The 57671-nt window shown below is 43.6% G+C and carries 45 protein-coding genes and 1 pseudogene (1 of these 46 running past the window's edge); 27 read left to right on the top strand and 19 right to left on the bottom strand.

Annotation, left to right across the window (positions count from 1 at the left end; translation table 11 throughout):
- A protein-coding gene (locus ABWY16_RS02840) for a dihydroneopterin aldolase (protein WP_353903138.1) crosses the window boundary here: on the top strand, positions 1-75 show its 3' end. Its footprint begins 297 nt before the window's first position; only the last 75 of its 372 coding nucleotides appear in the window; the start codon falls outside the window, past its left edge; its stop codon occupies positions 73-75.
- Between the two features lie 45 nt (positions 76-120).
- Entirely contained in the window at positions 121-1527 is a 1407-nt protein-coding gene (locus ABWY16_RS02835; protein ID WP_353903137.1) for an FAD-binding oxidoreductase, read from the top strand.
- Positions 1528-1583: 56 nt separating this feature from the next.
- Here the strand turns inward: ABWY16_RS02835 and ABWY16_RS02830 are convergent, their stop codons facing one another.
- Positions 1584-2018: an Hsp20/alpha crystallin family protein gene (locus ABWY16_RS02830; RefSeq protein WP_353903136.1), complete on the bottom strand. Its 435-nt coding sequence runs from the start codon at positions 2016-2018 to the stop codon at positions 1584-1586.
- Positions 2019-2097: 79 nt separating this feature from the next.
- Here ABWY16_RS02830 and ABWY16_RS02825 point away from each other — a divergent pair, with 79 nt between their 5' ends.
- Entirely contained in the window at positions 2098-2580 is a 483-nt protein-coding gene (locus tag ABWY16_RS02825; RefSeq protein ID WP_353903135.1) for an acyl-CoA thioesterase, read from the top strand.
- 91 nt (positions 2581-2671) lie between these two features.
- Positions 2672-3790, top strand: a complete 1119-nt coding sequence (locus tag ABWY16_RS02820) for an alginate lyase family protein (protein WP_353903134.1) — start codon at positions 2672-2674, stop codon at positions 3788-3790.
- 55 nt (positions 3791-3845) lie between these two features.
- Here the strand turns inward: ABWY16_RS02820 and ABWY16_RS02815 are convergent, their stop codons facing one another.
- The 3 genes from ABWY16_RS02815 to ABWY16_RS02805 form a co-directional block, all read right to left on the bottom strand.
- Entirely contained in the window at positions 3846-5237 is a 1392-nt protein-coding gene (locus ABWY16_RS02815; RefSeq protein WP_142527089.1) for an arginine decarboxylase, read from the bottom strand.
- 87 nt (positions 5238-5324) lie between these two features.
- Positions 5325-6236, bottom strand: coding sequence for a citrulline utilization hydrolase CtlX (ctlX, locus tag ABWY16_RS02810; protein ID WP_353903133.1), 912 nt, complete (start codon positions 6234-6236; stop codon positions 5325-5327).
- 16 nt (positions 6237-6252) lie between these two features.
- A complete protein-coding gene (locus tag ABWY16_RS02805; protein ID WP_353903132.1) occupies positions 6253-7695 on the bottom strand; it encodes an arginine deiminase family protein in 1443 nt (480 codons plus the stop codon).
- An 86-nt stretch (positions 7696-7781) separates the two neighbouring features.
- Between ABWY16_RS02805 and argS the strand changes: the two genes are divergently transcribed.
- The gene (gene argS / locus ABWY16_RS02800; protein WP_353903131.1) at positions 7782-9554 is read left to right on the top strand and encodes an arginine--tRNA ligase; all 1773 of its coding nucleotides are present in this window, start codon (positions 7782-7784) and stop codon (positions 9552-9554) included.
- A 262-nt stretch (positions 9555-9816) separates the two neighbouring features.
- Here argS and ABWY16_RS02795 read toward each other — a convergent pair whose 3' ends face one another.
- Entirely contained in the window at positions 9817-10938 is a 1122-nt protein-coding gene (locus ABWY16_RS02795; protein WP_353903130.1) for an AI-2E family transporter, read from the bottom strand.
- Between the two features lie 102 nt (positions 10939-11040).
- Between ABWY16_RS02795 and mnmE the strand changes: the two genes are divergently transcribed.
- A complete protein-coding gene (gene mnmE, locus ABWY16_RS02790) occupies positions 11041-12411 on the top strand; it encodes a tRNA uridine-5-carboxymethylaminomethyl(34) synthesis GTPase MnmE (protein ID WP_353903129.1) in 1371 nt (456 codons plus the stop codon).
- A gap of 237 nt (positions 12412-12648) precedes the next feature.
- On the opposite strand, the gene ABWY16_RS02785 is transcribed toward mnmE, so the two are convergent.
- Positions 12649-13176, bottom strand: a complete 528-nt coding sequence (locus tag ABWY16_RS02785; RefSeq protein ID WP_353903128.1) for a DUF892 family protein — start codon at positions 13174-13176, stop codon at positions 12649-12651.
- A 9-nt stretch (positions 13177-13185) separates the two neighbouring features.
- The gene (locus tag ABWY16_RS02780; RefSeq protein ID WP_353903127.1) at positions 13186-13548 is read right to left on the bottom strand and encodes a response regulator; all 363 of its coding nucleotides are present in this window, start codon (positions 13546-13548) and stop codon (positions 13186-13188) included.
- 248 nt (positions 13549-13796) lie between these two features.
- Here ABWY16_RS02780 and ABWY16_RS02775 point away from each other — a divergent pair, with 248 nt between their 5' ends.
- From ABWY16_RS02775 to ABWY16_RS02745, 7 genes are all read left to right on the top strand, one after another.
- Entirely contained in the window at positions 13797-14924 is a 1128-nt protein-coding gene (locus ABWY16_RS02775) for a porin (RefSeq protein ID WP_353903126.1), read from the top strand.
- Between the two features lie 13 nt (positions 14925-14937).
- Entirely contained in the window at positions 14938-16410 is a 1473-nt protein-coding gene (locus ABWY16_RS02770; protein WP_353903125.1) for an anion permease, read from the top strand.
- Between the two features lie 17 nt (positions 16411-16427).
- The gene (locus ABWY16_RS02765; RefSeq protein WP_353903124.1) at positions 16428-17105 is read left to right on the top strand and encodes a succinate dehydrogenase cytochrome b subunit; all 678 of its coding nucleotides are present in this window, start codon (positions 16428-16430) and stop codon (positions 17103-17105) included.
- Positions 17102-19018 (top strand): fumarate reductase/succinate dehydrogenase flavoprotein subunit, encoded by a 1917-nt coding sequence (locus tag ABWY16_RS02760; protein ID WP_353903123.1) that lies wholly within the window; start codon positions 17102-17104, stop codon positions 19016-19018. The genes ABWY16_RS02765 and ABWY16_RS02760 overlap by 4 nt, the downstream gene beginning before the upstream one ends.
- A gap of 5 nt (positions 19019-19023) precedes the next feature.
- Positions 19024-19770, top strand: coding sequence for a succinate dehydrogenase/fumarate reductase iron-sulfur subunit (locus tag ABWY16_RS02755; RefSeq protein ID WP_353903122.1), 747 nt, complete (start codon positions 19024-19026; stop codon positions 19768-19770).
- Positions 19771-19874: 104 nt separating this feature from the next.
- Positions 19875-20195: a hypothetical protein gene (locus ABWY16_RS02750; protein WP_353903121.1), complete on the top strand. Its 321-nt coding sequence runs from the start codon at positions 19875-19877 to the stop codon at positions 20193-20195.
- Between the two features lie 224 nt (positions 20196-20419).
- Entirely contained in the window at positions 20420-21157 is a 738-nt protein-coding gene (locus ABWY16_RS02745) for a metallophosphoesterase (protein WP_353903120.1), read from the top strand.
- A gap of 180 nt (positions 21158-21337) precedes the next feature.
- Here the strand turns inward: ABWY16_RS02745 and ABWY16_RS02740 are convergent, their stop codons facing one another.
- The 3 genes from ABWY16_RS02740 to ABWY16_RS02730 all read right to left on the bottom strand — a co-directional run bounded on the left by ABWY16_RS02740 (position 21338) and on the right by ABWY16_RS02730 (position 24289).
- Positions 21338-22267, bottom strand: coding sequence for a VTT domain-containing protein (locus ABWY16_RS02740; RefSeq protein WP_353903119.1), 930 nt, complete (start codon positions 22265-22267; stop codon positions 21338-21340).
- A 238-nt stretch (positions 22268-22505) separates the two neighbouring features.
- A complete protein-coding gene (locus ABWY16_RS02735) occupies positions 22506-23258 on the bottom strand; it encodes an SDR family NAD(P)-dependent oxidoreductase (RefSeq protein ID WP_353903118.1) in 753 nt (250 codons plus the stop codon).
- Positions 23259-23338: 80 nt separating this feature from the next.
- On the bottom strand, positions 23339-24289 hold the full coding sequence (locus tag ABWY16_RS02730) for a helix-turn-helix domain-containing protein (RefSeq protein ID WP_353903117.1): 951 nt from the start codon (positions 24287-24289) through the stop codon (positions 23339-23341).
- 424 nt (positions 24290-24713) lie between these two features.
- Between ABWY16_RS02730 and ABWY16_RS02725 the strand changes: the two genes are divergently transcribed.
- On the top strand, positions 24714-25292 hold the full coding sequence (locus tag ABWY16_RS02725) for a DUF4202 domain-containing protein (RefSeq protein WP_353903116.1): 579 nt from the start codon (positions 24714-24716) through the stop codon (positions 25290-25292).
- An 87-nt stretch (positions 25293-25379) separates the two neighbouring features.
- Here ABWY16_RS02725 and ABWY16_RS02720 read toward each other — a convergent pair whose 3' ends face one another.
- A complete protein-coding gene (locus ABWY16_RS02720; RefSeq protein WP_353903115.1) occupies positions 25380-25736 on the bottom strand; it encodes a helix-turn-helix domain-containing protein in 357 nt (118 codons plus the stop codon).
- A gap of 217 nt (positions 25737-25953) precedes the next feature.
- Here ABWY16_RS02720 and ABWY16_RS02715 point away from each other — a divergent pair, with 217 nt between their 5' ends.
- Complete coding sequence (locus tag ABWY16_RS02715; protein ID WP_353903114.1) at positions 25954-26877, top strand: Nif3-like dinuclear metal center hexameric protein; 924 nt, start codon at positions 25954-25956, stop codon at positions 26875-26877.
- 127 nt (positions 26878-27004) lie between these two features.
- On the opposite strand, the gene ABWY16_RS02710 is transcribed toward ABWY16_RS02715, so the two are convergent.
- Entirely contained in the window at positions 27005-27586 is a 582-nt protein-coding gene (locus ABWY16_RS02710) for a Crp/Fnr family transcriptional regulator (RefSeq protein WP_353903113.1), read from the bottom strand.
- Positions 27587-27701: 115 nt separating this feature from the next.
- Between ABWY16_RS02710 and ABWY16_RS02705 the strand changes: the two genes are divergently transcribed.
- Complete coding sequence (locus ABWY16_RS02705; RefSeq protein ID WP_353903112.1) at positions 27702-28154, top strand: cupin domain-containing protein; 453 nt, start codon at positions 27702-27704, stop codon at positions 28152-28154.
- Positions 28155-28229: 75 nt separating this feature from the next.
- On the opposite strand, the gene ABWY16_RS02700 is transcribed toward ABWY16_RS02705, so the two are convergent.
- Positions 28230-29252 carry an LLM class flavin-dependent oxidoreductase gene (locus ABWY16_RS02700; RefSeq protein ID WP_353903111.1) on the bottom strand — a complete coding sequence of 341 codons (1023 nt, stop codon included), beginning with the start codon at positions 29250-29252 and terminating at the stop codon, positions 28230-28232.
- Positions 29253-29524: 272 nt separating this feature from the next.
- On the opposite strand from ABWY16_RS02700, the gene ABWY16_RS02695 reads away from it, so the two are divergent.
- The 4 genes from ABWY16_RS02695 to ABWY16_RS02680 all read left to right on the top strand — a co-directional run bounded on the left by ABWY16_RS02695 (position 29525) and on the right by ABWY16_RS02680 (position 41135).
- On the top strand, positions 29525-33619 hold the full coding sequence (locus ABWY16_RS02695) for a hybrid sensor histidine kinase/response regulator transcription factor (protein ID WP_353903110.1): 4095 nt from the start codon (positions 29525-29527) through the stop codon (positions 33617-33619).
- A 240-nt stretch (positions 33620-33859) separates the two neighbouring features.
- Complete coding sequence (locus ABWY16_RS02690; RefSeq protein ID WP_353903109.1) at positions 33860-36985, top strand: SusC/RagA family TonB-linked outer membrane protein; 3126 nt, start codon at positions 33860-33862, stop codon at positions 36983-36985.
- Between the two features lie 11 nt (positions 36986-36996).
- A complete protein-coding gene (locus ABWY16_RS02685; RefSeq protein ID WP_353903108.1) occupies positions 36997-38697 on the top strand; it encodes a RagB/SusD family nutrient uptake outer membrane protein in 1701 nt (566 codons plus the stop codon).
- Positions 38698-38714: 17 nt separating this feature from the next.
- Positions 38715-41135 (top strand): glycoside hydrolase family 2 TIM barrel-domain containing protein, encoded by a 2421-nt coding sequence (locus ABWY16_RS02680; protein WP_353903107.1) that lies wholly within the window; start codon positions 38715-38717, stop codon positions 41133-41135.
- A 5-nt stretch (positions 41136-41140) separates the two neighbouring features.
- Here the strand turns inward: ABWY16_RS02680 and ABWY16_RS02675 are convergent, their stop codons facing one another.
- Both ABWY16_RS02675 and ABWY16_RS02670 read right to left on the bottom strand, forming a co-directional pair.
- The gene (locus ABWY16_RS02675; protein WP_353903106.1) at positions 41141-42265 is read right to left on the bottom strand and encodes an FAD-dependent monooxygenase; all 1125 of its coding nucleotides are present in this window, start codon (positions 42263-42265) and stop codon (positions 41141-41143) included.
- Between the two features lie 78 nt (positions 42266-42343).
- Complete coding sequence (locus tag ABWY16_RS02670) at positions 42344-43207, bottom strand: helix-turn-helix domain-containing protein (RefSeq protein ID WP_353903105.1); 864 nt, start codon at positions 43205-43207, stop codon at positions 42344-42346.
- Between the two features lie 111 nt (positions 43208-43318).
- On the opposite strand from ABWY16_RS02670, the gene ABWY16_RS02665 reads away from it, so the two are divergent.
- The 4 genes from ABWY16_RS02665 to ABWY16_RS02650 all read left to right on the top strand — a co-directional run bounded on the left by ABWY16_RS02665 (position 43319) and on the right by ABWY16_RS02650 (position 52578).
- Positions 43319-43633 (top strand): DUF6660 family protein, encoded by a 315-nt coding sequence (locus ABWY16_RS02665; RefSeq protein ID WP_353903104.1) that lies wholly within the window; start codon positions 43319-43321, stop codon positions 43631-43633.
- A 73-nt stretch (positions 43634-43706) separates the two neighbouring features.
- Positions 43707-48035 (top strand): CusA/CzcA family heavy metal efflux RND transporter, encoded by a 4329-nt coding sequence (locus ABWY16_RS02660; protein ID WP_353903103.1) that lies wholly within the window; start codon positions 43707-43709, stop codon positions 48033-48035.
- Positions 48036-48043: 8 nt separating this feature from the next.
- Positions 48044-49222, top strand: coding sequence for an efflux RND transporter periplasmic adaptor subunit (locus ABWY16_RS02655; protein ID WP_353903102.1), 1179 nt, complete (start codon positions 48044-48046; stop codon positions 49220-49222).
- A 131-nt stretch (positions 49223-49353) separates the two neighbouring features.
- Positions 49354-52578, top strand: a complete 3225-nt coding sequence (locus ABWY16_RS02650; RefSeq protein ID WP_353903101.1) for a cytochrome c biogenesis protein — start codon at positions 49354-49356, stop codon at positions 52576-52578.
- A 7-nt stretch (positions 52579-52585) separates the two neighbouring features.
- Here ABWY16_RS02650 and ABWY16_RS02645 read toward each other — a convergent pair whose 3' ends face one another.
- Positions 52586-53452 carry a helix-turn-helix domain-containing protein gene (locus ABWY16_RS02645; protein WP_353903100.1) on the bottom strand — a complete coding sequence of 289 codons (867 nt, stop codon included), beginning with the start codon at positions 53450-53452 and terminating at the stop codon, positions 52586-52588.
- A 45-nt stretch (positions 53453-53497) separates the two neighbouring features.
- Positions 53498-54469: an NAD(P)H-quinone oxidoreductase gene (locus ABWY16_RS02640; RefSeq protein ID WP_353903099.1), complete on the bottom strand. Its 972-nt coding sequence runs from the start codon at positions 54467-54469 to the stop codon at positions 53498-53500.
- 167 nt (positions 54470-54636) lie between these two features.
- On the opposite strand from ABWY16_RS02640, the gene ABWY16_RS02635 reads away from it, so the two are divergent.
- Together ABWY16_RS02635 and ABWY16_RS02630 are read left to right on the top strand one after the other, a co-directional pair.
- The gene (locus tag ABWY16_RS02635; protein WP_353903098.1) at positions 54637-55491 is read left to right on the top strand and encodes an SPFH domain-containing protein; all 855 of its coding nucleotides are present in this window, start codon (positions 54637-54639) and stop codon (positions 55489-55491) included.
- A gap of 2 nt (positions 55492-55493) precedes the next feature.
- On the top strand, positions 55494-55667 hold the full coding sequence (locus tag ABWY16_RS02630) for a type II toxin-antitoxin system antitoxin (protein ID WP_353903097.1): 174 nt from the start codon (positions 55494-55496) through the stop codon (positions 55665-55667).
- 12 nt (positions 55668-55679) lie between these two features.
- Here the strand turns inward: ABWY16_RS02630 and ABWY16_RS02625 are convergent, their stop codons facing one another.
- Complete coding sequence (locus ABWY16_RS02625) at positions 55680-56666, bottom strand: aldo/keto reductase (RefSeq protein WP_353903096.1); 987 nt, start codon at positions 56664-56666, stop codon at positions 55680-55682.
- A gap of 61 nt (positions 56667-56727) precedes the next feature.
- A complete protein-coding gene (locus ABWY16_RS02620) occupies positions 56728-57072 on the bottom strand; it encodes a YciI family protein (RefSeq protein ID WP_353903095.1) in 345 nt (114 codons plus the stop codon).
- Between the two features lie 402 nt (positions 57073-57474).
- On the opposite strand from ABWY16_RS02620, the pseudogene ABWY16_RS02615 reads away from it, so the two are divergent.
- Positions 57475-57671 (top strand): annotated as a pseudogene (locus ABWY16_RS02615) (hypothetical protein); the annotation flags it as partial.

Below are 57671 nucleotides of genomic sequence, written 5' to 3'. Positions count from 1 at the left end.
ATGCATCCGCCAATGCCCGGTGAGATCAATCATTCCTTTGTTCAATTGTCTTATACCTCAGAAAAAAAATATTAGCAGATTTCGGAGAACTATAGCCTCAACCGGCAAAATCAAGCACATATGTCAACTACCTCTTATACTAAAATAACACCTGAGATCCTGGAGCTGCTTGCTGCTGCTGTCGGAGCCGAAAATGTATTTACTGATCAGCATATCCTGACCGACTATAGTCACGATGAAACTGAGGATCTCCGTTACTATCCTGAAGCAGTGGTAAAGCCGGCAGATACTGACGCAGTTTCCGCTTTGCTGAAGCTCTGTAATGAGAAACATGTACCAGTTACCCCGAGAGGGGGAGGCACAGGCTTAAGCGGTGCTGCATTGCCTGTTTTTGGTGGTGTATTGTTATCGATGGAACGTTTCAAATCGATCCTGTCAATTGATACTGAGAATTTACAGGCCACTGTGGAGCCGGGAGTAATTACAGAAGAATTTATCAACGCTGTGGGTGAAAAAGGGCTTTTGTATCCGGTAGATCCATCCAGCAAAGGATCCTGTTTTATTGGCGGAAATGTAGCTCACGGCTCTGGCGGGCCGAGGGTGGTAAAGTATGGTACCATCAGGGAGTACATCTTAAATCTTGAAGTTGTCCTGCCAACGGGCGAGGTGATCTGGACGGGGGCAAATACTTTAAAATACGCTTCCGGATATAACCTTACACAGCTGATGATCGGTTCAGAAGGCACACTGGGTGTGGTTACTAAAATCGTGACTAAACTGATACCTAAATCTGAATTCAGTGTCCTGATGCTGGGTTCTTTTCCTGAAAATGAAGCCGCCTGCGCAGCTGTTTCTGCGATATTCAGGGCTGGGATCATTCCTTCTGCCCTGGAATTTATGGAACGTAAAGGTGTGGAATGGGTGGTGCATTTCAACGATATCAAATTTGATCTGAAAGATGGCATCAATGCTTTTCTGATGATTGAGTTTGATGGCAATGATATGGATACCATTTTTAAGGATTGCGAGAAGGTGAATACAGTGCTCGAAGAGTTTGGATGTACGGATGTGCTTTTTGCAGATACTGCCCAGCAGAAAGAAGAGTTGTGGAAGATGCGCAGAACAATGGCCGAATCGGTGAAATCCAACTCCGTTTACAAGGAGGAAGATACCGTAGTGCCGCGTGCTGCTTTACCAAAGCTCATCAATGGTATTAAAGAGATTGGTTCACGTTATGGTTTTGAAAGCGTTTGTTACGGGCATGCTGGCGACGGAAACCTGCATATCAACATTATCAAAGCGGGTATGAGCGATGACGACTGGAAAAATAAACTGAAGGACGGAATTGCTGAACTTTTCCGGTTAACCGCTGATCTTGGCGGCACAATTTCCGGCGAACATGGTATCGGCCTGGTGCAAAAGGAATTTATGCCGATTAAATACAGTGAGATCCATCTGAATTTAATGAGAAGTATCAAACTGGTTTTTGATCCAAACAGTATTTTGAATCCCGGGAAGATATTTTAAAAAAAGAAGGGCAAACCTTGCGGAATGCCCTTCGAACCTTAAAAAAATACAACCAATTATGAAACTTTAATTTCTTTGCTTTCAGGCTGAACATCTACCTTTTTACCAAGGGTGATTGTTAAGATTCCGTTTAAGTATTCAGCTGCAATTTTCTCAGCATCTACACTTTCAGGAAGAACGAACGACCTTGCAAATGATAAATAATCAAATTCTTTTCTGCTGTAGTTTTTCTTTGGAGCTGCATCATCAGCTTTTTTCTCAGCCCATACTGATAGGTTGTCTTTTTTCAGATTAATTTGGAAATCAGCTTTTTCCAGGCCTGGTGCTGCCAGTTCAATCGCGTACTCACTTTCAGATTCGACGATATTTACTCCCGGAACTTTGTTGATGGAATAGTTTTTATTTAGCGCGTCACTGAACAAAGAATCAAATACATTGTTAAAGTAAGGTGCTGTGTTTCTGGTGCGGTTGTTAAATTTTACTAGTGTCATGGTTATATTCTCCTTTAGTTTTTAATTTTTAAATTATTTTATAACCAGTATTCAACTCCTATACCAACCCAAATATTCTATGATTTTTAAGACATTATGGCGTTCTAAACCAAAATCAACCGACAAAAAGTCAGTTGAGCCTGCAAATTTCGACAGTTTTAAGTATAAAACCTCCATTGAAACCCGCTTTGCAGATTTTGATATGATGGGCCATGTGAATAATGCGGTATACTTTACCTATATGGAAATCGCCAGAACAAAGTATTGGAAACAGGCAATCTCATGGGACTGGGAAAAGACGGGAGTGGTGATTGCCCAGGCATCACTTGATTACATCCTTCCTGTGTTTTTGAAAGACAGGATCACTATGTACGTACGTACTTCAAGGATTGGTACCACCAGCTTTGATCTGGAATATACATTGGTGAAGGAAGTAAATGGTAAGGAAGAAATCTGTACCAAAGGTAAAACAGTATGTGTAGCGTTTGACTATGCGGCCAAAGCCCCGGCGCCCATACCAGCAGCCGAGAAGAGCAAAATGCTTACTTTCGAACAGCTATAAGCACTTAGCACTATAGGTTGTTTCGCTGATTTCTTCGTAGTTTTGTTGATGATTTTGCAAAAATCATAACCAGATATCCAAACCTGAAGAAATGAAGAAAAATAAATTTTCCTGCCTTAGCGTTGTTTGTATACTGATGGCTTTATATTCCGGCGGAACAGCTCAAGCTCAAGTTGAAAGAGTTGTAACCTTTATTCATCCGGCGGTGCTAAATACTGCGGCCTCCTTAGATTTTATCAGGACTGAGGCTGGCAATAGTGCCTCCAGTCGCTTTGCCGACTATAACAATACAGTACTGGCTTATATCAACAGCAATCCTTTGCCCGGCAGCTTCCCCGCGGTGGTGCATGCACAGGCAAATTTTAATACGCCAACTGAAGCACGGTTGAAGGGAGATGCAATCCTGGCTTATGCAATCGCATTGCGCTGGGCCCGAACCGGAGATGCTAAATATGCTGTGCAGGCAAGGAATATACTTGACGGCTGGGCCAGCCATTTCCAAAGCTTCGATGTAATTAATCAGCCTAACGGCTCGCCTACAGAGTTCCGGCAGACTTATCTCGAAGCGGCATGGGCAGCACCGGGTTTTGTAGCTGCTGCAGAAATTATCCGTTACTACACTATTAAAGGTCAGGGGGCGGGATGGCCTTCGGCGCAGCAATCGCAGTTTGAAAGCTTCCTCAATAACCTGATGAATAATTACATCAATCATATTCCAGAAGTGGGCTTCAACAACAACTGGGATGTATCTGCCGGTTATGCAAAAATGGCCATCGGCGTTTATTTAAACAGCCAGACCGTATACCAGAACGGTGTGGATATCATCAAGGCTGTTCTTCCGCTGGTCATCACCGCAGATGGAACTGTAGTTGAGCTTTGCAGCAGGGGAGACTGTCACCATTTTCAATATAGCCTTACAGGCCTTTCCTACGCAGCAGAGATTGCCCGTATTCAGGGAGATAACTCTATTTACACTGCCAATTCAAACCGGCTCAGCGCAGGGTATGATTACATGAGAAGGGCTTACAATAACCAGATCACCTGCAAAATCTGTTCGGGTGCGGCTATTTATCCCGGTGTGGAAGTAGCTAACAGATATTACCATACCACTAACACGCAAAGCTTGAGGAATACTGCGCCACCATATGGTATTCCGGATATCTGTTTCCTGGGCTTTACAACTTATACGCATTACAATGTGCCGTATTAAAAAAGGGAGCTCGTTATCAAACGGACTCCCTCTCGGATTTATAGGTTAGGCATTTCTAGGTGTAACCCAGAATTTTAAGTACCTGTTTACTGTTCTGTTCTTCTCCGAAAACCTCAAAGTTAAATGTCTCATCGCGGTTTCTGCGAATAATTACATGTTTAGGACTTGGCAACAAGCAATGGTGAATTCCACCGTAACCGCTTAGTACTTCCTGATATGCACCTGTATTAAAGAAACCCAGATATTGCACTTTACGGGTCTTTGGCATAAACACAGAGTTCATATGCGCTTCCTGGTTGTAATAATCCTGTCCGTCACAGGTTATCCCTCCAAGGTTGACCCTTTCATATTCTGCATCCCAGTTATTGATTGGCAGCAGGATGTATTTTTGGTTCAATGCCCAAACATCCGGCAGGTTGGTGATGAATGAACCATCCAGCATCAGCCATTTTTCACGGTCGTTCTGTTGTTTACGTCCTAATACCTTGTACAGGATACCAGATGCTTCTGCAACTGTATATTTACCAAATTCCGTAATGATATCCGGTTCTACCACATCGTGCTCAGCACAGATTTCCTTGATACGTTTAACGATCTCGTTAACCATGTACTCATAGTCGAAATCGAATACCAGTGAATCTTTGAAAGGCATACCGCCACCAATATCCAAAGTATCCAGTTCTGGATTGATCTTTTTGAATTTGCAGTACAGCGTTACGTATTTCTCCAGCTCGTTCCAGTAATATGGGGAATCCGTGATACCAGAATTGATAAAGAAGTGCAGTAATTTAACCCTGAAATTTGGATTGGCAGAGATCTTATTGTTATAGAAATCGATTACATCTTCCATACGTACACCTAAACGGGAAGTATAAAATTGTGAATCAGGTTGTTCCTCGGCGGCGATCCGGATACCCAGGTTGCAGGGTGTATCCATTTCTACCTCATCATCAAAAAGGTTAAATTCCTCTTTGTTGTCCAGTACCGGAATAATATTCTTGTAACCGTCATGCAGCATATCAATGATATACTGTTTATACTGGTAGGTTTTAAAACCATTGCAGATTACGGTGATATCCTTTGTAAGGGAACCTTTTTTCTCTAGAGCCTCAATCATTGGCATGTCAAAGGCCGAAGAAGTTTCAAGGTGAATGCCATTTTTTAAAGCTTCTTCAACGATATGTTTGAAGTGGGAGCTTTTTGTGCAATAGCAATACTTGTAATCACCGCGGTAGTTATTCTTGATGATGGCTGTTTGAAACAGCAGTTTTGCCTGCTGGATCTTTTTGCTGATCATCGGAAGATAAGTGAAACGTAATGGCGTACCATAGGTTTCAATCATTTCCATAAGGTTGAGGTCTTGAAAATACAATTCGTCATCTATAACGCTGTAGCCTTCCTGCGGAAAGCCAACACTTAGATCAAGAAATTCGGAGTAACTCTGCATTTATGGTAAAATATTTTTTGCAAAAATGTAATTTTAAATTGAGAAACAGCTTTAATAAATCAAAATACTGTCACGTACAGGTAGTATTTATTTTTTTTCAAGGTGGATCTCTGCCAGCATGCACCTGGCGCTTCCCCCGCCATTTTTTTCGATGGTGTAGAGAGGCGAATGGATGATTCTGTTGTAGGTTTCCAGTTTTTGTATCTGACTGGTATTCAGTGATAAATAAGCTTGTTCGGACATCAGCAAAAGTTTTTCTCCATCAGTGTTCTGTACCTGCAGCATGTTTCCTGCAAAATGGTTCATCTGATTCAGGCTGATTTCAATAATCGCGTGTCCGTTGCTGCTCAATTGTTGTACTACCATTTCCTTTTCTGCCTGATAGGGAATAGCCTCAAGGCAGATCACTGCGAAGCGGTCGGCAATGCACATCATCACATTGGTATGGTAAACTGGGAAGCCCTCAGTATCTGTTGCATGGAAGGTCACAGCCTGATAACCTGAGCGTGAGCAGAAATCTGCCAGTACCTTTTCATCAGTTCTTACAGAAAGACATGCATATGCAATTTTGTTTACCCGGTCCAACACCATCGATCCCGTGCCTTCCAGATAAATGAGCTGATCTTCATGGAAAGATATGTCAGTTACTTTTCCGATCCTGAATTCATCATTGAGCTTAAAAATGATATCGTCACGGCGTTCCAGTCTGCGGTTTTCAGAAAACATCGGGTACAGGAAAACCTGTGCACCCTCATGAAAAGAGATCCAGTTATTGGGAAAGATGGAATCCGGTGTTGCAGGTTCAAGTGTATCATCGATTACAGTCACATCTATTTTGTTGGTCCTTAACAGGCCCACAAAACAATCGAATTCTTTCAATGCCTCAGCCTGTACGTTTCCCTCCGCAGAAGCCTGCTGAAATTTATTGTTTTCTGCCGTTTGTTCATTGAATTTGAAGTCCACCGGGCGGATCATCAATAATTGATTGGTTGTTTGCATTTTCTCTTGTATCAGGTTACAATTCATCTCTCAGCAGCGGCAGGCTCATGCAGTGGAAGCCACCTCTTGCTCTGGAAAGTTCTGCCGAAGGCATCAGTATCAGCGTATCGGCAATATCGTCTGCAGTAGTTTGACCGCTTTCCAGTTCCTGGATGAGGTCTTTCACATGAACAACATTAAAACCGTTGCTTTTAAAAGCTTCAATTGTTTTGTCATTACGGTCGTATCCCAGCACCACACCTTCCTTAATAGCCAGAAGGTTGCATGAATCTGTCCATTGCTCACGTGCATCATAAGGGAAAGTGCCATTGCCGCTGTAAATGAACTGTGTTTCTCCGGTACTGCCCAGTTCGTTCTTACTGATATCATTCAGCAAAGCTTCTATGCTATTAAATGTAACCGGTTTCTCCTGATTTTTGCTGAACTGGATAATCTCCGTTACATCTTTTGTATCTGATTCAATCAGGTAATTGATCGGCTCTGCAGGAGCACTTACCTGGTTTCCGGAGATGGATCTCAGCAGGGTCCATACATTACGCTTTACCTGTGTGAATACCGTGTCGATATGCATAAAGTCCCGTTTATTAGGGATCTTCACCACTGTCACTTTGTTTACTACATTATTATCAAACAGCAATTTAATCGCTTCATTTGCCCCATAGGCAGAAGTCCTTTCGCTGCAGCCGATCAGCACGTGGTTATCACTCACCATCATTACATCGCCACCTTCCAGGGTAGTACGGTGTTCTTCTTCCTCGCCCGGGCGGAGGAAGTGTTGTGCGGCATCCGGAATTTCCAGGATATGATCGTTGTAAGCAGCAAAGAGGGGATGGTTAAAAAAGATATAACGCATCAGTAGAGTTTCCCTGCTCCGGGCTTTCTTTGCCGGTTTATTCAGCAGGATATGGCTGTTGATGGTAATCCCCACATCTCTTGTAAAGATCAGGTTGGGGATAGGGGCAAAGATCATCAGGTCATCGTCCATGCTACCGGAGATAAAGATCTTTGCCAGTTCCGCAGGATCAGTATCAATCAGTTGTAACTGCAACTTATAAGTGCATCCTTCAATAGCACATACAGATGCGGTCAGTTTTTTCTTTATCGGGGGATCTTTCAGGATATCTGAAAGCAGGTTTTGTATTTCTATCACAGCCAGGGAGCCGTGGAAGTCGGGATGATCGGGTTTAAAGAATTTCCTGTTTGCTTCTTCGCTGTCAATTTCAGCAAGTTTACCCTTGATTTTTGCAGGATCAAGAAAGTACATCAGGAGTTTCACATAGTAATCGTATTCGTCTTTGCGGATGGTATCAAGGTGTACGATATCTTCGAAAAGCCAGTCCTGCGCCTTTGAAGGAACAACTTTCCCCAAACCACTGTCCGGACTGTGGATCAGCAGCTTGCGCAGCCGGCCAATTTCCGTACTTACTTTTACTTTGAAATTTTCTTTATATTCGGTCATACTCAGTTTATGGTTGAGCAAAGCTATCCAATATTTTTTTAAAATATAATATTCGCTCATTATTGCTTATTTGGTTATTTTTGGCCATGGATTTTATTATTACGGAAGTAGTGAAAGGCCTCAAGCAACTCTATAATCAAGATGTTGAAGAGAGCCTGATCAGTATACAGGATACGCGTAAAGAGTTTGAGGGGCAGGCAACTATAGTAGTTTTTCCATTTGTACGTTTCTCTAAGAAATCGCCGGAGCAGACTGCAAACGATCTCGGTGAATACCTTGTTGCCAATCTGGAAGTAGTTACTGCTTTCAATGTTGTAAAAGGCTTCTTAAATCTGAGCATTACCAATTCATACTGGATGGAACTGTTCCAATCAGAGCTGCTTACACCTGATTTTGGCCAGATCCCCTCCAATGGTAAAAAGGTAATGGTAGAATATTCTTCGCCAAATACCAATAAACCGCTTCACCTGGGCCACGTGAGGAATAACTTATTGGGCTATTCGGTGTCTGAGTTACTGAAAGCCAATGGTTCTGAAGTATATAAAGTAAACCTTGTTAATGACAGGGGTATACATATCTGTAAGTCAATGCTGGCCTGGCAGAAATGGGGGAATGAAGAAACTCCCGAAAGTTCTGGTCTCAAAGGCGATCACCTGGTTGGTAAATACTATGTGATTTTTGATAAGGAATACAAAAAGGAGATTGAGGCGCTTAAGCTTACGGGACAAACCGAAGACGAAGCCAAGAAAAATGCACCGTTAATCAGGGAAGCACAGGCAATGTTACTGGCCTGGGAAAATGGCGATGAAGCAGTTATTTCACTCTGGAGAACAATGAACGGCTGGGTTTACGAGGGCTTTGCAGTGACCTATAAAAACCTGGGTGTAGATTTCGATAAGTATTACTATGAAAGTAATACCTACTTATTAGGAAAGGATACTGTTGATGAAGGTCTTGAAAAGGGTGTCTTCTTTAAAAAAGAAGATGGCTCTGTGTGGATTGACCTCACTGATGACGGTTTAGATCAGAAGCTTGTATTAAGGGCCGACGGTACTTCTGTATATATAACTCAGGATTTGGGTACTGCACAAATGAAATATGATGATTTCTCTATGGATGAGTCTATTTATGTTGTGGGTAACGAACAGGATTATCATTTTAAGGTTCTGTTCCTTATTCTTGATAAGCTCGGTAAAAGCTGGGCCAAAGGTTTGTATCATTTATCTTATGGAATGGTAGATCTGCCGAGTGGCAAGATGAAATCACGCGAGGGTACGGTAGTTGACGCTGATGACCTGATCGCTGAGATGGTTGCTACCGCAAAGCAGAAGACTGAAGCTTTGGGTAAAGTTGATAACTTCAGTGAGGAAGAGAAAGAAAGTTTGTATTATAAGATAGGTATGGGCGCGCTGAAGTATTTCCTGTTGAAGGTTGAACCTAAGAAGCGTTTGTTATTTGATCCTGCTGAGTCGATTGATTTTCAGGGAAATACTGGTCCTTTTATTCAGTATACCCATGCGAGGATTAAATCTCTGTTGAGCAAAGCTGGCTTTACTGCTGGAGTAAAAGTGGATAATCTTCTGGATTTATCTGCTACTGAACTGGAGATGATTATCTTATTGGCGAAATATCCTTCGGAGATTGCTGCTGCTGCCAGGACTTTTAGTCCCGCGAGTTTGGCCAATTATATTTATGAGGTGGCTAAGATGTTTAATAAATTTTACCATGAGATTCCGCCTATTGTGAAGGAGGAAGATGAGCAGATGAAACAACACAGGTTGAATTTGAGCTGGGTTACTGCGAATGTGCTGAAAGAGGGAATGCGGATTTTGGGTATCGAAGTTCCTGAAAGGATGTAATTACACAGGGTAAAAAAAGCTCCTTTGTCTTCGATGCTGCCTGCCGCTGAATTACGGCAGAAGGCATCGAAGACAAAGGAGCTTTTTTTTTATCCACAGGGTTTGTACAAACTGGGCGGTTAGCCTGGCATGGAGCATAGCCTGACTAGGTGTATAGCTTGGCGAGGCGTATAGCGTGGTAAGAGCATAGCTTGGCAAGGCGTGTAGCTTGGCGAGGCGTATAGCGTGGTAAGAACATAGCTTTGCAGGGCGTATAGGGCAATTAGCCTTTGTCAACGCCCGCAGTAGTTTCTACACTGCCTTTTCTTCTGAAACTTGGGAACTTCATCGGGCTTTTAGTTGGCCTTTCATCGCCGAACAGAACACCCCATTGTTTGAACATTTCTGTTCTGTCGAAGATCACTTTAAGTACTGCGATTATTGGCATGGAGAGAAACATACCTGATACGCCTGCTATGCTTCCGCCAACGATAACGCCTAAGATTGACATCAGGGCATTTATCTTTACTTTAGATCCTACTATTCTTGGCATCAGAATATTGTTATCCAGAAACTGAACGCCGGCAATTACAGCAAGTACGGTAACTACGGGCCCTAGGGTTGTAGAAGCAGTTAAGGTGAGCATTACGCCAATAATATTTCCAAGTAATGCTCCTACGTATGGTATTAAATTGAGGATTGCGAATATTACTCCTATAAGTAAAGCATGTTTGATCCCCAGAAGCAATAATATTCCACCCAGCAGGACAGTCATGTAAGTCACCTGGATTAATAAACCCACCAGGTAGCTCTTAATGATCGTTTCTGTTTCATAGATTGCATCTTTCACTTTAGGATGGTCGTCTGTCTTGAACCACATGAATGTGAACCTTAGCAGAATATCTTTATAAAAAAGGATAAGGTAAATATATATGGGCAGCAAGCCTACAAAGACAAATACAGAGCTTAGCGTTACTGCGGCACCACTTGCCATTCCACCGGCCATAGCCAGCAGGTCATTACTTTTTTTATTTATAAAATCCAGTTGTTCTTTTGTGGAGTAATGGCTTACCTTGCTCACCCAGCTACTCAGGGCCTGCAGGTGTTTGGAAACATTGGCCTTGATTTGCGGGAAATCCTTCACCAGGCTACCGACCTGAGCAGAGAAAAACCATACAATCAGTCCTACAAATATGAATACAATCAGAATAGGCAGCACAATTGCCACTGCTTCCGGTAGTTTAATTTTTCTTAGCCAGCGGTAAATAGGGAGCAGCATTATGCTGATAAAGAAAGCCATAATTACGGGCATGATAATGTCGCTTCCGATCACCATCACGGTGCCAACAAGTAGTAAACCCAGTAATTCTAAAGACCTTTTAACGGTTAATGGCAATTCCTTCATTTTGTAATTCTAATGTTATTGTATTAAGTTTCCATATTTAACTATGCAAAGCATGCAAATGTTTGGGTAGATTTGCACATTCTTACACATATACACATTATCATGATCACAGATGAAACAATAGTAGCCTTGTCAACTCCGCCCGGATCGGGTGCCATAGGAGTGATCCGCCTATCCGGAAAAGATGCTATTACCATCACCAATTCTGTTTTCAGCGGCAAAGATCTGCTGGCACAACCTACACATACCCTGCATTTTGGATTGATCAAGGATGGGGATATTGTGATAGACGAAGTGGTTGTGAGTTTGTTTGTAGGGCCTAAGTCGTACACCAAAGAAAACGTGGTTGAAATCTCCTGCCATGGTTCAAATTATATCATTCATCAGATTATCAATCTGCTGATCAAAAAAGGGGCTTCCGCTGCGAAACCCGGAGAATTTACATTAAGAGCTTTCCTGAATGGGGCAATGGACCTTTCGCAGGCCGAAGCTGTTGCGGATCTGATCTCTTCAGATTCTCAGGCAGCGCATAGTGTGGCGATGAACCAGCTGCGCGGAGGATTTAGCACGGAGCTTAATGTTTTACGAGAGCAGCTGATTCACTTTGCTTCGATGATTGAGCTGGAACTTGACTTCTCTGAGGAGGATGTTGAGTTTGCTAATAGGGACCAATTGCAGGAACTGATCAACAAGATCACTATTGTATTGAATAAATTGATCCGTTCTTTTGAACTGGGAAATGTTATCAAAGAAGGGATCAATACTGTAATTGCGGGACGTCCAAATGCAGGTAAATCTACATTGCTTAATGCTTTGCTGAATGAAGACCGTGCGATTGTAAGTGAGATCGCTGGAACCACAAGAGATACGATAGAGGAAGTTTTGAATATCAACGGTATCAACTTCCGTTTAATTGATACGGCGGGCATACGCGAAGCTACAGATACGATTGAAGCAATAGGAGTGGAGAAAACCATGCAGAAGATCAGTCACGCTGCGGTTCTTGTTTATCTGTTTGATGTGGTAAATATGACTGCCCGCGAAATCCATGAGGATATCAATAGTTTATACAGACCGGGGTTTGTATTTGTTGCCGTTGCCAACAAAATGGATTTAACTTATACTGACAGGATCAAAGAACTTGATCTTCCTTTAGATATCCAGTTTGTTTCGATCTCTGCGAAGGAGAATATTGGCATCGAAAGCCTGAAAGAATTGCTTTATGATGCTGTAGTAGGGGATAAGCTTTCTGAAAGCCATACACTTGTCACGAATATCAGGCATGTGGAAGCTTTAAGGAGAACCCAGGAATCGCTTCACAGCGTTTCTGAAGGTTTGATTAATCCTGTAACTTCAGATTTTTTAGCTACGGATATTAAGCAGGCGCTGTATTATCTTGGCGAAATCACCGGGAAAGTCACTACGGATGACTTGCTGGAGAATATCTTTAGCAAATTCTGTATTGGGAAGTAGTTATCAACTCATCTTAAACTTTCAATATATTATGGTTGGTGGTTACGCAACGAACTTACATGGATATCAACGTTTCACTAGTGATTTAAATATATGGATCAAAGACTCCTTGGAAAACCGACAGCAATTACGGAAGGCATTTACAGACTGTGATATGGGTGATTACCCTATGCTTGAGTACATGCAATATATACCGGGCTGGGTTCCATAGATAGCTCGAAGGCTTTCTTTGTTTGATTATGCCTCTGCAGTAATATACTTGCTCGCAATTAAAAGGAAAAGCGTCCGATCTGCTTTTGCTTCTTCATAATTTGTTTTAAGCAGGCTTGCTATCTGTTTATCTTTCAACTTCACAGCAGCCATTTGCAGGATTTGAAATGATGACATCTCAACACTTTCTATGTTTTGCAGGTAGAAAAGTATAGAAAGGTCTCTGAGTTCCATATCCTTTCCCTGTTCCTGAATGGCAGTAAATGCATCTTCAACTAAACCTTTAAGCCCCCTGGTATTGCAGTCCGAATAGTTGGAATCAAGGATCCCGTAAATGAGCTCCATTCTGGATATTTCCTGCTCAACATGCTTGATGGTCTCAATAAGAGCTGCCCTTAAATCTCTAAAATGAGCAAGTTCCAGCAGCTGAGGTAATCTGGTGATCAAATGTACTTTGGCACAATAAATCTTATCTAAATGCCCAATGAAAAATGCTTTCAGCTTATCTTCATTGAAACTCATATTCTGGACCTCAGACCGGTTCTTTTCGCTCATTGTAATGTATTAGTTTATCATTTCAAATACTTTGCTAACTAAGCCGTCGATGTCGAATGGTTTGGCGATATGCCCATCCGCTCCGCATCTGCTGGCAATATGATCGAGATTTGATTCAGCTGACAGAAGCAATACCGGCAGGTCGTTTGTAAGTGTCAGAGCTTTAAGTTCTTCACAAAGTTGCGCCCCGGTTTTTTCAAACCCTCTTATGCGGACATCCAACAGTATCAGATCTGGATGAAGCAATCCGATTTCATTTGCAGACATACCGTTCTGACTGGAAATTATGTCATATCCCTCATCCTGGAAAACAATGTCGAGTATATCCAGAATATCCGGGTCATCCTCTATAATCAATATACGTTTGGCCATTTCGATAATAGAATTGAGGTTTTGGATTTTGCAACAATCGTCAGGTCCTGATTGTTTCGATTGGAAGAATATATATATGAGGATTAGGAAACAAATTTCATAACCATGATTCTCCAAGCTTCAAAATACTGATGTGCGTGATCTTCGTCATTATTTGAGGTGATCAGAAACACGAGTTGCACCATTTCAATGGTTCATCTTTGGGTAGTCAACAATGCAGCCGGACCGGTTGATCAACGACTCCCTCAATGAACAAACTTTTTATCTTTTTAGTCCCCGCACTCTTATGTACTTTGATTATCAAAGGACAAGAGGTAACGCCGCTACCTGATTCTACACAAAAGGTGAAGATAACCATTAAGGGTCTTTTTCAAGCCCGGTATGTTTTCAGCGCAAATAAAAATGTAGATCTGAATGGTCTTCATCATACAGATGGTAAGGCGATTTACAATGATTTTGATCTTAAACGGGTACGGCTTCAGTTTGCGTCAAAAATATCTGACCGTACAGAGGTAAATCTCCTGTTGAATCTGGCAGACTTCAAAAGTGACCCGGCCAATAAAGTATTGGAGAATGCTTTTATCACTTACCGCCTAAACCAGTACTTCCACTTTAAAATGGGTCAGTTTCGACCAGCCTTCGGTCTTGAGAACATGTACCCGGTTGACGTCATTAAATCACTGGACTATTCTAATCAATACACTGCTTTTGGAAACAATGGATGGCAAAGCTTTCAGATAGGAGCGAGTGTGTTTGGTGATTTTAAAGGTGCTGTACCTATAAAATATGAGGTTTCTGTTGTGAATGGAAACAATAGGAATAAAGCCATGGATAATGATAATGGCAAACATTTTTCAAGCAGGGTTGAGTTTGGCCTGGTACAGAAATTAAATATCAAATTGGGCTTAAATGGTGGTTTGGGATTAGTCTCAGGGAGTCAGGTCTACGCTGCAGGAGTTGATATATCTGGTGTTATACCCATCTGTGAAAAATGGTCTCTCGAAGTAGAAACGGAAGCTAAACAAGGGAATAACCATACCTTTTACTATGGCCTGGATACGGCGAAGCGGGTAGGGGAAGTAAGTGGCTATCAGATGCGTGGTTTTTACCTTCTGCCAAACCTGCGTTATGCGATCAATTACCACCGCCTTAGTTCATTAGAGTTCTCCTGCCGCTACGAGAACTTTGATAACGATTTCAGACACACTAAAAATCCCAGGAGAACATTTACACCTATGCTCAGTGCAGAGTTCCTGAAATCTTACAATGCCCGTATCCAGTTCGGAATTAATATCGACAGGTACAAAAGGAATGTGAGTGGAACAACTCAATATAACAATGAACAATTCGTCATTCAGGTACAATCACGTTTATAACCTCCTTAAAAATATGAAAACCACTCCAGAACTGGCCGCTGTAAAAGTGACCACGCCCAAAGAAATTCAATTGATACCGCTGCTGATCACCGTGGCTATAGGGCTGATCATTTGGTTTATTCCAGCTCCGGCAGGGGTTAAACCAGAAGCCTGGCATTTACTGGCAATCTTTTTAGCCACAATCATCGGTATAATCCTCAAAGCCGCAAGTATGGGTACGCTGTGTATGATGGCTATCGCATTGGTTGCGCTTACAGGCGTACTCGCCCCCGGAAATCCAGCCAAGTCTATTACACTCGCCCTGCGCAGCTTTGGCGACAAAGTAATCTGGCTGATTGGTATCAGTTTCTTTATCGCACGTGGCTTCATTAAAACCGGCCTTGGGAGTAGGATTGCTTATATTTTTATTAAATTTTTTGGTAAAAGTTCATTGGGTTTAGCCTATAGCCTTGGAGCTGCGGATCTGATTTTAGCTCCGGCTATACCAAGCAATACAGCAAGGGGAGGTGGAATTATCTACCCCATCATGAAATCCATGTCGATGAGTTTGGGCTCTATGCCGGATAAACCGGAAACGCACCGCAAAGTGGGCTCATATTTAACATTGAATAGTTATTACATGAACCTGATTGCTTCTGCAATGTTTTTAACCGGGACGGCCAGTAACCCAATGTGTCAGAAATTTGCTGCTGATCTCGGAATCCATATCAGCTGGATGTCCTGGTTTTATGCGGCAATAGTTCCCGGCCTCGCCTCTATGATTATTATACCATATCTCTTGTATAAAATATTTCCTCCTGAACTGAAGAAAACAACAGAAGCACCCGCAATGGCCATTGAAAAGCTAAAAGAGATGGGCAGTGTAACCAAAAACGAATGGTTAATGCTGATGGCTTTTGTGATTCTGCTGGTACTCTGGATAACAGGAGATCTGTTTAAAATAGACGCTACTACCACCGCTTTCATAGGTTTAACGATCCTGTTGCTAACACAGGTACTTACCTGGGAAGATATTAAATCAGAGAAAGGGGCATGGGATACTATTGTGTGGTTTGCTACGCTGGTGATGATGGCAGGGTCATTAAATGAACTGGGCTTTATTCCATGGTTTGGAAAACTGATCCAGCTACAGCTGTTGGGCTTATCCTGGTCAATCGCCTTTCCAATCATCGTCACTGTTTACTTCTTAAGCCATTACCTTTTTGCCAGTGCCACTGCACACGTAGCAGCCATGTATGCAGCATTATTAGCGGTGGGTGTAGCGATGGGAGTACCACCACTATTACTTGCTCTAATGCTTGGTTTTACGGGCTCACTCTATGGAACAATAACCCATTATGCACATGGACCGGCGCCAGTTTATTTTGGCAGCGGGTACGTAGATGTTAAAAAATGGTGGATCATGGGGCTTATTGTCGGAGTTGCTTTATTAGTGATATGGATGGGCCTTGGTGGCATGTGGTGGAAAGTAACCGGAGTTTATTAAACTATAAAAAATTGAAAATGAAATTGACCCTATCCACAAGTACCCTGTCACGCAAGAACCTGATGGCTTTAACTGGCCTGTTCCTCTGCTTCTTTTTGGTTATCCATCTATTGGGGAACCTGCAATTATTATTGCCCGCAGACCGCGCAGAGGGGAGCTTTAACCATTATTCCCATCTGTTGTCTGGTAATATTTTTATCAAGATGGTGTCTTATGTTTTATACCTGTCACTGATTGCACACGCTGTAGATGCTCTGGTGATATCAATCAAGAACAGAAAGACCGCCGGAAAATATGCTTACGACGACCGCAAACATACCAGTAAATGGTATTCAAGAAATATGGGGATCCTGGGTTCCATTCTTCTCATATTTCTGGTAACGCACTTTGCCGACTTCTGGTACGTGTATAAATTCGGTGTTACAGCGCTTGACAAGGAAGGGAATAAAAATCTATACGTTATCGTTGTCCATGCTTTTAAATCATGGTGGTATGTATTGTTCTACGTTTGCTCAATGTTTGCGTTGGGGTTTCACTTACTGCATGGCTTTAAAAGCGCAGTAAGAACACTGGGTTTATATCATCCCCGTTATGCAGCTTATGTTCAAACGATAGGCACTATATACAGCTATACTGTAACTATCGGTTTTTCAATCATCCCTATCTATGTTTACTTTACTCAATCAGGAATATGATACTAGATGCTAAAATTCCAGAAGGTCCACTGGCAGATAAATGGAGCCAATATAAAGCACATGCCAAATTGGTCAATCCTGCAAATCGTAAGAAGCTTCCGGTAATTATTGTAGGCACAGGGCTTTCTGGCGCTTCGGCAGCGGCTTCATTAGCTGAGCAGGGCTATCCGGTAATGTCTTTTTGCTTTCAGGATTCTGCCCGCAGGGCCCATTCTGTTGCTGCACAAGGGGGCGTTAATGCGGCTAAGAACTATCAGAATGATGGCGATTCTGTGTTCCGGATGTTCTATGATACTTTAAAAGGTGGTGATTTTAGGGCAAGGGAAGCTAATGTATACCGGCTTGCAGAATGTTCACTAAACCTGATTGATCAGGCGGTGGCCCAGGGTGTCCCCTTTGCAAGGGAGTACGGAGGTTATCTGAGTAACCGCTCTTTTGGCGGGGTACAGGTAAGCCGTACTTTTTACGCCCGTGGACAAACCGGACAACAATTGTTATTGGGGGCTTATCAATCATTAATGCGGCAGGTTGCCTTAGGCACGGTTATCTTGCATAGCCGTCATGAAATGCTGGATTTAGTGGTAATTGATGGCAAAGCCAAAGGTATCCTTGCCCGTAATTTAGATACGGGTGAGATAGAAAGGTTTGCTGCAGAAGCGGTGGTGATTGCTACCGGGGGCTTCGGTAAAATTTACTACTTGTCTACATTAGCGATGGGATGCAATGGCTCTGCGATATGGCGTGCACATAAGAGAGGCGCACTAATGGCTTGTCCAAGCTGGACACAGATCCACCCCACATCTTTACCACAGGCGGGCGACTACCAATCTAAGTTAACACTGATGTCTGAGTCTTTGCGTAATGATGGCCGGATCTGGGTTCCTAAACTGGAAAAAGAACAGCGTCCGGCAAATGATATTCCAGAAGAGGAACGCGATTACTATCTGGAAAGACGGTATCCTTCATTCGGTAATCTGGCCCCGCGGGATATTTCTTCAAGGGCGGCTAAGGAAAGGATTGACGCTGGTTTTGGAGTAGGTGCACAACACAATGCCGTGTACCTTGATTTTTCTAAGCCGATTAAGGAACAAGGACTGGAAAAAATCAAAGAAAAGTATGGTAACCTGTTTTCGATGTATAAAAAGATCACAGGAGATGATGCTTATTCGGCACCGATGAAGATCTCACCTGCTGCCCATTTCTCTATGGGAGGGCTTTGGGTTAATTATGAACTGATGACTACCATCCCTGGTCTTTTTGCAGTTGGAGAAGCAAACTTTGCTGATCATGGCGCTAACAGGTTAGGTGCAAACTCATTACTGCAAGCCTGTGTTGACGGTTATTTTATTCTGCCTTACACATTGGCGAATTACCTGTCCGGAGAATTGAAAGGCGAGAAGGCGACGGTAAAACATCCGCAATTCGATATCGTAGAGAAGGAGGTAAGGTCAGAGTTGGAACACCTCATTTCAATCAAAGGAACAAAAACTGCCGACTTTTTCCATAAAGAGCTGGGAAAATTGCTTTATGATAAATGTGGACTATCACGTTCAGCAGAAGGATTAACAGCAGCAATAAAGGGCATACAAACGCTGCGTCAGCAATTCCATCTGCAACTAATTGTACCAGGCACGGAAGCAGAGATCAATGCTGAGCTGGAAAAAGCAGGCCGCGTAGCCGATTACCTGGAAATTGCTGAATTGATGTGCAATGATGCCCTCAGCCGTGAAGAATCTTGTGGCGCCCACTTTAGAGAAGAATATCAAACTGCCGATGGCGAGGCACTGAGGGACGACGAGAAGTACTGTTATGTTTCTGCCTGGGAATGGGCAGGGAAAGATGCCCAGCCTGTGTTACATCCCGAACCACTGGTTTTTGAATTCATTAAATTATCTGTAAGAAGCTATACCTAGAAAACATGAAGATTAAGCTAAAAATATGGCGTCAGAAAGATGCACAGACTAAAGGAAAACTGGTAGACTACGATCTGGATCAGGTTGACCAGCATATGTCATTTCTTGAAATGATGGATACACTCAATGAGCAGTTGATTCTCAAAGGTGACATGCCGGTAGAATTTGATCACGATTGTCGTGAAGGAATCTGTGGTACCTGTGGCGTGATGATCAATGGCCAGGCGCATGGCCCGGTACCTGGCGTAACGGCTTGTCAGTTACACATGCGTGAGTTCGAGGATGGTGCTACGATCTATGTGGAGCCTTTCAGGGCAAAGGCCTTTGCTGTTAAGCGTGATTTGAAAGTTGACCGCTCTTCATTCGACCGTATTATTCAAGCCGGTGGTTTTATCAGTGCCAATACAGGTCAGCCTGTAGAAGCAAATTCCCTATTGATCACTCATGAAGATGCTGAGTCGGCCTTTGATTCAGCCGCCTGTATTGGCTGCGGGGCCTGCGTAGCCAGCTGTAAAAATTCTAGTGCAGCACTCTTCACTTCAGCAAAGATTGCTCACCTTGCTAAAATGCCGCAAGGTGAAAAGGAGGCTGCCAAAAGGGTTTTAAGCATGGTAGCGAAAATGGATGAAGAAGGATTTGGACATTGTAGCAATACTGAAGCTTGTGAGGCTAAATGTCCGCAAGGAATCTCGGTACTGAATATTGCCAGAATGAATTGGGAGTATACTAAGGCAAGCGTATTAAGAGATTAGTGCATTTCTAGTTATTGCATTCTTCCATTTAATCCGGGCACCCGAAAACTCAGCCTGAAAACCCTGAATAGTCAGTCCGAATTCGAGCGCCGCAAAGCAAATACATGCCCATCTATATTAAGGAACTGGAGTGTGTAAATGAATTACTCACAGTACGTATAAGAATCCATAAAGAGGAACCGGAATATGTATACCTGAAGATAGCAGAAACTGCGCTGCTGGTCACTTGCAGTATGGATACTGATGAATACAATTTGAGCCGCAGTGCTTACTTTGCGCTGCTTACAATGATTGGATCCCTTGAGACATTTGATTTTAAATACCATTACTGGCCTGGCTTCTTTGATGCAGCAACAGGGGCATTCAAATTTATGGTGATTACGAAAATGCAGGGGAGGGTGGTGTTCTATTTAAAAGCGAGATAACATGGTTTTTATAAACCACAATCTTTTAATTTGTTTCCATGGCTGGGGGCTAATGACGAAGATAAAACAACTTTTCATTTATGACGAAGGTCAGCACGAGAGATTGATCATAATCAGCCCTTCAAAAAGGTGTAGTATTTGTTTTTGTACAAATCAGCTTTTCAAATCCAGAACTTGCCTTCCTGACTTATAATCTTAATTTTGAAAGAAATTAAAATATAGGCATGAGAACATTGGTGATGGGGGATATCCATGGTGCATATAAAGCGTTAAAACAATGTCTCCTTAAATCAGAATTTGATTATGAAAACGACCTGTTGATACAGCTTGGTGATGTAGTTGATAAGTATCCGCAATCTTATGAATGCGTAGAGGAATTATTAAAGATTAAACACCTCATTGCTTTAAAAGGCAATCATGACGATTGGTTTTATGATTTTGCGAAAACTGAGTTTCATCCTTATTTCTGGAATCATGGAGGTATGGCTACACTTTCATCTTATTTAGATCATGCGGGAAAAAGCGGGCGACTGTTCCCCTCAGCAAGCGGATATAAGAGTGCATTGGTATCCGGTGATATACCTGCCACACACATTGCTTTCTTTACCAATCAACAGTCCTATTATGTTGATGAGGAAAAAAGGTGCTTTGTGCACGCCGGGTTCAATGCTGAAAAACCTTTCCCTGCACAGCGAACAGAGGACTTTTATTGGGACAGAAGTTTATGGGAAAATGCAATGTACTACAAGGAAAATGGCGGGCAATTTTTTATAAAAGCGGATTTTATGGAGATTTATATAGGCCATACTCCCACTACAAAGTGGAATACAGATCAACCTTTGACTGCCTTCAACATCCATAACCTGGATACAGGCGCAGGAGATTCAGGCCGTTTGACAATTATGGATATTGATACAAAATATTACTGGCAGTCTGATTTTACCTACGATCTGTATAAGTAAGATGGTCTCTGCAACATTATATATACAGACCCATGAACCCACTACCGCATAGATAATTAATTATGATGATCAGCAGTTGTTCTACAAAAATGTCAAATATGGTGAAAGGTACGGCCGGCTTGGGATTGAGAATGTCTTTATTAACATTTTAAAGCAGGGAAGGAGTTATTATTTGCCATATTAATGAAAAGCTATTTGCCCGCCGGATTTAGCCCACTCGTCAAGGCCGCCAAGCAGGGGCCTGATGCGTTTTAAGCCAGACTTGCGCAATTTGTCAGCATATTTAGCTGCTGTGAGTTCGTTTGGGCAGGAACAATAGACTATAATTTCATCATAGGCAGAATAGAGGCTGGCGATCTCAGTCAAATTGATATCAGTGATAGGTACTGAGCCGGGGATAAATCCGTTTCTGATCCGCTGATCATCGGGGCGTGCATCAAGGATTATATAACCTGAACTGTCCTGTATCAACCCGAGCAGATCAGCAACCGTTACCCGGTCAGATTTGAATTTCCTGATGAGACGGTACCGCTGAAACCATTTCACAAGCAGGTAAATGCCGAAAGCAAGAAACACGATAATTAGACCAAACTTACCAAATTCAGCTAGCGTGGCAATTAAGCTGCTAATTTCATGGCGGAATAAAAAGCCTAATCCAACTGCCGTTGTGCTGTAAAATACCGCTCCAATAAAAGAGAAAATTATAAATGAAGTTATCGGCATTGCATAAACACCTGCTACTACCGGGGCCAATGTGGAAAGTCCCGGAACGAACTTTAAAATGGTCAATGCCGGAGGGCCATACCGGGTAAAGATATCAGCGCTGCTCTTAACGCAGGAATCTGGAGATAGCGAAATTCTGCACAACTTACCAAGAACACTGGAGCCTATTCTTTTACCAGCAAAGTATAAAAAAATGTCACCAATCAAAGAGCCAGTGCTTGCTATTAGTATGAGCGCTATAATATCAAATGCACTAACAGGAGTGACAGCTGCTGTCACAATGAGGATGGCAAATGCGGGAAGGGGCAGGCCGGCGCTCTGGAATAATGTAATCAGAAAAATTATCCAAAGCCCGTAGGCATGTACCAGCTCAATTAGTGTATTCATAGATTAAAGCGGATTCACTCTAAAAGTAAAGATCTTCAGGATCAGTTTATTTCTAAAGTTAAAATTTTACGCTGGTATGCTAATGTGATATTACCTTTAATTGATTTAAGCAATCTTATCAATATTTCCAGAGCTGGTTTATTCGGGCTAATTTAGAATTATCTTCTGATTTATACTGGCAAAGTTGCTGACAGGAATAGCTCATAGCCTGTCAGCAACTTTCTTATCATTAAATAGCTTACAGGTTCATGCCGCCAGTAAGCTCAATGCGCTGGCCATTGATCCATTGTGCATCGCTGCTGCAAAGAAAAGCTACTACGCCACCTACATCATCAGGTATACCTACACGACCTAATGCGGTGTTCCCCATAACAAAGCTGCGTATTTCAGGTGTATCTTCCATTGCTCCTCCGCCAAAGATGGCGCCTGGTGCAACAACGTTAGCAGAAATACCACGAACGCCCAGTTCAAGTGCCAAGGCCCTTGTGTAAACATCTATCGCCCCCTTCATCATTGCATAGGCAGACACGCCGGGAAAACTCACCCTTGATACAGCCGAAGAAATATTGACGATACGGCCGCCATCATGGAAGTGGTTTAATGCTTTTTGTGTGAGGAAATAAACTCCTTTCAGATGGATGTTCATCATTTCATCAAACTGGGCCTCGGTTGTATCCGTGATAGCCGCGTTGAGACTGGTGCCTGCGTTATTGATGAGGAAATCAATACGGTCAGTATTAAAGGTGTTTTTTAAGTGCTGGCTGACTTGCGAAAAAAAGTGGTCAAAGCTGCTACTGTCAGTAGTGTCGAGCGAAAGTGCTACTGCTTTTCGGCCAAGCGCTGTAATTGCAGCTACTGTTTTCTCGGCTTCTTCTTTATTGCTGTTATAGGTAAGCAGGATATCCACGCCTTTTTGCGCGAGTTTGATTGAGATGTCCCTACCTATTCCACGGCTGCCGCCGGTTACCAATGCGATTTTTTGAGTTGTCATTGTACTTATTTTTAAATGATTTATAACAGTACAAAATTCAACCAAAGCCGGCATTGCCGGTTTGTCGGGAACAATCAGATTTATGTATAATTCAAAGATTTTGTATTGTTCCGGAATGCACCCGGTGAGAGCGAGGACTGGCTCTTGAAAAAGTGTGCAAAGTGTGAGAAGTCTGAAAAGCCAAGGCTGTCCGCAATTTCTGCAATGGTCCAGTCAGTATGGCCCAATAGCGCTTTGGCTTCCTGCAGGATTCTTCCTGTGATAAGCTCTGTGGTGGTTAATCCTGTTGTATCTTTTAATGATTTGTTGAGGTGATTCACATGAACGGCCAGCTGATCGGCAAACTGTTTTGCAGTGCGCAAAACGATTTTCTGTTGTGGGCTTTCCAGGGGATATTGTTTTTCCAGCAATTCAAGAAATAGTGAGGTCATTCTGGCAGAGGCACTATGGCCGGTGTGCAGGGTTGTTTTGGACTGCAATTTCTGCCCAAGGTGAATCAGTTCCAGGGTATACGCCCTCAGAAGATCGTATTTATAAGCGTAGTCAGAGTAAATCTCGCTGTTCATCTGCTGGAAGATTGCTTCCACTCTTGGCAGATCTGCATCTGATAAGCTGAAGATAGGTACATCTGTAGATTTAAAGATTGGGAGATCATCAAGTGTTAGCCCAGTCTTACTTGGATGAAGAAATTCGGCTGTGAATACGCAGAACAGTCCAGTCTGACTGCCTATTGGTGACCAATAGAAGGGACTTCTAGGCGTAGTAAAAATCAGAGTGGGCCGCGTTATTTTTACCGTACGGTCCGGGTACTCCGCTATAGATTGACCGGTTAAAAAACTTATTTTATAGAAGGCACGACAAGCGTATGGAACTGGCGGCTGTTCGCGTTTTGGCTGGGTGATATCCGACAGGTTGAATACATTGAAATGGCCAACTTCCTGTTGTATTTCAGCCGGTAAAAGCGCAGTTAGATCAGATGTCGAGCCGCTGGAAAGTCGTAAACATAATTCTTCAAAATACGTCGTGTCCATATCTTTTATTTGTGAAAATCAAATATACTTTATTTCTTTATTTCATGAAACAATATGACGTTTTACCAATCTTTTCAATAATATAAATAAGCTTTGCCGGTGCCCTGACCTGCTCTCCAATCGCTTAGCTCAGTTACTTAAGGAAATACGTTTCTCTCTTGCCGCCAGACCAACATATCTCAGACTATTTAAAATTCAAAAAATGAATAAACTTGTATGGGTACTGGCAATAGCAGGCGCCGGATTTGCAGAGCAGGAATTTGCTTTTTACTTTTACCAATAGGATTCAAATGATGCAAACTACGTAGTTAGATGATTCCTTTAGAAACAGTGAGGCTTCAGCCAGGCTTTTTGAAGATTTGGTATTTAAGCGTCTGGATAGCCTTGACGAGAAAATTTAAATGTAATTTTGTTCCACCTACATATGAATAAACTAGACCAGGCATTCAGCCTATTTGACAATTATAATCGAAAATCACCAGAACAATTGCTAATCAATGGTGTCACGATATCTGCGGAATACTTTTACGCCCTCAAATTGCATGAATGGGTAATTAAACTTGACCCGAATGCAAGTGAGCCACTGCAGCTTGCTTCACGTTGTCAACATATTGGACGATGGGAAATAAAGCGGGCATCCTATCCCGATGGTAGAATAGGTTATTTAACCTGGCGTAGTGATCTTTCGAAATTCCATGCAGATACCGCGTCATCCATATTGCGATCAATCGGGTACGATGAACAGATCATTGAAAATATGCGTGAAATTGTGCTCAAAAAACACTTGAAGACTGAACCTGATGTGCAAACCATCGAAGATGCCCTATGTCTTGTTTTTCTGGAGTTCCAGTTTGATGATCTGATTGTGAAACATCCCGCGGAAAAAATCATTGGCATATTGCAAAAGACCTGGAAGAAGATGAGTGTACGCGGGAAAGAATGGGCTTTAAAATTGACATACAGCGCAGTTGGGGCCGAGCTGATTTCTAAGGCCCTGAGTTAAATAGCAATCCGAAAGTGTCCTGCTAACCGTTTCAATTTTTAAAGACAAAATCATTTAGATGCTTTGTCACGGGCTAATTTATTTCTCTTATCCCTTTTCTAAAATGGTGATAATACTCGCCTGACTTTTGAGAAGCTGATCTTTCAAATCAATGATAGAGTTTTTTTCTTTGATTAAAGCTTTTAGCATTTCTATCTCAGCTTTTGCATCAAGCAGGGATTGCGACGTCAATTTTTTAGAGAGGTTGGTGTTTTCGAAGTACTGGAAAAAATTGAAGTTGAGTACTTCACACACCTTTAATAAAAGGTCTGTGTCAATTGATGTTTCTTTCAGGATGGTTTGTAACCGGTTTTTACCTATACCTAATGAATCAGCGAGCGCAGCTGCTGATAAATTTTTACGCTTCATCTCCCGCCAGATCATTAGTCCAATATTAACGCTCATGGGTTGACATTTATTTATGATGCTGAAATTATAGAAAGTTAAGGATCCAAAATACTTTATTTAGTAATGATATCTGGTTTAATTCTGTATAAGTGGTTCTGAGATAGTTTGCCTACACCATTTTAAAGAAGCATACAAACAGGCAATAGCCACTGTTATAGTTCTTGTGTAAACTGATTATTAAAGCTAAATTAACCTGCAGCAAATCACAAGCAAAATGGAAGAAAGCAGATCAGCGAACGCAGTGCCTCAACGTAGAAAATTTATTCTTGATCTTGCAAAGATCTCTGGTATTACCCTTCTTTTGAATATTCCATTTTTAGGCAGGGCAAGCAATATACTTACCCTAGAAGAAGAGGTAACTGCAGGAGAAATAATAGACTTGTTTATCAGCAAGGTGGGAGCTGGTGCTTTTCCAAAAACTGTGGATACCCTAAAATCGGGCAGTAGAGGGATGAAAGTTACCGGAATAGTGACTACCATGTTCGCTACCATTGATGTAATCAGAAAAGCCATTGCACTGAACGCCAACTTCATTATCGCTCATGAACCAACTTTCTATAATCATCTGGATGAAACAGCATGGCTGGCTAATGATGACGTTTATCAATTCAAGGCCGAACTCCTCAAGAAACATATGATAACAGTATGGCGGAACCATGATTATATCCATACGCTTAAACCTGACGGTGTAGGTGCCGGCTTATTGAAACAACTAAACTGGGCATCCTATTTTGACCAGAAAACGGGTACGCTAAACATTCCTGCCATCCCTTTGAGCGGCTTAATAGAGTTCCTGAAAACCAAACTGAACATCAGTAAAGTAAGATACATTGGTGATCTCAAACAAGACTGTAAAAAGGTGCTTTTTCTTCCGGGTGCAGCGGGAGGAACCACGCAGATCAGTATGCTAAGCAAATTGAAACCGGACGTACTGATTTGCGGTGAGATCCAGGAATGGGAAACTGCGGAATACATCAGGGATGCAAGGGCCAAAGGCGACCAGGTTTCACTGGTGGTATTGGGCCATGTTGCAAGTGAAGAAGCAGGATCGGAGTTTATGGCAGGATGGTTAAGGACAAACTTCCCGGACTTAAAAACCACGCATGTCCCTTCGACGAACTCTTTGTCCTTTTACTAAATATCTGGAGGTTATGAAAAGATTTCAATTCAGTACCTTATCAGCTTGAAGGCGCATTAGCCTGAATACCATTTACATAAAGTTGATAAGGGTTAGGTAGTGTATCGAATAAGTTTTATACGATGAACTATAGCAAACCAACAAGTTGCCTGCGTACACGGCTGAGAGATTGCGCCCTGATACCAAGATAGGAGGCTATATCAGACAGCGCCACCTGCGTAGCAATATCCTTTTGTTTTGTTAAAAACAATTTGTACTTGTCTAAAGCATCCCTGCCCGCATAAATGTTTTTTATTGTTACCATATGTGCCATTGATAGCTGAGCGATCTCATCTATCAAACCGCGTAAATAAGGAATCTCTTCATAAAGTGCCATCAGATCATCCATTCCAATAGTTAAAATCTGACTGTCAGTCGCAGCCTGAAGTCCCTGCTGGGCAGGAATATTGCCATACATACTGTATAGAAACGTCATAAATTGCGGCGATTCCATAAAATAATAAACAATGTCTTTCTCAGTTACATGAGGTATAGTAATTTTTAATACTCCCTCATTAATAAAATATAAGTGTCGTGCTACCGTTCCGGCTTTGATCAGCCAGTCCCCGTTCCTGACCTGTTTTACCTGAAATTTATCGGCAATTTTTACCTGATCTGAAGTGCTGATAAATCGGTTCTCCAGCAAATTAGCTATAAGTCTTTCTTTCATGTCCAATCTCAACCTGACTGTATTTAACTACAGCCATTAATTAACCTAGGTTCAGCCCAGCGAGGCTGATCCCTTACTATGTTTGTTACATTATAAATTATTAAAATAATTCATCATGATTCCATCTTATTGGCTGTTTGGTTCCAAACAGCGTATCCTGCAAAGCGGCAGTGTAACAGCAGATCACTATGATTTGATCGAAGGTACCTTTCCACCCGCCGCCGAAACTCCTTTACATAAACATGCAAATTACAGCGAAACCATTGTTGTTTTGGAAGGAGAAGTTTCTGTTTATATACCAGGCCAGCATGTAGTGCTGAAAGCTGGTGAAACACACTTTATTCCAAAAAATGTACCGCACACAATTGCAAATCATTCTTCCATAGCACCATTTAAAGCGCTTGCTATAGCTGCGCCAAGCGGTTTTGCAGAGTTAATTTTGAATTTAGGTATTCCATCTGACGGCGGAGATGAGCCACCGAAGCAAGAGCATGATATGCAAATGGTCATGGAGGAAATGACCCGTATTGGAGACACGATTCTGGGTCCTCCCGGAGCACGACCATAGTTCTTTTCCGCACTGTTTTCAAGTACAAATGTAAGGGATCATCTGTATCCCCTGCATTTGTACTAAAGCGATGATTTACCTCCAGCCCAAACCAGGTGCAACATGCTCTAAAATCGAAGATAGAACATGTACATTGTAATCAACACCCAAAGTATTTGGTACTGTTAAAAGAATTGTATCTGCTTCCTGTAAAGCTTCATCTTCTGCAAGTTCTTTGATCAGTTTATCTGGCTCTGCAGCATAACTTCTTCCAAAGATCGCACGTTTGTCGCTCTCAATATATCCAATCTTGTCAGACTGCCCGGCTTCACGGCCAAATAAATACCTGTCCTGATCGTTAACCAGCGCAAAAATAGAACGGCTAACGGAAACTCTTGGCTCGCGTGCATGCCCTGCTTTCTTCCAGGCTTCTTTATACAACCTGATTTGTTCAGCCTGCTGTACATGGAAAGGTTTACCACTTTCATCAAATTTAAGCGTAGAACTTTGTAGGTGCATGCCATTTTCAGCAGCCCATACAGCTGTAGCGTTTGAAGCAGCTCCCCACCAGATCCGTTCACGCAAACCTTCAGAATATGGTTCTAAACGCAATAACCCCGGAGGGTTAGGGAACATCGGATAGGGGTTAGGCTCGGCAAAACCTTCACCGCTCAGCTTATCCAGAAACTCCATTGTTTTACGGCGTCCCATGTCCGCATCTGTCTCTCCCTCTGCAGGATGGTAGCCGAAATTTCGCCAGCCTTCAATAACCTGTTCGGGTGATCCGCGGCTCAAACCCAATTGTAAGCGGCCGCCTGAAATTAAATCAGCCGAGCCGGCATCCTCTACCATATATAATGGGTTTTCGTACCGCATATCAATAACGCCGGTACCGATTTCGATCTTACTTGTTTTGGCACCGATAGCCGATAGTAAAGGGAAAGGTGAAGCCAGCTGAGCAGCAAAATGGTGTACCCGGTAGTACGCGCCGTCTATGCCAATCTCTTCTGCAGCAACAGCCAGATCTATTGACTGAAGCAGGGTGTCACTCGCTGTGCGGGCCTGATATCCCGGATGATCAGCCCAATGTCCGAAGGATAAAAATCCTATTTTCTTCATAAATGCCGTGATAAATTATTAGCGTAAAAGTAGTAATCACAGCGAAAGAATTTGTGCGGAGAAAGTCATATTCAAGCTTGGGGAAATGCGATTCCCTTTACAAGAGGAAGTAAACCCACAGGAATTTTGTTAATTCTAAATTGATTTATTTCTGAATATTGCTATATATTGCATAAGCAATTTTAACCAGGTATAGCGTGATGAAGGGATTTGGCATTTTTTTAATGTTGATAGGTTTCTCGGTTTACGGGCAAGTCCCATCGGGCCGCACTATGCATTATACGCAAAAAGATGGCCTTTCGTTCAATATCATCAATAGCATTGTGCAGGATAACCAGGGTTTTATCTGGTTTGCTACGGGTAATGGACTAAATCGTTTTGATGGCATAAACTTCCGCACATTCAAATCAGACCCGCAAGATTCATCCGGCATACCCGGCAACTATATCCAAAAAATCTTTAAAGACCGGGAGGGGACTTTCTGGATCTCATCCCGCAAAGGCCTCTATAGTTTTGATCTGAAAACTGAAAAATTCAGTATTCACGCTGTGGTACCAGGGGCACAGCGGGCAGACGTAACCTGGATATCAGAAGGTAAGCAGGGCAAACTCTGGATTGCCACCAGTGCGAATGGCTTCAGTGCCTTTGATAAAGCCAGGGGGCATTTTGTGAACTATACTACTAAAAACCTCAAAGGTCTCCCCAGCAATGATATATTGAGCATTGAGCAGGACTCCTCCGGAAACCTCTGGGTGGGTACTATGGACTCAGGACTATGTGTATTCAGAATTCGGAACGGGCAGGTGGCTGAGAGGATACTTACAGAAAACAAAGGCCCCGGCAACAGCCGCGTCAACAGAATTTATCAGGATCATCTGAAGAACATGTGGATAGCTACAACTAAGGGCCTGTGGTTTTACAGCTACCGAAAAAGTAGTTTCTTTAAGATCAATGCAGCGCGTTTTCAGCATCGCAGCAATGTTTTCCTGTCACTGATTGAAGACAAGAATCACCAGCTGTATGTTGGTCTGCAGGATGGTGGCCTGTATCATATTGATATGGATAGGTTTGCAATTGCGGAGCCAGGGAATTTTGTATTTGACCAGGTAGAGAATGAGAAAGGATATAACATAACCCCAAGATCTGTACAGGAGCTGTTCCTGGACCGCGATAAAAACCTGTGGCTGGGCACTTATGGCGACGGATTGTTTATGGTGAGCAGAAATGCAGCCAAGTTCCGGTTGTTCCGGAAAAAGATAAGCGATAACAGTGGTGAAAGTGATGTACGCTTTTATGGCATGTGCAGCGATGCGAAGGGAAACCTGTGGCTGGGAACAGATGGGGATGGGATTTACAAGACGCGCCGTGATGGTACCGTGCTCAAACACTATCGCGCAACCGGTACTGCAGGCAGCCTTACTGATAATGCAATACTATCTGCATACAAAGACTCAAAGGGCAACCTCTGGTTTGGCACTTATGCCAGCGGTTTACTTTTATATAATCCGGAAAGTGATGGATTTATCAGCTTTAAGCATGATGCTGTAAATCCATCGTCCATACCCTGCAATGATGTGCGCGTGATCCGTGAAGATCGTCATCACAATATCTGGATAGGGACTAATGGTGGGGGATTAAGCAAACTGGATGCTGAGCACAAAACATTTAGAAGCTATAATACCGCGAACAGCGGTATGACATCAAATGATGTGCGCGCGATTGAAACCGATGATAGAGATAACCTTTGGCTGGGAACTTACGGCGGCGGACTGGATTATTTGGTAACAGCACTGGATAGGATTTATCCCTTTATGCATAACGAGAGCGACAGAATTAACCTGAGCGGCAAAATTATCTATGCGCTGTATATGGATCAGCAGAAGCGCCTGTGGATAGGATCGGAAGGAGAAGGTTTACTGGTTTGTTATCCCGATAAAAAGACGGTGCGGCGACTGAGCGAGAAGGACGGACTGGCAGACAACACAATTTACGCAATCCTGGAAGAAAGCGCCGGTAAGATATGGGTAACCACTAATGACGGCATTTCGAAGGTAGATTTCGGCAGTCATAAAATATACAATTTTAACAGCAGTGATGGTCTGCAGGGTAAACAGTTCAACGCTGGATCGGCCATTGTTGCCGATGATGGAAACCTGATGTGTTTTGGTGGCACAGAGGGATGGAACCTCTTTCATCCGAAGGAAATTAAGCCCAGCACATACAAACCGCAGGTCAGGATCACTGGTCTGCAGTTATACGGACGCGAAGAAAATGACAAAGGTGACCTGAAGCATATCAGCCAGTACCGCGAGATTACGTTGCAGGCAAACCAATCGGTATTCTCCATACAATATGTAGCGCTCAACTTTGTGTATCCCAGGGACGCACAGTATGCTTATAAAATGGAAGGTCTGGACAATGACTGGAACTATGTAAAATCACAGCGTTCGGCCACGTACCGCTATCTGCAGCCCGGCAGGTATACTTTTAAAGTAAAGACTACAAACGAAGATGATGTATGGCAGGAGGTGTATGCATCAATCGACATCCTGATATTACCGCCATGGTACAAGAGTTGGTGGGCATATACAGTATATGTTGCTGTAGCTGCTATGATTATTTACCTGATCATCCATTATAAAGCGAAACAGACACAGCTGCGGTATAGAATCAAAATTGCAAATCTGGAAGCACAACAGGAAAGAGAGCTGCACGAAAACAGGATTTCGTTCTTTACCAATATTTCGCATGAATTCCGCAGTCCGCTGACCCTTATCGTGAACCCTGTACGGGAGATGATTGAGGAGCAGAAAACTACGGGAAACCTGGAAAACCTGACCATCGTATACCGCAACGCGAAAAGGCTCCTGAGTCTGGTAGACCAGCTGCTGCTCTTTGGGAAAGCAGATACGGCTGCTGACAGGCTTAACATTGCGGGGATTAACCTGATCAGCCTGTGTGAAGAAGTATTCCTGTGTTTTACCTACCTGGCTGCCCGGAAAGGCATTACTTATGTTTTTACAGAGAGTTTTGAGGAGGCCGAAATTTATGGAGACCGCGAAAAGATAGAGATTGCGCTATTTAACCTGATTTCCAATGCGTTGCGGCATACGCCGGAAGGAGGGAAGGTAACACTGGATATTGCTGAAGATGATACTGGCGTAACTCTGCGTGTGATTGATACAGGAACAGGTATTCCTGCGGAGATCGGCAACAGGGTATTCGACCGTTTTTATAAAGTACCTGATCAGAAAAGCTCAAGAACTGGATTTGGCATCGGCCTGTTCCTGGTCAAAAAATTCGTAGAGAGCCACTTTGGTAAAGTGAGTTTTGAGAGTATGCCGGGCGAAGGCACTACCTTTGAGATCAGACTGCTGAAGGGTAAATCGCACTTTGCCGACTACCAGATCCATGACGACCAGCGGGAATGTTCGCTGATCCTGGATGAGCTGAACGGTTTTGATGAAGATATGGCAGCTGATGAGGAACTGAGTTCAGCCATAATAGCTGATACAGGTAGGCATGCGATAGCCGAAGGTCTTTCTGCTGAGACACTGACAATGCTGATCATTGACGACAATGAGGATATCAGACATTATATGGAGAAAATCTTCAGGAACAGATTTGAACTCCTGACTGCACCAAATGGGGAGGAAGGACTACAGATGATTAACCGGTACCTGCCGGATGTGATCATCTGTGATGTACTGATGGAGAGCCTGAACGGTATCGAACTCTGCCGCCTGGTGAAAGCTGATCCGGCACTCAACCATATCCCGCTGATCCTGCTGACAGCCAGTACCTCCTCAGAAATCCGGCTGCGCGGAATAGAATGCGGTGCTGATGATTACATCAGTAAACCCTTTGATAAAGAACTGCTGGTGGCCAGGGTAGAAGGATTGCTGAAAAGCAGGAACAACCTGCAGACCTACTTTTACAACAAAATCACCCTGAAGTCGGCCAATATGAAAATCTCAGCGGAGTATAAAGACTTCCTGGACCGATGTATAGAGATCGTGGAGAAACACATCACTGATCCAAACTTCGGAATCAGCACGCTGGCCGATGAGATAGGCATGAGCCGTTCCAATCTCTACACCAAGATCAAATCCATTTCAGGCCAGTCGGCCAACAGTTTCATCCGCTTTATCCGCCTGAGAAAAGCAGCGGAGATATTTATCAACACAGACCTGACCATTCAGGAAACGATCCTGAAGATCGGGATCAGGGACAACCGTTATTTCAGGGAGCAGTTTTTTAAACTTTTTAACATCAACCCCTCAGATTACATTAAAAAATACAGGAAGACATTTAGCAGCAGGTATACAGTCAATAAATCACTGTTAACCGCAAAACAGTCTAAATAGCCGGTTTTTTGTTCAAATCTCCCTGCTTTTTTGGGAGTTTACCCCTCACGCTGTAGCTGAAATATATCGACTTTAGTGTCGTTTATCACTGTTCCAAAAAGGAGCAGTAATGCCAGACCAACAAACCAAATATTGTCGTATGAAACGAAAACTACAAAAAAACCTTTCCGGGTGCACATGACGGCTGGCTATTACCCAGGCCCAGAAAAATCTAAATGTGTCCACCTAAAAACTTTTATCATGTATACAAAATCTGCTCTCCAAAGGAGTATGCTAACGATGACAGGAATGTTTATTTTCCTGCTCATTTCTTCCGCCGCTTATGCACAGCAGGTACTGCGCGGAAAAGTAACAGACAATAATAATCAGCCTTTACCCGGTGTAAGTGTACGCCTGAAAAATGCAACTACAGGCACCAGTACCGATGGACAGGGAAACTTCCAGATCAGCATTCCGGATAACAACGCGGTACTGCAGTTTACTTCTGTGGGTTACACCACGCAGGAAGTGCCCCTGAGAGGCCGTACTACCCTAAACATTGCGCTGGTCAGCAACGATCAGGCACTGAGCGAAATTGTGGTAGTGGGTTACGGTACCCAGAAGAAGGAGACCGTTACTGGATCCATTTCGCAGGTGAAAGGTGCCGACCTCGTGAAAAGCCCGCAGCCAAACCTTTCCAATTCACTGGCCGGAAGATTCTCGGGCGTGGTCATCAATAACCGCGGTGGTGAGCCGGGAGCTGACGGATCTGATATCAGGATCCGCGGACTGGCAACTACCGGGAGCAATGCGGTACTGGTAGTGGTAGACGGGGTTCCCGGACAGATCGGCGGACTGGAACGTTTAGACCCAAATGATATCGAAAGCGTTTCGGTACTGAAAGATGCTTCTGCAGCAATATATGGTAACCGTGCAGCAAACGGGGTAATCCTGGTAACCACCAAAAAAGGGAAGTCGGGAAAGCCACAAATCAGTTATTCATTTAACCAGGGCTTTAGCTCACCTACACGGCTACCGGAATTAGCAGATGCTGCAACTTACGCGCAAATCATGAATGAGATCAACTACGATTCCAACCCTGCAGGCGGCCTCAACCAATCCTACACTACAGACCAGATCCAAAAGTTCAGAGATGGCTCTGACCCGCTGAATTACCCTAATACGGACTGGGCTAAAACAGTATTGAAAAGTGTCGCCACACAGCAACAGCATAGCCTGTCAGTAAATGGAGGAACGGATGACGTGAAATATTACATGTCCCTGGGAACCATCAGTCAGTCCAGCCTCTTTAAAAACGGCGCCACCAAATACAACCAGTATAACTTCAGGACCAACCTGGAGGCCAATATCAGCAAGCGCTTGAAAGTGGGCTTGTCGCTCTCAGGAAGGGAAGAGGACCGTAAGTATCCGATAACCTCTGCCGCGGATCTCTTCCGTTCGCTATACCGGTCTAAACCTATCATCGCAGCATATTATCCAAACGGTTTGCCTACCACGGGAATCGAGAATTCCAATCCGGCTGTGCTGCCTACCGATCTGAATGGAACACTTAATGACCCTAATCAGGTATTGAACGCGATCCTTCGCGGTAGCTACCAGATCCCGGGAATTGAAGGTCTGTCTGTAGATGGCTTCTTTTCTGCCGATAAATCCAATGAATTCAGGAAGAGCTTTAACAAACCCTATGTACTTTACAATTATGTAGCATCTACAGGTGTCTACAATCCTAATATCGTTGGCGGAAGTAACTCGAAAGCCACACTGATAGAATCGCAGCGCCGGGAATCACTGTTGACATCCAACCTCAAACTCAACTATGCACGCAGATTTGGCAAGCATGACATCAACACTTTTGTAGGCTATGAGCAAAGCAAGAACAATCTTGAATACTTTGATGCACAGCGCTTCAACTACCTTTCTACGCAACTGCCAGAACTATCGCAGGGAGGAACGGCTGCTACAGATTTCCTGAACTCAGGTTACAGCAGCAACTATACCCGCCGCAGTATTATCAGCAGGCTGGCTTACAGCTATGATGAGAAGTATCTCTTTGAAGGTCAGCTGCGCCGCGATGGCTCTTCCATCTTCGCGGCAGGTAAACAATGGGGTACTTTCCCTTCAGTTTCTGCAGGGTGGCGGATCAGTAAGGAGGACTGGTTTAACAACAGCATACACTTTTTTGACGACCTGAAACTACGGGCGTCCTATGGATCTCTCGGTAACGATAACGTAAATGGTTTCCAGTATTATGATAACTATACGCTGGTAGGTAATGGCTTTGTGGCTCAGTCGCCAGGTGGCGTACCAACAATCCAGCCGGGCGTGGCTTTATCCAAACTGGCTAATCCGGGGATCACCTGGGAGGTTGCTAAAAAGCTTGATATCGGTATCAATGCTACTTTCCTGAAAAACTTTTCGTTCGAAGCGATCTATTTTGAGCAAAAACGTTCAAGCATCCTGTCCGCAAGAAACGCCTCGCTGCCAGGTTCATCAGGTATTGTGAATCCATACAATGATGGCTCTTCAACATATAACCCGCTGGTGCCTTCGGAGAATATTGGTAAGGTAAACAGCAAGGGTTTGGAGGGTACGTTAGGCTATAACCACACCGGCACTGAATGGAGATGGGGAGTCTCGGGTAATATTACCTATGCGAAAAGCAAGATTGTGTTTATTGACGAAGCTGCGGGTACCCTCGGATACCAGCGCCAGACCGGTTTGCCGCTTGGTACTTACCTGCTGTACAATAACATTGGTCTGTTCCGTACACAAGCCGACCTTGATGCGTATCCGCATGTGACGGGTGCAAAAGTGGGCGACCTGAAATATGAAGATATCAATGGCGACGGGACAATTAACGCAGATGATATGACCAGAACCAAATACGGTAATGTGCCGCAGATTACCTATGGCTTTAATTTCAATGTATCCTATCACAACTTTGACCTGTCAGTTCTTTTTGCAGGGCAGGCAAAAGTGGTTCAGTACGTATTGCCGGAATCAGGTACTGTGGGTAACTTCTACAGCAGCTGGGCTGACAACAGATTTAGCCCGACGAATACCAGCGGAACCTACCCCCGTGTAACCGAAAGAGCTTCAAACGCAATTAGCGGCGGGCAGTACAGAAATGATTTCTGGCTCAATAATGCAGCTTTTCTGCGGCTGAAAAACGTGGAGCTGGCCTATAACCTGAAGGCAGATTTTCTTTCCAAAATCAAGGTATCAGGCGTAAGGGTTTTTGCCAGTGCTTTTAACCTGTTTACCATCACAAAAGTGAAGGACTACGATCCGGAGGGCAGCAGTGAAAGCGGGCAGTTTTACCCGCAGCAGCGGATAATCAATTTAGGCGCAAACGTGAAATTTTAAGGAGAACTAAAATGAAAAACAATTATAAATCAGCTGTTTTTGTGATGATCAGTTGTCTGATGGTACTGAACGCATGTAAGAAAGACTATCTGGAAACTACCGCAACAGATAGGATCCCAACCAATACACTTACTACAGACACGGCAGTGTTTGAAGCTTATGTAACCAATGAATACATCGGTACGAGGCTGCAGGATAAAGAAGCCGATGGCAGTAATCCTGGTTTTGGGCGCGGTTTTGAGTACAGTATGGTGAGTTCGATGACCGACGAATCGGTTTACAATAACGACGATAATACCTGGCTGATCCAGCGCGGGCAGATGGCCCCTGAAAACCTGGGCGCTATGGGCGTCTTCTGGGCAAGGAGTTACCGCAGTATCCGCGAATGTAATTATGCACTGAGTGTACTGCAAACAATTACAATGAGTGCCGGCCATAAGAATATGATTGAGGGTGAACTGCGCTTTATCAGGGCTTTCCGCTATCTGGATCTGATCCGCAATTACGGACGTGTAGTGCTGGTGGGCGACAAGGTACTGGGCCTGACGGACAACTTACAGGACCCTTCATTGTACAAACGTGAGACCATCAAGGCAGGTATCGACTATGCTGCAGCAGAATTTGCAGCGGCCGCAACTAAACTTCCGCTAAGCAATAGCGGTACGTGGGTGCTCGGCCGCGCTACCAGAGGTGCTGCACTGGCACTGCGGGGACGCTTGATGTTATATGCTGCAAGTCCGCTTTATGCTTCGGGCTCCTGGGCAGATGCAGCGGCAGCATCACAGCAGGTGATTGCGCTAAACCTCTATGGAATTTATCAGGGAGGCTATGGCAATATGTTCCTGATCAATGAAACCAATGAGGCTATCTTTGAACGTCTGTTTACGAAAAATGCAAACCATACCCACCTGGAAATTGCCAACGGACCCAATGGGTACGGGGGCTGGGCTGGAAATACACCTATGCAGAATCTGGTAGATGTATATCAGATGACCAATGGTTTGCCGGCTAACAGTACAAATCCTTTATACAACGCTGCAACACCATATGCCAACCGTGATCCCCGCTTTGCAGCTACGATTCTTTATAACGGTGCAGCTTACCGTGGCCGGAATATAGAAACATTTATCCCGGGTGGTTTGGATAGTAAAGACGGACAGGACAACTGGAATACCACAAAAACAGGATATTACCTGAAGAAATTTATGAATGACGCCTATCCTTTGCAAAACCCATGGGGCTTTGCGGGTTTCCAGCCATGGATCTATATCCGCTATGCGGAAGTGCTGCTCAATTACGCTGAAGCCAGCAACGAAGCTTATGGCCCGCAGGGCATAGGAGCAGGCGCAACCATGACTGCTGTACAGGCAGTGAATATGATAAGAGCCAGACAAGGTGTGAATATGCCGGCGCTTCCTGCAGGAATCAACCAAACAGATATGCGGACCGCAATCCGCTATGAGCGCCAGGTGGAACTCGCTTTTGAGGAGCACCGCTTCTATGATGTACGCAGGTGGAAGATTGCAGAACTTACTGAAAATCAAGCTGCAATGGGTGTAGTCATTACCAAAAATGCTGATGGTTCATTTACGTATACACCCAAGGTTGCATTGGATGGACGTAAGTTTGAAACAAAGCACTACTGGCTGCCTATACCACGTACTGAAATTTTATCATCAAACAATCAGCTGGAGCAAAATCCGGGATACTAAAGAATCAACTGCTACCTATGAAAAATATTTATTTACTGTTATTCCTTTTCTGCTGTTTTTGCCCCTCGCCGGCGGATGCGCAGGATGCCGAACAAAACATCCTGTTTAACAGCGGATGGAAATTTATGAAAGGAGATGCTGCAGGAGCGGAGCGCCCCGCTTACAACGACCAAAACTGGAGAGCTGTCAGCCTGCCCCACGACTGGAGTATTGAAGGTCCGTTTGATGAAAAATGGGCCAGCAGTACCGGCTATCTGCCCGGAGGAATTGCCTGGTACCGTAAAACCTTTACGCTGAAACCAGCTGCTCCAGGCGAAAAAACATTCATCTACTTTGATGGCGTTTACAAAAACAGCGAGGTCTGGATCAATGGGCATTACCTGGGCAAGAGGCCAAACGGATATGTCTCTTTTCAGTATGAACTGAGCAAATACCTGAATAAGACGGGTTCCAATACCCTTGCGGTAAAGGTTGACCATACGAAGTTTGCCGATTCGCGGTGGTATCCGGGTTCGGGAATCTATCGGAATGTATATCTGATTGTAAAAAATCCGGTCTACATTCCTACCTGGGGCATTGCTTTCAGTACACCGCAGGTGACTACAGAAAAAGTTTCAGCTGCGCTTGCAGTAGATATTACAAACAGTTCTTCGCAACCAGCAGTCATTGTGGTAAAGAGTTCTCTTGTTGACAAGCAGGGCAAGGTAGCGGCAAGTGCTTCAGAACAGTTAAAACTGGGAGCATCTTCAAGGGGTGTAGCGCAGCTAAGCTTTGCTGTCTTGCAGCCAGAATTGTGGTCGGTTGATGATCCTTCATTGTATCAGCTTAAAGTTTCACTGGTACTTAACGGGAAAACCGTTGATCAGCAGCAACAGCAGGTAGGCTTAAGAGAGATCAGATACACCGCCAATGAAGGTTTCTTCCTCAATGGGAAAAATATGAAGATGAAGGGCGTGTGTATCCATCATGATGCCGGTGCTTTAGGCGCTGCGGTGCCAGCCGGTGTATGGGCATGGCGCCTGCGTAAACTGAAGGCTGCAGGTGTGAATGCGATCAGGATGAGCCACTATCCGCATCAGGATTACCTGTACAAGCTTTGCGATCAGATGGGATTTCTGGTGATGGACGAGGCTTTTGACGAATGGGAATATGGAAAAAACAAATGGGTAGCGGGCTGGAACAAAGGTAAACCCACCCGCGATGGCTACAATGAATATTTCAAGGAATGGGCGGAGAGCGACCTGAAAGATGTAGTGCTCCGCAACCGCAACCATCCATCGATTGTGATGTGGAGCATCGGCAATGAAATCGACTACCCAAATGATCCTTATTCGCATGAGGTATTGAACACAGGACGCAACCCACAGATCTATGGCAGGGGATACTCTGCTGCAAGTCCGCCGGCAAGTGAAATGGGGCCTATAGCCCGCAGACTGGTCAAGGTAGTAAAGGACAATGATACTACACGACCGGTAACCGCGGCCCTGGCAGGCGTAGTGATGTCTAACCTGACTGATTATCCCGGATTACTGGATCTGGTAGGGTATAACTACCAGGAGTACCGGTATGCAGAAGACCACAAGCAGTATCCGGACCGGATTATCTATGGAAGTGAGAATGGCAAAGGCCGCAAGGAATGGCTGGCAGTTGACAGCAACAAGTATATCTTCGGGCAATTCCTGTGGACCGGCTTTGATTTTGTAGGTGAGGCCCATGGATGGCCGTTGAGAAGCAGCGGCGCAGGTTTGCTGGATATGGCTGGCTTCCCTAAAAACGATTTTTATTTACGCCAGGCACTCTGGACTACAAAACCAATGGCTTACCTCATGGTTTCAAAAAGCAATGAAGATGATGAGATCCGCTTTATATGGAATTCTGCACCAAGCTGGAACTGGAAGGAAGCTGAGCAGCTTAAGGTTTTGGGAATTACAAATACGGAGGAAGCAGAGCTCTTCCTCAACGGGAAATCGCTGGGCAGGAAGAAGGCTGGCAATAGCGGGACGCCACTGTTCTGGAACCTGAATTACCAACCGGGAGAACTCACAATGAAAGGTTACGCCGGCGGGCGCGAAGTAGTGTCTTATCAACTCACAACCTCTGCTGAAGCTAAACAAATTACTGCCACCCTCGACAGGGAAAGATTCGCCGGGGATGTTCAGGAAGTAGCGATGATTGAACTTTCCCTGAAAGACAAGGACGGAAACCTGGTATATGCTGCAGACAATCCGGTCGAGGTTAAGGTAGAGGGCCCAGCAAAGTTGCTGGGCCTGGAAAGTGGCGATCTGGCCAGTCATGAAAGTTACCAGTCAAATGTCAGGAAAGCCTATCACGGAAAATTACTGGCCTATATACAGACTAACGCAAAAGCAGGAACAGTAAAAGTAACGATCATCCCGCAGGGGATGGCTTCAAAAACTATAACTTATACACTGAAATAGGTAGGCTAAAAGTTAAAGCCCTCCCTGTTTCTTTTAATGATAGCTTCTTCGGTTCTTGGAATGAGTATATCCAGTGCAAAATCTACAACGCCTGCCTGTATATCTTCAATAAAAGGACGGAAGCTATCATTGTATTCATGAAATGCCGCTTCAAAATTACCATCGCATTTCTCAAAAGCATCAGCGAGGGCAGCCGCTCCATCAATAGCCAGCGATCCGCCTCGTCCCGCGGCCGGTGAGGCACAATATCCTGCATCGCCCACCAAAGCAACACGCCCTTTACTCCAGGAAGGCATTTTCATCTGGCAGAGCTTATCAAAGTAAAAAGCTGTTGATTGCTTAATTTCTTCAATCAGTTCCGGCGTACGCCAGCCTGTTCCTTCAAACTGTTCGAATATCATGTTGCGTTGCTGCTGTTCATTGCGGTAATCGTAAGGGATTTCCAGTTCTGAATAATAGGCAAGACAAATATCGGTTTTGCCATTGTAAGCGTTCAGCATTACCGTTTTGCCCGGTTCGCTGTACATTTGATTTGTGTTCTCCGGGATAAGCAGTTTGTTTACTATCGAAATTGAAAAGTAGGTATTCAGGAAGTGGGAAAACTCTTTTTCCTCACCGAACCAAAGTTTTCTTACCACAGAATGGATACCATCGCAGCCAAATACCAGATCAAAAATAGCAGAGGGGGTGTTTTTAAATGTCACTTCAATTCGATCTGCGGTTTCCGCTAAACTGCTAATGGTCTCGCTGAAAATGAATTCTACATCGTCCTTTACCGCTTCATTCATCAAATCCAGTAAAACATCTCTTTCGATCTCATATTCTTCCTGGCCGCGACTATCGTGTTGTTGCTGAATGTGGTTCAGCCGCTCGGTTTCATCCTCTGCATTTTTAAATTCCATTGTTTCCATTGTAATCCTGTTAGCCGCAATCTGCTCAAACAAACCCATGCGTTTAACAATGTCAATTGTGTTTTCCATGATATTCACTGGCGTTCCACCCTTTTTTAGCTGTCCGGAAATCTCCACAATGGTAACCTTGTAACCCAATTTATTCATCCAGTATGCTGTGGATAAACCCGCGAAACTTGCTCCTGAAATAAGTACTTTTTTTTGACCTGCTGTTTCCATTTCTATAATAAAATTATTCAGATCAAAGGAACCGCGTAATCACTCAGTCCTGTAGGTCATAACAAGGTAAGAGTTGGACTAATCGAGGTTTTTCTGACGGAAGCTTAATGGAGATTTGCCGGCAAGTTTAGAAAACAATCTGGAAAAGTAAGGGTAGTCATCGTAGCCTAATTTGGCAGCAATTTCTTTGAGGGACAGGTCAGAGTGATAAAGTAATCGCTTTGCTTCCAGTACTACACGCTGCTGGATATGATAAGACACGGGATGCCCGGTTGTATTTTTCACACATTCATTGAGGTATGGAAGAGATAGGTTCAGTTTTTCTGCATAGGCTGCAGGGCGTTTAAGTATAGAAAACTGGCTTGCCAGGGTTTCCCTAAAACTTTTTGTCACAGATTCCGCCCTTGAAATTTTGTCAGCTGAGGTAGCTTTATCCAGGTACATCGAGATGATCAAACCTGCAAGAGAATTGATGTTGTCTTTCAGCAGGAATTGGTAAAACTGGTCTTTTTTGCGGTTTGTAAGTTTTAAACCCAATAATGCGATGTCTGACAATAAAGAATGTTTATCCCGGTCTAAGCGCATCGGGCTGGCGGGTGTTATATCATCCAGTAGTTTGAGGTACTGAGGGTTAATATTGTCGTTTTCGGCGGCCCACACAAATGCTGTTACATTTTCAAAACTAATAATCCTGTGTACCTGATCAGGATGCATATGAATTACGGATGGAGCTTCAATTTCAAACACTTGAAAGTCGATCTCAATGGATACCTTCCCCTTTTCGACAAGGAAGAAGGAATGCCGGTCGTGCCGCTCCGGTTGTTCCCAATCGCCAAGATCAGGCAGATTCTCAAATGAAACTGTTTCGATGCTGATGCCGGTGTTAAAGTCGTCACCAAATTTATTGACAGGTATTGAACCGCTGTTTTTCCGCATCTTCATATCAGTATGCAGGTAAAGATATGGTTTTGAACTATACCTGGCATCAGTAAAGAGCTTTGCGTTGGCATAAAATATATCATTTATAATTTTTATTCTTTACTTTTGGCCTGGATGAAAAACATTGCTTTACTATTCAGTCTATTTTTCTTATACCTGGCACTCATGCCCTGCCAGGATAAAGAAGATGCATCTGTAAGTGAAGTTTATACCTCTGTTCAGAAAGATCAATCTGCCCATAACCAAAAGGAGCAGGAAAGTTGCCCTCCCTTTTGTTCCTGCTATTGCTGCTCAACAGTAAGGCATTTAGCATCATCGGTAGCCCTGCCCGTTTATTCAAAAACTGTAACACGTCAATATCCTGACTATGCAATTTCATCAGTGAAGGAACAGCCTATCAAGATCTGGCAGCCTCCGCAGATAGCATAAGTTTCTTTCTATTTTAATTGTGCATTTCCCCTGATCAGGTTGGATATGCTTTATCTATTTTTTCAGAAATTTTATGTTAGACGCCATTATACGGTATAGTATCCGTAATAAACTGGTGATCGGCTTTTTCACTCTTGCACTGATAGTGTGGGGAGTTTGGAGCACGACACAAATTGCCCTGGATGCTTTGCCGGATATCACCAATAACCAGGTCCAGGTAATTACTAAAGCGCCAACTTTAGCTGCACAGGAAGTTGAACAGTTCATCACTTATCCGGTAGAACGCTCCCTGTCAAACCTGCCAGATATCACTGAAATGCGTTCGATGTCCAGATTTGGACTCAGCGTAATTACCATCGTATTTAAAGAATCGGTTGATGTTTACTTCGCAAGGCAACTGATCGCAGAAAAACTTAATGAAGTTCAGGAAGAAATTCCGAAGGGGACGGGCAGGCCGGAAATGGCTCCTGTCACTACCGGACTCGGGGAGATTTATCAGTATATTCTCCATCCTAAAAAAGGAAGTGAAAAGAAATATACTGCTATGGATCTGAGAACAATGCAGGACTGGATTGTTACCCGCCAGCTGTATGGTATTACTGGTGTCGCAGAAGTGACTGCTTTTGGCGGCGTAACTAAACAATTTGAAGTTGCACTGGATCCTGACAAGCTAAAAGCAATGGATGTGACCATTCCTGAAGTTTTTACAGCTTTAGAAAAAAATAATCAGAATACTGGTGGTGCGTATATTGATAAAAAGCCGAATGCTTACTTTATCAGAGGAGTAGGTTTGATGTCAGGCATCCCGGATATTGAAAATACGATCATTAAAAGGCAGGCCAATGGGCTGCCTGTTCTGGTAAAGAATGTGGCCAAGATTCATCTGGGGTCACCGCCACGTTATGGCGCAATGACCTATAACGGTGAAAAGGAAGTAGTTGGAGGAATTGTATTGATGACCAAAGGAGCCAATAGTGCTGAGGTGGTAGCGCTCGTGAAAGAGCGGATGAAACTTGTACAGAAATCCCTTCCCGGCGATGTTATTATAGAGCCTTTTCTGGACCGTACCAATCTTATCAAAAGAGCAATCAGCACAGTAGAACGAAACTTAACTGAAGGTGCGCTAATCGTGATCTTTGTTTTGGTGCTGTTTCTTGGAAACTGGCGTGCAGGATTGATTGTAGCCTCAGCGATACCTTTATCCCTGCTTTTTGCACTTTCGCTAATGAACCTGTTTGGTGTTTCTGCCAATCTGATGTCGTTGGGAGCTATTGATTTTGGGCTCATTGTGGATGGCGCTGTTATTATTGTTGAGGCAACGATGCATCATCTGGTGCAAAGAAAAACTACAGGCCGTTTTACGCAGGAGGAAATGGACGATGAAGTTTTTCTGTCCGCATCCCGTATACGCAGCAGTGCTGCCTTTGGGGAAATCATCATTTTAGTGGTATATATCCCTATACTGACACTGACGGGTACTGAGGGAAAGATGTTCAGGCCTATGGCGCAGACAGTAGCCTTTGCGATTTTAGGTGCGCTGATATTATCATTAACCTACATTCCAATGGTATCCGCCCTGTTTCTTTCTAAAAATGCTGAACAAAAAAAGACTTTCTCTGACCGGATGGTTGGCTTTCTCCAGCGTAAATATGAGCCTGTGTTAAAGGCCGCAATACGTTTTAAATATCAGGTGGTTGCCCTGGCTGTGATTCTCCTCGTCCTCAGTGCCTATGTTTTCTCTCAAATGGGAGGAGAGTTTATCCCTCAGCTGGAGGAGGGTGACTATGCTATTGAATTCGTATTGCCGCAGGGAACATCTTTATCACAAACCACTGAAACAATCATGCAGGCCGAAAGGATGTTACGTAAGTATCCTGAAGTGAAAATGGTAGTGGGTAAAACGGGAAGTGCTGACGTAGCAACTGACCCGATGCCGCCTGAAGCCTCTGATTTGATAGTGATCCTCAAGGATAAATCAGAATGGCCGGACGGTAAAGGCTTTTATGAACTGGCGGATGATATGCAAGGAACACTTGCAGACATTCCGGGTGTTATTGCCGAACCAAGCCAGCCTATTCAAATGCGTTTTAATGAGCTGATGACTGGAGTGAAACAGGATGTAGCGGTGAAAATCTTTGGAGAAAACCTGGATACACTGAACCTGCTGGCAGCGAAAGTGGCACAGGCCATTAAACCGGTTGAGGGTGTAACACAACCGCAGGTTGAGCGGGTGAGTGGTCTGCCTCAAATTACCATAAAGTATGACCGTGCAAGGATGGCTAATTATGGTTTAAACATAGAAGATGTCAACCAGGTGATCAGCACCGCCTTCGCAGGCAACAGCACAGGTGCGATCTATGAAAATGAACGGAGATTCGATCTGGTAGTCAGGCTTGATTCTGCACACCGAAGCAACATAGATAATGTAAGTGAGCTGTTTATTCCCACACCTGATGGAAATCAGATACCCCTGTCCCAGGTCGCCACTATAGCTTATGAAACCGGCCCCGCGCAGATCAGCAGGGAAAATGCGAGAAGGCGCATAGTGGTGAGCTTTAATGTCAATGGAAGAGATGTAGAAAGTGTGGTGAAGGAAGTACAGACAAAACTCAATGTTAAGGTACCGCTGCCAACCGGGTACTATTATACTTATGGTGGTACTTTTGAGAATTTGCGTCAGGCAAGCCGACGGTTGATGATTGCAGTCCCTGCCGCATTGCTGCTCATTTTCATGCTATTGTATATCACATTCAAATCAATTAAACAGGCCTTGCTCATCTTCACCGCAATACCTATGTCTGCTATAGGCGGTATATTGGCTCTTTTGCTGAGAGGAATGCCTTTCAGTATATCGGCAGGAGTTGGTTTTATTGCCTTGTTTGGTGTAGCGGTTTTGAATGGAATTGTGCTAATAGGAACGTTTAACCAGTTAGCGAAAGAGGGAGTGGAAGACATCCTCCAACGCGTTTACCAGGGCACAAAAGACAGACTACGGCCTGTGTTAATGACTGCAACAGTGGCCTCGCTGGGATTTCTTCCAATGGCGGTGTCTACCAGTGCAGGGGCAGAAGTTCAAAAGCCACTGGCTACCGTTGTAATCGGAGGGTTGCTGACCGCCACGTTACTCACTTTGGTAGTGTTGCCATTGCTCTATCTTATTTTCTCGAAAAATAAACCTTTAGGAACTGCAAAACCAGCTCTGCTTGGAGTATTCCTGCTGGGCATTTGTTTACCATCTTCTGCACAGACGATACCTCCCTCAAAACGCGTTGTACTGAGTCAGGCATATGAAATAGGCATTCAGAATAATCTCCAGCTGCGGTCTTCAGAGATTAAGATCAGTCAGCAAAAAGAGCTGGAGAAAACTTCATTTGCACTACCTAAAACAGGTGTTTTTGTAGAGAATGAAGATCTTAATCCAGAGGATCGGAAAGGCATATTGAAAATTGGTGTGTCACAAAGCCTGGATTGGCCTGGATTGTACAGTGCCCGTAAAGGATTGCTGGAACAAAAAACACGTGCCGCAGAATATTCCAGGCAGGCATATGGGCTGGAACTCAGGAAAAACATTGCTGCTGCTTATTACAGGTTATGGTATCACCAAAGCAAACAGCGTCTGTGGCAAAGGATGGATAGTATTTATGGAACGCTGGCTAAAGCAGCTGTACTGCGGGTAAAAACGGGCGAAAATGCCGGTCTGGACAGCATCGCTGCCCAGGCGCGGGCTAAAGAAACTAAAGTTCAGCTCCGTATGATCCTCAAAGATATTCATACTGAGCAGGAGGCAATGAAACGTTTGTTGAATACAGATCTGAGTTTATTGCCGGACAGTTTGCCGCTGCAAAAAGTTATGCTTAATGGAACCGGGTTTGAAAACAATGGGCATCCGCTGTTAAAAATCCAGCAGCAAAATGTAAGCATTGCAGGCGCAGAAGCAAAACTGGTTGGACAAAACCAAATGCCATCCTTTGAAGGTCGCTTCTTTTCTCAGCGGTTATACGGGATCAGCCCGGCTTTCTCAGGTTTCTCTGTGTCAGTAGGCATTCCCCTTTTTGGTCGTGGACAGTACAAGCATAATTACAAAGCCGCACAGCTGGAACAAAATTACCAGCAAACCATACTTGCTGATCAGCAACTTGCGTTTAGCACATCCTACCGTCAGGAACTCGAAAAACTGGATAAAAACAGTGACCTGTTAGATTATTATACAACTACGGGATTAAAACAGGCAGATGCCATTATCAAAGCGGCAAATCTGGCCTACCGGTCAGGAGAGATTGGCTTTGCCGAACTGTCGCAATACCTGGCGCAAGCTATAGATATTCAGAGAAATTATCTTGATGTACTGAACGAATTTAACCAGTCTGCTATTCAATTGAATTATTACACCACTACCAAATAAGATTTGCCATGAATAAAATTTTTAGGCCCCTGATATATTTAATGATCATTACCATCCTTGGCTCAGCTACCTCTTGTAAACAGGCCGCACCAAAGGAGGAAGCAGAGGAAGGGGAAACTGCTGCTCCTGTGACCAACGACGTTAGCCTCAGCACGAATCAGATCAAAACCGCCGGTATTGAATTTGGTATTATCGAGATGAAGAACCTTGCAACGGCGATTAAAGCCAACGGATTACTGTCGGTACCCAATCAGAATAAGGCACTGGTGACCTCAGTATCAAGTGGTACAATCCGGACACTAACTGTTCAACCAGGGAATTACGTTAAAAAAGGACAGGTTATTGCAACTATTTTAAACCCACAGATTGCTCAATTACAGCAGGAACTGCAAACCACCCAGGCACAGTTAAACCTTGCGAGGCAGGAGAATGTAAGACAGAAGGAACTGGTTGCCGGTAATGCAGCACCATTAAAAAACCTGCAGAAAGCAGAAGCCGAACTGGCAGCATTAACGGCGACCTACAAATCTCAGCAAATACAGCTGACTGCATTAGGCATTTCATTCAGCGCTGCCAGCCGTGGCCAGATTGTTACCAGTATATCTGTCCTTGCCCCGATAAGCGGAACTATCAGTGAAGTATCGGCGCAGATAGGTTCCAATGTAGATGCCTCAACACCCATTGCACAGATTGTCAACAATTCACAGTTACACCTGGACCTCTTTGTGTTTGAAAAAGACCTTCCAAAGGTGAAAGCTGGACAGCTTATCCACTTTACCCTAACAAATAGCGCAGGAAAGGAGTATGATGCAAAAATATATTCCATCGGCACTGCCTTTGCCAATCAAAGCAAAACTATTCCTGTACATGCTGTAGTGATGGGTAATAAGGCAGGTTTGATTGAAGGAATGAACATCACCGCAATTATAAGTATTGGCAATGCAGTTTTACCTGCTGTACCAACTGAGGCAATAGTAAGTAATGGCGGCCGGGATTATATCTTCCGCATTAAGAAAAAGGATACTAAGGAGACTGTTTTTGAGCGTATTGCTGTTGCAAAAGGTGTTTCTGATGTTGGGTTTACAGAGATCACCCCGGTAGTGGATCTGAAACCGGGATCAGCAATTGTGATCAGGAAAACGTTTTTTGTTCTGGCTAAAATGGTAAATACAGGTGATGAGGATTGATCTGACCATTAGGGGCAACGCGTTCTGAACAATATCATTTAATTATCTTTTTTTTTCAAACATTCATTCCTCTGTCTAAAAATTTCTAATATGTGCCCCGTCCGGGAAAAGGACTACATCAAATACAACAAATGATATCACAGTTAAGCAGGATTCTCTTCTCTACCCGCACCATGGGTGCCTTATTATTATTTTACGCGTTCTCCATGGCGCTGGCTACTTTTGTTGAAAATGATTATGGAACTGCGGTTGCCAAAGCGCTGATATACAATTGCTGGTGGTTTGAGCTGGTGATGTTTTTCCTGATACTGAATTTTATTGGTAATATTAAAAGATACCAGCTGATATCATTTAAGAAACTCCCGCTGCTTGTATTTCATTTGGCGTTTATCATTATTTTCATTGGCGGCTACGTTACCCGTTACATCAGTTTTGAAGGCTCCATGCATATCCGCGAAGGACAGGCAAGTAACGATGTGGTTTCTGATGCAACTTTTTTTAAAATCCAGATTGGTCAGGACCAGCAGGCCCTGGCCTACGACGATAAGCCGGCAATACTCATTTCCAACCGCATACCCTCGTATCTTAAGCCCTTCAAAAAAACGTTTTTATCTAAATATGATTATAAGGGGCAGATAGTCAGGGTGCAGGTAGTAGACTTTTATGCCCGTGCACAAGACTCCCTGGTGCTAAATCCTGCAGGCAAACAAATACTGCATCTGGTGGTACTTGAAAATGGTAAACGTGTCAATAAATATATACAGTCTGGCAGTGTCCAGCTGATACAGAACCTGATTATAAGCTACAACAAGGAAACTCCGGGAGCAATAAATATCGCCGACGGTATAGGAAATTATCATATCTCTTCGCCTTATGAAGGCAACTACATGATCATGGCGACGCAGGAGAGAAAAGTGGTTACGGCAGATAACAAGCCACAGGATTTCCACCTGAGAAGTCTTTATACTTATGGAAATCTTGCCTTTGTTGTTCCTGAACCTGCTCGTGCAGGTAATATTATTTATTACGAAGGCGACAAACGTACACATGAGCATGACCTTGATCTGGTTAAAGTAGAGGTGACAACACCTTCCGCTATTGATACCGTATCTTTTTATGGTGGAAAAGGAATGACGAATTTTCAGTTTCAGGGTGAGGTTGGAGGTTTGCCTATTGCAATGGCTTACGGTTCAAAAATCTATAAAGCTCCGTTTAACCTGAAGCTGGTTGACTTTAAAATGGAAAAGTATCCGGGCAGCGCCAGCCCTGCAGCTTATTCTTCCGACATCATGATCTATGATGGTCACAATGAGCGTCCGTACAAGATTTTCATGAACCACGTGCTGGACGAGGATGGCTACCGGTTCTTTCAGTCGAGCTTTGACCAGGATGAGCTGGGCACGGTGCTGTCAGTGAATCACGATTATTGGGGAACTCATATTACTTATCTGGGTTATACTTTGCTCTTTGCAGGGTTGTTCATCACTCTTTTCTGGAAAGGAACTCATTTTTCGAAGTTGAATGAGCAACTGAAAACCATTTCAAGATCGAAAACATTAGTGCTGCTGCTGGTGTTTTTGCCTGGTGCTGCGGCATTCAGTCAGGAAATTGATATGCATGGGAAAGATGGTACAACTACTGTTGCACCAGACCATAACCACGTAGCCGATATGGAGCGCATGCTCGCGGGACAGGCTGTAGATGGGGCGGCTTTTGCTGCTTCGGTTCATACCGACCGCAATCATGCTGATAGCTTTGGACGTTTGCTGGTACAGAATATCGATGGCCGTATCGAACCGGTAAATACCATGGCGCTGGAAATCCTGCGCAAACTCTATCAGAAGGATAAATTCTACACCCTAAACGCCAATCAGTTTTTCCTCTCGGTTTCTACACTTCCTTTCGATTGGGTGAATGTTCCGCTTATTAAAGTTGGCAGCAAGGGTGGGCCTGGCTTGCTTACTGCCGTAAAGGCCAATGAGCAGGGCTATACCACGATGGTTAACCTGCTTAGTTTAAGTCAGGATGGTAGTATCGATTTCCGTTTAAAAGCCGATTATCTCAAAGCCTTCGCTAAAAAAGCATCTGACCAGGATGGTTATGATAAAGATGTGATCGAACTGAATGATAAACTTCAGGTCATGCAGCAATTACTCAACGGACAGTACCTGCGGGTTTTTCCAGTTGCAGGTGATGCGAATAATACCTGGATAGCAGCACCGGCTGCAACAGCAGGAAATGCTTCAGCTCCTGGCAATCCGGCAACGATTTATTTGATGAGCATTTATAAGGCCACGCAATCCGGAAACTGGAGCATTGCCGATCAGAAACTGGAAACACTGAAAAAGCTGCAGTTTGAAATTGGTAAAGCAGTTGTTCCCTCGCTGACCAGGATTGATATGGAGGTTCGTTACAATTCCTGGAATATCTTTCTGAACCTGATGATTACCTACGCGTTATTGGGTACAGTAATCCTTGCCCTGGCATTTGGTTCTTTATTCAAATATTCCAAAGCACTGCGCAGGACTATCAATTTTGTACTGGTACTTATCAGTGTCGCTGCCCTTTTGCAGATGTTCGGGCTTGCAGTGCGCTGGTATATTTCTGGTCACGAGCCATGGAGTAATGGCTATGAGGCTGTTATGTTTATCAGCTGGATAGGAGTGATGTCTGGATTGTTATTGTACAGAAACAGTAATGCCTTTATCCCGGCTGCAGGTTGTCTGATTGCTGTGATCCTGATGGGGTTTGCGCATGGAGGTTCCCAGATGAACCCTCAGATTACCCCACTGGTGCCGGTGCTGAAATCTTATTGGCTGATGGTGCACGTTGCTATTATAACCTCGAGTTATGGATTTTTTGGCTTAAGCGCTTTACTGGGAACAGTAGTATTGCTGCTTTATATCATTGACCACAAGAAAATCAGTGCCAAAGTAAAATCCTCTGTGGTAGAACTGACTATTGTAAATGAGATGTCGCTTACTGTAGGCATATTCTTACTTACTGTAGGTACGTTTCTGGGTGGTATCTGGGCCAATGAAAGCTGGGGACGTTACTGGAGCTGGGACCCTAAGGAGACCTGGGCTTTTATCTCAGTGATAGTTTATGCATTCGTATTACATGTGAGGCTGATCCCTAATCTGCGGAGTAAATATCTTTTCAATCTTTTATCACTGCTTGCCTTTTCGGTAATAATAATGACCTACTTTGGTGTAAACTATTACCTGACCGGGCTCCATTCTTATGCGCAGGGAGATCCTGTCCCAATTCCGGCATGGGTTTATGTCACGTTAGCGCTGGTTGCTCTATTGGCTATAGTTTCGTACCGGCGGTATAAGCTGCGGTCTTTAAAGTAAATCCTGGTTATACGAGGGTATTGGACTTTACCCTAAGATGGTTTTGCGCTTGTTTAAGAAACTCATCGGGTGTCTGCCCGGTTTGTTTTTTAAAAAACCTGCTGAAATATGGACGGTCTGAAAACCCAAGTCCATAGGAGATCTGCTTAATGGTATGTTCGCTGTGGATGATCAGCCTTTTTGCTTCTAATATAATCCGGTCATGAATGATTTGGGTGCCGGTTTTATGCAGCTTTTCCTTCAGTATCTGGTTGAGCCTTTTTGAGCTGACATCCAGTTTGCCGGCATAGAAATCGATGTTCCGAACCATCAGGTAATTACTTTCGAGCAGCATCAGAAACTCATACACTCTCTTTTGATGGATATCATGGCCGGTAAATTCCTCCTCTTTTACTTTAATCAGTTTGAGCAGAAAGACTTTGAGGAATGCTTTCACTATTTTGATATCCGAATTTTCTTTGAGGTATTCCTTTGTCAGTAGGTGATAGATGCCATTTAAATCTTCAGATGCATCTTTATCGAGCCTCAGACAGGAAAATTCGCCCTGCACATTAAAGATTTTGAAGATATCCAGCAAAAATTCTTTATCACCTTCTTCCAGAATTTCCCTTTTAAAGGACAGCAGCTCTCCGTTTTTTCCGGCCTTGTTGAGCTGATGAACCCTGTAGGGCGGTATCAGATAAATCCAGTCACCTCTCATTTCAAAGCTTTCAGATTTTACGTCGTGTAAAGGATCTTCATTTTTTAACCAGACGATTTCAAAGAAATCTTTTCTGCCGGGATCATTCAGATAACTGGGAGGGCACTGACTCAGATTTCTCATAAATATCATTGCACTTTCAAGCTGGGTCTCTGGTATGGCAGTTGGTGTCATTCGCTAAAGGTAATCAATAAAAATACTTCGGATAGCCTGCAGGCTTTAATCGTTCAGCAGGACAATCTTGCCAGTATGGCTGCCTTCTTCGAGAGAACGGTGTGCATCTGCAGCCTGATCCAGCGGAAATGTTTTGTAAATCACAGGTTTAAACTTCCCGGCCTCCATCAGCGGCCAGACCTTTTCGCGGATAGCAGCCGTTAGATTCTTTTTAAAAGCATAATCCCTGCTTCGAAGTGTGCTTCCGGTTACCGTCAGTCTCTTCAGCATCAACTTGCTGATATCCAAGGGAACCTTATTTCCAGCAACTGAATTGATATAGACCAGCCGGCCGTCGGGACGAAGAATACTGATGTTTTTTTCAAAATAATCACCTCCGATCATATCCAGAATTACATCGACGCCTTCTTTTTTTAACAGCTGTTCAAAATCGGAAGTTTTATAATTGACATAGCCATCTGCCCCAAGGTTAACACACAGTCTTCCTTTTTCTTCAGAACCAACGGTTACAAGTACTTTGGTATTAAATAATTTTCCGAGCTGGATAGCTGTGATGCCTATACCACTGTTTCCACCATGGATTAGCAATGTTTCACCAGCAACCAACCTGCCTCTTTCAAATACGTTTGACCAGACGGTAAATACTGCCTCAGGGAGACTGGCAGCTTCGGCAAAACTAAAATTAGAGGGTACAGGCAGGCATTGCCCCTCTTTGACTGCTACATATTCTGCATATCCTCCTCCTGCAATTAACGCGCAGACCTGATCACCTTTTTTCCAGAGCGTTACCGCATTGCCACAATTCTCAACGATTCCTGCTACTTCCATTCCCAGTATATCCTGGGGAGCTCCTGCAGGTGCAGGATAATTTCCCTGGCGCTGGGCAACATCTGCACGGTTTAAACCAGCTGCTTTAACATTGATAAGGATTTCATCTGCTGCGAGCTCTGGTGTAGGAAGTTGTTGCAGTTTTAATACATCTGCTGTACCGGGTGCGGTAATGGTGATGGCATTCATGATGGTCTGGTAATAACGTGAATAAGGTATTGTTTAAACAACAAAGGCTTGAGTTAGTTTTGGTTTGCGATAATCAGCCTGTTTAAAGAAAAATAAAATATTCTTTTGAATCTGATTTATATGTATGTTTGTGATATCAATATGATATCATTTAAATAGTATTTCTCATGAAAGCGGAAAAAATTGTTAACCCTTTAAATGGCTATGTAGCTGTAGTTTTTATCCTGGTATCTGCCATAATGATTGGCTATGGTGCGCTAAGCCAAAATCCCTTTTTGATCATTGCATTTATTCCTGTTGCCATTATTCTGGTGAAGGGCCTGACCATTGTAAGCCCGAATAGTTCGAAAGTACTACTCCTGTTCGGAAATTATGCCGGGACAATTAAGTCAAATGGTTTGTTCTGGATCAATCCTTTATACGCCAGATTTACTTACTCCCTGCGGGCAAGGAATTTTGAAAGTGAAAAGATTAAGGTGAATGATAAAATGGGGAACCCGATTCTGATCAGTGTGATCCTGGTATGGAGGGTGAAAGATACCTTTAAATGCGCTTTTGAAGTAGACGACTATAGTAAATTTATACAAATACAAACGGACTCTGCAGTGAGAAAACTTGCAGGCTCTTTTCCTTACGATCATTTCGAAGATGAAACTGCAACCATCACCCTGAGCACAAATTTTGTGGATGTAAACATTGCCCTTGAAAAAGAACTGATGGAAAGACTCGAAATAGCGGGGATTGAAGTGGTGGAGTCAAGAATTGGCTATCTGGCTTACGCTCCTGAAATTGCGCACTCCATGTTGAGGAGGCAGCAGGCTTCTGCTGTTGTTGCTGCCCGTCATAAAATCGTTGAAGGGGCTGTAGGCATGGTAGAAAGTGCATTAAAGATGCTCGCTGATAAAGATATCATTACCTTTGATGAAGACAGAAAAGCAGCTATGGTGAGCAATCTTATGGTAGTGCTCTGCGGCGACAGCGAAACCAAACCAGTAATCAATACCGGTACATTAAACCAATAACAATGGCGGATAAAAAATCATTTGCTTTAAGAATTGATTCAGAGATGATGAAGGCGATAGAAAAGTGGGCGGCTGATGAATTTCGTAGTGTAAATGGTCAGATTGAATGGATGCTCAACAATAGTCTTAAACAAGCGAAAAGGCTGAAAAACAAACCAGAAGAAAAGAAGCCGTAAAAGGCCTCTTTTCTAACTTTTATCTACCTGGCTTGCGGAAGTTTCATTGTAACGCGCACCGGTGTCAGGATACTTAGCCAGTAAGTCTTCCACATTTTTTGTGTCTGCATCTGTGAGGCTGATGTCTACACTGCCGGCATTTTCTTCGAGATACCTGCGTTTTTTGGTTCCGGGAATAGGTATGATATGGTCTCCCTGGGCCAATACCCATGCAAGTGCAAGCTGCGCTGGTGTGCAGCCTTTTTGTTTTGCCAGCTCAGCAAAGCCAGCTGCCAGTTTTGTGTTATTGTCCTGATGTTCCTGCTGATAGCGTGGCAAACCTTTACGGAAGTCGTTATCTGCTAAATTGTTCAAATCAAGCGTATTTGTTACTAATCCCCTCGCCAAAGGGCTGAACGGTACAAAGCTAATTCCTAGTTCTTTGCAGAGCGGAATAACGCTGCTCTCAGGATCTCGCGTTAACAGCGAGTACTCACTTTGCAGTGCGCTGACAGGATGAACCGCATGAGCCTTGCGAATAGAGTTGGCAGAAGCTTCCGAAAGGCCGAGAAACCTGACTTTGCCCTCGGTAACCAATTCTGCCATGGCACCAACCATCTCTTCAACCGGGACATTCGGATCAATACGGTGCGCATAATAAAGGTCGATCACTTCTACTTTAAGCCTTTTCAGACTTGCTTCAACCGCGGTCTTCATATAAGCCGGAGAACCATTAAATGACATGCCTTTGCCATCAGGATTAGCAGTAAATCCAAATTTGGTAGCGATAAATATTTTGTCACGATTTTCGCTAAGCACTCTGGAAATGAGTTCTTCATTTTTACCCGAGCCGTATACGTCGGCTGTATCCCAGAAATTTATGCCCAGATCGAGCGCTTTATGTAAGGTTGCTATAGACTCTGTGTCGTCTGGCGTGCCATAAGCATGGCTCATGCTCATACAGCCTAGACCAATTGCTGAAAGTTGTACACCTGTTGTTCCTAACGTTCTGTTTTTCATTCCCATAAAACAATGTTTAGCACAATAAGTTTTATTGGGAATGCTGCCAAAATAAATACAGCTACAGATCCGGAGTTATACGAATTTCCACATTGATCCCAAGCTGCAGGATCGGGCAGCATTTCACAATTTCGACGGCCTCTTCATAACTTTCAGCCCTTATGGCAATCATCCCGCCGATCGATTCTTTTACTTCTTTGTACGGGCCGCTGGTTACAACATTATCTTTAAATACTATCCTGCCTTTTGAATCAAGCCGTCTGATTGGCCTGGCCAGTTTGCCGCCGGATTCCAGTTCGCTGTACCAATCCTGCCAGGGTTTTAAAAAGTTTGCTATCTGTTCTGCTGTGGGCTGGACTTCTTCTGTATGATAGTCTCTGCGAAAGACCAATATGAATTCTCTCATGATGTTTATTTTATAAAGCATCAGCCAATGCAAATGCCATATTTTCAATTTGCTGATAGTCAGCATACTGATTTGCAGAGGCTGCTTTTCGCTGCTACGATATTTCGCTGCAAGATATCCTGACAAACGAAATAAGAAGAATGGCTTCCGTTGAATATCGTGCCTGCAATAACAAATAGCGAAATGCAGCGTGCTTTATATTTCATAAACTAACATCATATATCTGATTTTTAGTTGCTTATGTGTGTGGCATGTAGCTTGCCTGTCAACAGTACCAAAGACAATAAGAACAAATGATAAAAAAAATATCTGAACGATGAAAACGGCCAGCATAGAAATTAAAAATCCGGGTCCGGAAAAGCGCATTATCAGATTTTAATAGCCTGAAATTATCTCTTAATCATGAACGAAGCTGAAGTAAAATACCCTTCAGGAATATTTTTAGCCTGCAGGGAAGACCAGCAGCAGGTTTTGGAACAGGTTGTGCCTGAGCATCTGCTGATATATATCTATCAGGGAACAATGAATATCACTACCGCTGAAGGAAGTTTCAGGGTAAATAGTGGAGAATGTGTCCTTTTGGGGCGGAATCAGTTGGG

The organism is Pedobacter sp., assembly GCF_040513095.1.
In the GTDB taxonomy this organism is placed as follows: Bacteria; Bacteroidota; Bacteroidia; order Sphingobacteriales; family Sphingobacteriaceae; genus Pedobacter.
This window is presented reverse-complemented; position numbering and strand designations above follow the sequence as displayed.

What these genes read in the sequence shown, in the direction of transcription:
- ABWY16_RS02760 (WP_353903123.1), top strand. Translation starts at nt 17,102, where the DNA reads ATGATACTAGATGCTAAAATTCCAGAAGGTCCACTGGCAGATAAATGG.
- argS (WP_353903131.1), top strand. Translation starts at nt 7,782, where the DNA reads ATGGATTTTATTATTACGGAAGTAGTGAAAGGCCTCAAGCAACTCTAT.
- ABWY16_RS02815 (WP_142527089.1), bottom strand. Translation starts at nt 5,237, where the DNA reads ATGCAGAGTTACTCCGAATTTCTTGATCTAAGTGTTGGCTTTCCGCAG.
- ABWY16_RS02645 (WP_353903100.1), bottom strand. Translation starts at nt 53,452, where the DNA reads ATGACACCAACTGCCATACCAGAGACCCAGCTTGAAAGTGCAATGATA.
- ABWY16_RS02620 (WP_353903095.1), bottom strand. Translation starts at nt 57,072, where the DNA reads ATGAGAGAATTCATATTGGTCTTTCGCAGAGACTATCATACAGAAGAA.
- ABWY16_RS02755 (WP_353903122.1), top strand. Translation starts at nt 19,024, where the DNA reads ATGAAGATTAAGCTAAAAATATGGCGTCAGAAAGATGCACAGACTAAA.
- ABWY16_RS02650 (WP_353903101.1), top strand. Translation starts at nt 49,354, where the DNA reads ATGATATCACAGTTAAGCAGGATTCTCTTCTCTACCCGCACCATGGGT.
- mnmE (WP_353903129.1), top strand. Translation starts at nt 11,041, where the DNA reads ATGATCACAGATGAAACAATAGTAGCCTTGTCAACTCCGCCCGGATCG.
- ABWY16_RS02730 (WP_353903117.1), bottom strand. Translation starts at nt 24,289, where the DNA reads ATGGACACGACGTATTTTGAAGAATTATGTTTACGACTTTCCAGCGGC.
- ABWY16_RS02655 (WP_353903102.1), top strand. Translation starts at nt 48,044, where the DNA reads ATGAATAAAATTTTTAGGCCCCTGATATATTTAATGATCATTACCATC.
- ABWY16_RS02735 (WP_353903118.1), bottom strand. Translation starts at nt 23,258, where the DNA reads ATGACAACTCAAAAAATCGCATTGGTAACCGGCGGCAGCCGTGGAATA.
- ABWY16_RS02740 (WP_353903119.1), bottom strand. Translation starts at nt 22,267, where the DNA reads ATGAATACACTAATTGAGCTGGTACATGCCTACGGGCTTTGGATAATT.
- ABWY16_RS02660 (WP_353903103.1), top strand. Translation starts at nt 43,707, where the DNA reads ATGTTAGACGCCATTATACGGTATAGTATCCGTAATAAACTGGTGATC.
- ABWY16_RS02835 (WP_353903137.1), top strand. Translation starts at nt 121, where the DNA reads ATGTCAACTACCTCTTATACTAAAATAACACCTGAGATCCTGGAGCTG.
- ABWY16_RS02745 (WP_353903120.1), top strand. Translation starts at nt 20,420, where the DNA reads ATGAGAACATTGGTGATGGGGGATATCCATGGTGCATATAAAGCGTTA.
- ABWY16_RS02635 (WP_353903098.1), top strand. Translation starts at nt 54,637, where the DNA reads ATGAAAGCGGAAAAAATTGTTAACCCTTTAAATGGCTATGTAGCTGTA.
- ABWY16_RS02705 (WP_353903112.1), top strand. Translation starts at nt 27,702, where the DNA reads ATGATTCCATCTTATTGGCTGTTTGGTTCCAAACAGCGTATCCTGCAA.
- ABWY16_RS02640 (WP_353903099.1), bottom strand. Translation starts at nt 54,469, where the DNA reads ATGAATGCCATCACCATTACCGCACCCGGTACAGCAGATGTATTAAAA.
- ABWY16_RS02805 (WP_353903132.1), bottom strand. Translation starts at nt 7,695, where the DNA reads ATGACCGAATATAAAGAAAATTTCAAAGTAAAAGTAAGTACGGAAATT.
- ABWY16_RS02825 (WP_353903135.1), top strand. Translation starts at nt 2,098, where the DNA reads ATGATTTTTAAGACATTATGGCGTTCTAAACCAAAATCAACCGACAAA.
- ABWY16_RS02820 (WP_353903134.1), top strand. Translation starts at nt 2,672, where the DNA reads ATGAAGAAAAATAAATTTTCCTGCCTTAGCGTTGTTTGTATACTGATG.
- ABWY16_RS02675 (WP_353903106.1), bottom strand. Translation starts at nt 42,265, where the DNA reads ATGGAAACAGCAGGTCAAAAAAAAGTACTTATTTCAGGAGCAAGTTTC.
- ABWY16_RS02625 (WP_353903096.1), bottom strand. Translation starts at nt 56,666, where the DNA reads ATGAAAAACAGAACGTTAGGAACAACAGGTGTACAACTTTCAGCAATT.
- ABWY16_RS02830 (WP_353903136.1), bottom strand. Translation starts at nt 2,018, where the DNA reads ATGACACTAGTAAAATTTAACAACCGCACCAGAAACACAGCACCTTAC.
- ABWY16_RS02665 (WP_353903104.1), top strand. Translation starts at nt 43,319, where the DNA reads ATGAAAAACATTGCTTTACTATTCAGTCTATTTTTCTTATACCTGGCA.
- ABWY16_RS02750 (WP_353903121.1), top strand. Translation starts at nt 19,875, where the DNA reads ATGCCCATCTATATTAAGGAACTGGAGTGTGTAAATGAATTACTCACA.
- ctlX (WP_353903133.1), bottom strand. Translation starts at nt 6,236, where the DNA reads ATGCAAACAACCAATCAATTATTGATGATCCGCCCGGTGGACTTCAAA.
- ABWY16_RS02795 (WP_353903130.1), bottom strand. Translation starts at nt 10,938, where the DNA reads ATGAAGGAATTGCCATTAACCGTTAAAAGGTCTTTAGAATTACTGGGT.
- ABWY16_RS02720 (WP_353903115.1), bottom strand. Translation starts at nt 25,736, where the DNA reads ATGAGCGTTAATATTGGACTAATGATCTGGCGGGAGATGAAGCGTAAA.
- ABWY16_RS02680 (WP_353903107.1), top strand. Translation starts at nt 38,715, where the DNA reads ATGAAAAATATTTATTTACTGTTATTCCTTTTCTGCTGTTTTTGCCCC.
- ABWY16_RS02725 (WP_353903116.1), top strand. Translation starts at nt 24,714, where the DNA reads ATGAATAAACTAGACCAGGCATTCAGCCTATTTGACAATTATAATCGA.
- ABWY16_RS02700 (WP_353903111.1), bottom strand. Translation starts at nt 29,252, where the DNA reads ATGAAGAAAATAGGATTTTTATCCTTCGGACATTGGGCTGATCATCCG.
- ABWY16_RS02775 (WP_353903126.1), top strand. Translation starts at nt 13,797, where the DNA reads ATGAACAAACTTTTTATCTTTTTAGTCCCCGCACTCTTATGTACTTTG.
- ABWY16_RS02710 (WP_353903113.1), bottom strand. Translation starts at nt 27,586, where the DNA reads ATGAAAGAAAGACTTATAGCTAATTTGCTGGAGAACCGATTTATCAGC.
- ABWY16_RS02670 (WP_353903105.1), bottom strand. Translation starts at nt 43,207, where the DNA reads ATGAAGATGCGGAAAAACAGCGGTTCAATACCTGTCAATAAATTTGGT.
- ABWY16_RS02695 (WP_353903110.1), top strand. Translation starts at nt 29,525, where the DNA reads ATGCATTATACGCAAAAAGATGGCCTTTCGTTCAATATCATCAATAGC.
- ABWY16_RS02690 (WP_353903109.1), top strand. Translation starts at nt 33,860, where the DNA reads ATGTATACAAAATCTGCTCTCCAAAGGAGTATGCTAACGATGACAGGA.
- ABWY16_RS02780 (WP_353903127.1), bottom strand. Translation starts at nt 13,548, where the DNA reads ATGGCCAAACGTATATTGATTATAGAGGATGACCCGGATATTCTGGAT.
- ABWY16_RS02630 (WP_353903097.1), top strand. Translation starts at nt 55,494, where the DNA reads ATGGCGGATAAAAAATCATTTGCTTTAAGAATTGATTCAGAGATGATG.
- ABWY16_RS02715 (WP_353903114.1), top strand. Translation starts at nt 25,954, where the DNA reads ATGGAAGAAAGCAGATCAGCGAACGCAGTGCCTCAACGTAGAAAATTT.
- ABWY16_RS02765 (WP_353903124.1), top strand. Translation starts at nt 16,428, where the DNA reads ATGAAATTGACCCTATCCACAAGTACCCTGTCACGCAAGAACCTGATG.
- ABWY16_RS02685 (WP_353903108.1), top strand. Translation starts at nt 36,997, where the DNA reads ATGAAAAACAATTATAAATCAGCTGTTTTTGTGATGATCAGTTGTCTG.
- ABWY16_RS02770 (WP_353903125.1), top strand. Translation starts at nt 14,938, where the DNA reads ATGAAAACCACTCCAGAACTGGCCGCTGTAAAAGTGACCACGCCCAAA.
- ABWY16_RS02785 (WP_353903128.1), bottom strand. Translation starts at nt 13,176, where the DNA reads ATGAGCGAAAAGAACCGGTCTGAGGTCCAGAATATGAGTTTCAATGAA.